General features: G+C 59.3%; 70 protein-coding genes, 1 tRNA gene and 1 pseudogene (2 of these 72 cut by a window edge). 42 read left to right on the top strand and 30 right to left on the bottom strand.

Features of this window, described 5'->3' with window-relative positions:
* The 20 genes from H8F21_RS16810 to H8F21_RS16905 all read right to left on the bottom strand — a co-directional run.
* Window positions 1–406: the 5' portion of an HK97 family phage prohead protease gene (locus H8F21_RS16810; RefSeq protein ID WP_194936569.1), read on the bottom strand. Its footprint begins 248 nt before the window's first position; only the first 406 of its 654 coding nucleotides appear in the window; it begins with the start codon at window positions 404–406; its stop codon lies off the left edge, out of view.
* The gene (locus tag H8F21_RS16815) at window positions 384–1,595 is read right to left on the bottom strand and encodes a phage portal protein (RefSeq protein ID WP_203585070.1); all 1,212 of its coding nucleotides are present in this window, start codon (window positions 1,593–1,595) and stop codon (window positions 384–386) included. The genes H8F21_RS16810 and H8F21_RS16815 overlap by 23 nt, the downstream gene beginning before the upstream one ends.
* Window positions 1,595–1,804: a hypothetical protein gene (locus H8F21_RS16820; protein ID WP_203585071.1), complete on the bottom strand. Its 210-nt coding sequence runs from the start codon at window positions 1,802–1,804 to the stop codon at window positions 1,595–1,597. The genes H8F21_RS16815 and H8F21_RS16820 overlap by 1 nt, the downstream gene beginning before the upstream one ends.
* Window positions 1,801–3,528, bottom strand: a complete 1,728-nt coding sequence (locus H8F21_RS16825) for a terminase large subunit (protein WP_203585072.1) — start codon at window positions 3,526–3,528, stop codon at window positions 1,801–1,803. Before H8F21_RS16825 ends, H8F21_RS16820 begins: the two co-directional genes overlap by 4 nt.
* Window positions 3,528–4,013 carry a phage terminase small subunit P27 family gene (locus tag H8F21_RS16830; RefSeq protein WP_203585073.1) on the bottom strand — a complete coding sequence of 162 codons (486 nt, stop codon included), beginning with the start codon at window positions 4,011–4,013 and terminating at the stop codon, window positions 3,528–3,530. The genes H8F21_RS16825 and H8F21_RS16830 overlap by 1 nt, the downstream gene beginning before the upstream one ends.
* Window positions 4,014–4,163: 150 nt before the next feature.
* Window positions 4,164–4,541: an HNH endonuclease gene (locus H8F21_RS16835; protein WP_203585074.1), complete on the bottom strand. Its 378-nt coding sequence runs from the start codon at window positions 4,539–4,541 to the stop codon at window positions 4,164–4,166.
* Entirely contained in the window at window positions 4,532–4,711 is a 180-nt protein-coding gene (locus H8F21_RS16840) for a hypothetical protein (protein WP_203585075.1), read from the bottom strand. Before H8F21_RS16840 ends, H8F21_RS16835 begins: the two co-directional genes overlap by 10 nt.
* Window positions 4,708–5,001 (bottom strand): hypothetical protein, encoded by a 294-nt coding sequence (locus H8F21_RS16845; protein ID WP_203585076.1) that lies wholly within the window; start codon window positions 4,999–5,001, stop codon window positions 4,708–4,710. Before H8F21_RS16845 ends, H8F21_RS16840 begins: the two co-directional genes overlap by 4 nt.
* A 65-nt stretch (window positions 5,002–5,066) precedes the next feature.
* Window positions 5,067–5,249 carry a hypothetical protein gene (locus H8F21_RS16850; protein ID WP_203585077.1) on the bottom strand — a complete coding sequence of 61 codons (183 nt, stop codon included), beginning with the start codon at window positions 5,247–5,249 and terminating at the stop codon, window positions 5,067–5,069.
* Complete coding sequence (locus tag H8F21_RS16855; RefSeq protein WP_203585078.1) at window positions 5,236–5,568, bottom strand: phage holin family protein; 333 nt, start codon at window positions 5,566–5,568, stop codon at window positions 5,236–5,238. Before H8F21_RS16855 ends, H8F21_RS16850 begins: the two co-directional genes overlap by 14 nt.
* Before the next feature lie 25 nt (window positions 5,569–5,593).
* Window positions 5,594–6,109 carry a hypothetical protein gene (locus H8F21_RS16860; RefSeq protein WP_203585079.1) on the bottom strand — a complete coding sequence of 172 codons (516 nt, stop codon included), beginning with the start codon at window positions 6,107–6,109 and terminating at the stop codon, window positions 5,594–5,596.
* 159 nt (window positions 6,110–6,268) lie between these two features.
* Entirely contained in the window at window positions 6,269–6,955 is a 687-nt protein-coding gene (locus tag H8F21_RS16865; protein WP_203585080.1) for a hypothetical protein, read from the bottom strand.
* Window positions 6,956–6,965: 10 nt separating this feature from the next.
* Window positions 6,966–7,283, bottom strand: coding sequence for a hypothetical protein (locus H8F21_RS16870; RefSeq protein ID WP_203585081.1), 318 nt, complete (start codon window positions 7,281–7,283; stop codon window positions 6,966–6,968).
* Window positions 7,280–8,575: a tyrosine-type recombinase/integrase gene (locus tag H8F21_RS16875; protein WP_203585082.1), complete on the bottom strand. Its 1,296-nt coding sequence runs from the start codon at window positions 8,573–8,575 to the stop codon at window positions 7,280–7,282. Before H8F21_RS16875 ends, H8F21_RS16870 begins: the two co-directional genes overlap by 4 nt.
* Complete coding sequence (locus H8F21_RS16880; RefSeq protein WP_203585083.1) at window positions 8,572–9,006, bottom strand: VRR-NUC domain-containing protein; 435 nt, start codon at window positions 9,004–9,006, stop codon at window positions 8,572–8,574. Before H8F21_RS16880 ends, H8F21_RS16875 begins: the two co-directional genes overlap by 4 nt.
* Window positions 9,003–9,299: a DUF1364 domain-containing protein gene (locus tag H8F21_RS16885; protein ID WP_203585084.1), complete on the bottom strand. Its 297-nt coding sequence runs from the start codon at window positions 9,297–9,299 to the stop codon at window positions 9,003–9,005. The genes H8F21_RS16880 and H8F21_RS16885 overlap by 4 nt, the downstream gene beginning before the upstream one ends.
* The gene (locus H8F21_RS16890; RefSeq protein WP_203585085.1) at window positions 9,296–9,499 is read right to left on the bottom strand and encodes a hypothetical protein; all 204 of its coding nucleotides are present in this window, start codon (window positions 9,497–9,499) and stop codon (window positions 9,296–9,298) included. The genes H8F21_RS16885 and H8F21_RS16890 overlap by 4 nt, the downstream gene beginning before the upstream one ends.
* Window positions 9,496–10,164 (bottom strand): replication protein P, encoded by a 669-nt coding sequence (locus H8F21_RS16895; RefSeq protein WP_203585086.1) that lies wholly within the window; start codon window positions 10,162–10,164, stop codon window positions 9,496–9,498. Before H8F21_RS16895 ends, H8F21_RS16890 begins: the two co-directional genes overlap by 4 nt.
* Window positions 10,161–10,931 carry a helix-turn-helix domain-containing protein gene (locus tag H8F21_RS16900; RefSeq protein WP_203585116.1) on the bottom strand — a complete coding sequence of 257 codons (771 nt, stop codon included), beginning with the start codon at window positions 10,929–10,931 and terminating at the stop codon, window positions 10,161–10,163. The genes H8F21_RS16895 and H8F21_RS16900 overlap by 4 nt, the downstream gene beginning before the upstream one ends.
* 421 nt (window positions 10,932–11,352) lie before the next feature.
* The gene (locus H8F21_RS16905) at window positions 11,353–11,583 is read right to left on the bottom strand and encodes a Cro/CI family transcriptional regulator (protein WP_203585087.1); all 231 of its coding nucleotides are present in this window, start codon (window positions 11,581–11,583) and stop codon (window positions 11,353–11,355) included.
* 142 nt (window positions 11,584–11,725) lie between these two features.
* On the opposite strand from H8F21_RS16905, the gene H8F21_RS16910 reads away from it, so the two are divergent.
* The 21 genes and pseudogenes from H8F21_RS16910 (at window position 11,726) to H8F21_RS17010 (ending at window position 23,275) form a co-directional block, all read left to right on the top strand.
* On the top strand, window positions 11,726–12,418 hold the full coding sequence (locus H8F21_RS16910) for a S24 family peptidase (protein ID WP_236043086.1): 693 nt from the start codon (window positions 11,726–11,728) through the stop codon (window positions 12,416–12,418).
* Between the two features lie 84 nt (window positions 12,419–12,502).
* A complete protein-coding gene (locus H8F21_RS16915) occupies window positions 12,503–12,850 on the top strand; it encodes a hypothetical protein (protein WP_203585089.1) in 348 nt (115 codons plus the stop codon).
* Window positions 12,847–13,443, top strand: a complete 597-nt coding sequence (locus H8F21_RS29665) for a hypothetical protein (RefSeq protein ID WP_236043087.1) — start codon at window positions 12,847–12,849, stop codon at window positions 13,441–13,443. The genes H8F21_RS16915 and H8F21_RS29665 overlap by 4 nt, the downstream gene beginning before the upstream one ends.
* Before the next feature lie 127 nt (window positions 13,444–13,570).
* A complete protein-coding gene (locus H8F21_RS16925) occupies window positions 13,571–13,822 on the top strand; it encodes a DUF1654 domain-containing protein (RefSeq protein WP_413243045.1) in 252 nt (83 codons plus the stop codon).
* A gap of 514 nt (window positions 13,823–14,336) precedes the next feature.
* Window positions 14,337–14,522, top strand: coding sequence for a carbon storage regulator CsrA (gene csrA, locus H8F21_RS16930; RefSeq protein ID WP_203585090.1), 186 nt, complete (start codon window positions 14,337–14,339; stop codon window positions 14,520–14,522).
* A gap of 61 nt (window positions 14,523–14,583) precedes the next feature.
* Window positions 14,584–14,814 (top strand): Acb2/Tad1 domain-containing protein, encoded by a 231-nt coding sequence (locus H8F21_RS16935; protein ID WP_004573849.1) that lies wholly within the window; start codon window positions 14,584–14,586, stop codon window positions 14,812–14,814.
* 189 nt (window positions 14,815–15,003) lie between these two features.
* Complete coding sequence (locus tag H8F21_RS16940) at window positions 15,004–15,387, top strand: response regulator transcription factor (RefSeq protein ID WP_203585091.1); 384 nt, start codon at window positions 15,004–15,006, stop codon at window positions 15,385–15,387.
* Between the two features lie 20 nt (window positions 15,388–15,407).
* A complete protein-coding gene (locus H8F21_RS16945; protein ID WP_203585092.1) occupies window positions 15,408–15,677 on the top strand; it encodes a hypothetical protein in 270 nt (89 codons plus the stop codon).
* Window positions 15,674–16,135 (top strand): hypothetical protein, encoded by a 462-nt coding sequence (locus H8F21_RS16950; protein ID WP_203585093.1) that lies wholly within the window; start codon window positions 15,674–15,676, stop codon window positions 16,133–16,135. The genes H8F21_RS16945 and H8F21_RS16950 overlap by 4 nt, the downstream gene beginning before the upstream one ends.
* An 81-nt stretch (window positions 16,136–16,216) precedes the next feature.
* On the top strand, window positions 16,217–16,630 hold the full coding sequence (locus H8F21_RS16955) for a hypothetical protein (RefSeq protein WP_203585094.1): 414 nt from the start codon (window positions 16,217–16,219) through the stop codon (window positions 16,628–16,630).
* Between the two features lie 10 nt (window positions 16,631–16,640).
* Window positions 16,641–17,219 (top strand): Lcl C-terminal domain-containing protein, encoded by a 579-nt coding sequence (locus H8F21_RS16960; protein ID WP_203585095.1) that lies wholly within the window; start codon window positions 16,641–16,643, stop codon window positions 17,217–17,219.
* A 63-nt stretch (window positions 17,220–17,282) separates the two neighbouring features.
* Window positions 17,283–17,896, top strand: a pseudogene (locus tag H8F21_RS16965) (DUF1566 domain-containing protein).
* A gap of 54 nt (window positions 17,897–17,950) precedes the next feature.
* A complete protein-coding gene (locus H8F21_RS16970) occupies window positions 17,951–18,307 on the top strand; it encodes a four helix bundle protein (protein WP_203585096.1) in 357 nt (118 codons plus the stop codon).
* A gap of 202 nt (window positions 18,308–18,509) precedes the next feature.
* On the top strand, window positions 18,510–19,664 hold the full coding sequence (locus H8F21_RS16975) for an RNA-directed DNA polymerase (protein ID WP_203585097.1): 1,155 nt from the start codon (window positions 18,510–18,512) through the stop codon (window positions 19,662–19,664).
* Between the two features lie 18 nt (window positions 19,665–19,682).
* On the top strand, window positions 19,683–20,219 hold the full coding sequence (locus tag H8F21_RS16980) for a hypothetical protein (protein WP_203585098.1): 537 nt from the start codon (window positions 19,683–19,685) through the stop codon (window positions 20,217–20,219).
* 414 nt (window positions 20,220–20,633) lie between these two features.
* Entirely contained in the window at window positions 20,634–20,906 is a 273-nt protein-coding gene (locus H8F21_RS16985) for a hypothetical protein (protein WP_203585119.1), read from the top strand.
* Window positions 20,903–21,169: a hypothetical protein gene (locus H8F21_RS16990; protein WP_203585099.1), complete on the top strand. Its 267-nt coding sequence runs from the start codon at window positions 20,903–20,905 to the stop codon at window positions 21,167–21,169. The genes H8F21_RS16985 and H8F21_RS16990 overlap by 4 nt, the downstream gene beginning before the upstream one ends.
* Window positions 21,166–21,363, top strand: a complete 198-nt coding sequence (locus H8F21_RS16995) for a hypothetical protein (RefSeq protein ID WP_203585100.1) — start codon at window positions 21,166–21,168, stop codon at window positions 21,361–21,363. Before H8F21_RS16990 ends, H8F21_RS16995 begins: the two co-directional genes overlap by 4 nt.
* Complete coding sequence (locus H8F21_RS17000; RefSeq protein WP_203585101.1) at window positions 21,360–21,743, top strand: DUF2591 domain-containing protein; 384 nt, start codon at window positions 21,360–21,362, stop codon at window positions 21,741–21,743. The genes H8F21_RS16995 and H8F21_RS17000 overlap by 4 nt, the downstream gene beginning before the upstream one ends.
* A 226-nt stretch (window positions 21,744–21,969) precedes the next feature.
* Window positions 21,970–22,212 carry a DUF4224 domain-containing protein gene (locus tag H8F21_RS17005; RefSeq protein WP_203585102.1) on the top strand — a complete coding sequence of 81 codons (243 nt, stop codon included), beginning with the start codon at window positions 21,970–21,972 and terminating at the stop codon, window positions 22,210–22,212.
* Between the two features lies 1 nt (window position 22,213).
* Complete coding sequence (locus H8F21_RS17010) at window positions 22,214–23,275, top strand: tyrosine-type recombinase/integrase (protein ID WP_203585103.1); 1,062 nt, start codon at window positions 22,214–22,216, stop codon at window positions 23,273–23,275.
* 110 nt (window positions 23,276–23,385) lie between these two features.
* Here the strand turns inward: H8F21_RS17010 and H8F21_RS17015 are convergent.
* Window positions 23,386–23,473: transfer RNA gene (locus H8F21_RS17015), tRNA-Ser, on the bottom strand.
* 121 nt (window positions 23,474–23,594) lie between these two features.
* Here H8F21_RS17015 and H8F21_RS17020 point away from each other — a divergent pair.
* The 8 genes from H8F21_RS17020 to H8F21_RS17055 all read left to right on the top strand — a co-directional run bounded on the left by H8F21_RS17020 (window position 23,595) and on the right by H8F21_RS17055 (window position 29,288).
* Window positions 23,595–24,266, top strand: coding sequence for a Bax inhibitor-1/YccA family protein (locus tag H8F21_RS17020; RefSeq protein ID WP_136477145.1), 672 nt, complete (start codon window positions 23,595–23,597; stop codon window positions 24,264–24,266).
* A gap of 121 nt (window positions 24,267–24,387) precedes the next feature.
* The gene (locus tag H8F21_RS17025) at window positions 24,388–25,767 is read left to right on the top strand and encodes a nucleobase:cation symporter-2 family protein (protein ID WP_203481482.1); all 1,380 of its coding nucleotides are present in this window, start codon (window positions 24,388–24,390) and stop codon (window positions 25,765–25,767) included.
* A gap of 83 nt (window positions 25,768–25,850) precedes the next feature.
* Window positions 25,851–26,243, top strand: coding sequence for a sulfurtransferase complex subunit TusD (gene tusD / locus H8F21_RS17030; protein ID WP_203481484.1), 393 nt, complete (start codon window positions 25,851–25,853; stop codon window positions 26,241–26,243).
* A gap of 1 nt (window position 26,244) precedes the next feature.
* Window positions 26,245–26,604 carry a sulfurtransferase complex subunit TusC gene (tusC, locus tag H8F21_RS17035; protein ID WP_203481486.1) on the top strand — a complete coding sequence of 120 codons (360 nt, stop codon included), beginning with the start codon at window positions 26,245–26,247 and terminating at the stop codon, window positions 26,602–26,604.
* Window positions 26,604–26,903, top strand: coding sequence for a sulfurtransferase complex subunit TusB (tusB, locus tag H8F21_RS17040; RefSeq protein ID WP_203481488.1), 300 nt, complete (start codon window positions 26,604–26,606; stop codon window positions 26,901–26,903). Before tusC ends, tusB begins: the two co-directional genes overlap by 1 nt.
* Window positions 26,900–27,235 carry a TusE/DsrC/DsvC family sulfur relay protein gene (locus H8F21_RS17045; RefSeq protein WP_203481490.1) on the top strand — a complete coding sequence of 112 codons (336 nt, stop codon included), beginning with the start codon at window positions 26,900–26,902 and terminating at the stop codon, window positions 27,233–27,235. Before tusB ends, H8F21_RS17045 begins: the two co-directional genes overlap by 4 nt.
* On the top strand, window positions 27,232–28,224 hold the full coding sequence (locus H8F21_RS17050) for a glycosyl transferase family protein (protein WP_203481492.1): 993 nt from the start codon (window positions 27,232–27,234) through the stop codon (window positions 28,222–28,224). The genes H8F21_RS17045 and H8F21_RS17050 overlap by 4 nt, the downstream gene beginning before the upstream one ends.
* A 101-nt stretch (window positions 28,225–28,325) precedes the next feature.
* Window positions 28,326–29,288, top strand: a complete 963-nt coding sequence (locus H8F21_RS17055; protein ID WP_203481494.1) for a glutathione S-transferase family protein — start codon at window positions 28,326–28,328, stop codon at window positions 29,286–29,288.
* Between the two features lie 80 nt (window positions 29,289–29,368).
* Here H8F21_RS17055 and cysG read toward each other — a convergent pair whose 3' ends face one another.
* The 6 genes from cysG to ftsK form a co-directional block, all read right to left on the bottom strand.
* Window positions 29,369–30,757: a siroheme synthase CysG gene (gene cysG / locus H8F21_RS17060; RefSeq protein WP_203481497.1), complete on the bottom strand. Its 1,389-nt coding sequence runs from the start codon at window positions 30,755–30,757 to the stop codon at window positions 29,369–29,371.
* Entirely contained in the window at window positions 30,758–32,038 is a 1,281-nt protein-coding gene (gene serS / locus H8F21_RS17065; RefSeq protein ID WP_203481499.1) for a serine--tRNA ligase, read from the bottom strand.
* Between the two features lie 17 nt (window positions 32,039–32,055).
* Entirely contained in the window at window positions 32,056–32,430 is a 375-nt protein-coding gene (crcB, locus tag H8F21_RS17070; RefSeq protein WP_136477155.1) for a fluoride efflux transporter CrcB, read from the bottom strand.
* Complete coding sequence (locus H8F21_RS17075) at window positions 32,427–33,752, bottom strand: replication-associated recombination protein A (protein ID WP_203481501.1); 1,326 nt, start codon at window positions 33,750–33,752, stop codon at window positions 32,427–32,429. The genes crcB and H8F21_RS17075 overlap by 4 nt, the downstream gene beginning before the upstream one ends.
* Before the next feature lie 18 nt (window positions 33,753–33,770).
* Window positions 33,771–34,394, bottom strand: a complete 624-nt coding sequence (gene lolA / locus H8F21_RS17080; RefSeq protein ID WP_203481503.1) for an outer membrane lipoprotein chaperone LolA — start codon at window positions 34,392–34,394, stop codon at window positions 33,771–33,773.
* Window positions 34,395–34,456: 62 nt separating this feature from the next.
* Window positions 34,457–36,865 (bottom strand): DNA translocase FtsK, encoded by a 2,409-nt coding sequence (ftsK, locus tag H8F21_RS17085; RefSeq protein WP_203481511.1) that lies wholly within the window; start codon window positions 36,863–36,865, stop codon window positions 34,457–34,459.
* Window positions 36,866–37,188: 323 nt separating this feature from the next.
* Between ftsK and aat the strand changes: the two genes are divergently transcribed.
* The 3 genes from aat (at window position 37,189) to infA (ending at window position 38,957) form a co-directional block, all read left to right on the top strand.
* The gene (aat, locus tag H8F21_RS17090; RefSeq protein WP_203481513.1) at window positions 37,189–37,869 is read left to right on the top strand and encodes a leucyl/phenylalanyl-tRNA--protein transferase; all 681 of its coding nucleotides are present in this window, start codon (window positions 37,189–37,191) and stop codon (window positions 37,867–37,869) included.
* A gap of 57 nt (window positions 37,870–37,926) precedes the next feature.
* A complete protein-coding gene (locus tag H8F21_RS17095) occupies window positions 37,927–38,634 on the top strand; it encodes an arginyltransferase (protein WP_203585104.1) in 708 nt (235 codons plus the stop codon).
* Window positions 38,635–38,738: 104 nt separating this feature from the next.
* Complete coding sequence (infA, locus tag H8F21_RS17100; RefSeq protein WP_002553999.1) at window positions 38,739–38,957, top strand: translation initiation factor IF-1; 219 nt, start codon at window positions 38,739–38,741, stop codon at window positions 38,955–38,957.
* Window positions 38,958–39,111: 154 nt separating this feature from the next.
* Here the strand turns inward: infA and clpA are convergent, their stop codons facing one another.
* On the bottom strand, window positions 39,112–41,382 hold the full coding sequence (gene clpA / locus H8F21_RS17105; RefSeq protein ID WP_203481517.1) for an ATP-dependent Clp protease ATP-binding subunit ClpA: 2,271 nt from the start codon (window positions 41,380–41,382) through the stop codon (window positions 39,112–39,114).
* Window positions 41,383–41,412: 30 nt separating this feature from the next.
* The gene (gene clpS, locus H8F21_RS17110) at window positions 41,413–41,775 is read right to left on the bottom strand and encodes an ATP-dependent Clp protease adapter ClpS (protein ID WP_136477162.1); all 363 of its coding nucleotides are present in this window, start codon (window positions 41,773–41,775) and stop codon (window positions 41,413–41,415) included.
* A 225-nt stretch (window positions 41,776–42,000) separates the two neighbouring features.
* Here clpS and cspD point away from each other — a divergent pair, with 225 nt between their 5' ends.
* Window positions 42,001–42,255, top strand: coding sequence for a cold shock domain-containing protein CspD (gene cspD, locus H8F21_RS17115; RefSeq protein ID WP_203481519.1), 255 nt, complete (start codon window positions 42,001–42,003; stop codon window positions 42,253–42,255).
* A gap of 64 nt (window positions 42,256–42,319) precedes the next feature.
* Here cspD and icd read toward each other — a convergent pair whose 3' ends face one another.
* On the bottom strand, window positions 42,320–43,576 hold the full coding sequence (icd, locus tag H8F21_RS17120; protein ID WP_203481521.1) for an NADP-dependent isocitrate dehydrogenase: 1,257 nt from the start codon (window positions 43,574–43,576) through the stop codon (window positions 42,320–42,322).
* Window positions 43,577–43,996: 420 nt separating this feature from the next.
* Here icd and H8F21_RS17125 point away from each other — a divergent pair, with 420 nt between their 5' ends.
* The 9 genes from H8F21_RS17125 to aceA form a co-directional block, all read left to right on the top strand.
* A complete protein-coding gene (locus H8F21_RS17125) occupies window positions 43,997–46,222 on the top strand; it encodes an NADP-dependent isocitrate dehydrogenase (RefSeq protein WP_203481523.1) in 2,226 nt (741 codons plus the stop codon).
* A gap of 150 nt (window positions 46,223–46,372) precedes the next feature.
* On the top strand, window positions 46,373–46,807 hold the full coding sequence (locus tag H8F21_RS17130) for an NUDIX hydrolase (RefSeq protein ID WP_203481525.1): 435 nt from the start codon (window positions 46,373–46,375) through the stop codon (window positions 46,805–46,807).
* A 70-nt stretch (window positions 46,808–46,877) separates the two neighbouring features.
* Window positions 46,878–47,999: a tRNA 2-thiouridine(34) synthase MnmA gene (gene mnmA, locus H8F21_RS17135; RefSeq protein ID WP_203481527.1), complete on the top strand. Its 1,122-nt coding sequence runs from the start codon at window positions 46,878–46,880 to the stop codon at window positions 47,997–47,999.
* Window positions 47,999–48,619 carry a high frequency lysogenization protein HflD gene (gene hflD, locus H8F21_RS17140; protein WP_136477168.1) on the top strand — a complete coding sequence of 207 codons (621 nt, stop codon included), beginning with the start codon at window positions 47,999–48,001 and terminating at the stop codon, window positions 48,617–48,619. Before mnmA ends, hflD begins: the two co-directional genes overlap by 1 nt.
* A gap of 173 nt (window positions 48,620–48,792) precedes the next feature.
* On the top strand, window positions 48,793–50,163 hold the full coding sequence (gene purB, locus H8F21_RS17145) for an adenylosuccinate lyase (protein WP_136477169.1): 1,371 nt from the start codon (window positions 48,793–48,795) through the stop codon (window positions 50,161–50,163).
* 82 nt (window positions 50,164–50,245) lie between these two features.
* Window positions 50,246–51,412, top strand: coding sequence for a ribosomal protein uL16 3-hydroxylase (locus H8F21_RS17150; RefSeq protein WP_136477170.1), 1,167 nt, complete (start codon window positions 50,246–50,248; stop codon window positions 51,410–51,412).
* Entirely contained in the window at window positions 51,405–51,839 is a 435-nt protein-coding gene (locus H8F21_RS17155) for a GNAT family N-acetyltransferase (RefSeq protein ID WP_203481529.1), read from the top strand. Before H8F21_RS17150 ends, H8F21_RS17155 begins: the two co-directional genes overlap by 8 nt.
* A gap of 118 nt (window positions 51,840–51,957) precedes the next feature.
* Complete coding sequence (locus H8F21_RS17160; RefSeq protein WP_236043088.1) at window positions 51,958–52,692, top strand: secretin N-terminal domain-containing protein; 735 nt, start codon at window positions 51,958–51,960, stop codon at window positions 52,690–52,692.
* A gap of 488 nt (window positions 52,693–53,180) precedes the next feature.
* A protein-coding gene (gene aceA / locus H8F21_RS17165; protein ID WP_130264071.1) for an isocitrate lyase crosses the window boundary here: on the top strand, window positions 53,181–53,535 show its beginning. Its footprint extends 971 nt past the window's final position; the window shows 355 of its 1,326 coding nt (coding positions 1–355); the start codon lies at window positions 53,181–53,183; its stop codon lies beyond the right edge, outside the window.

Raw genomic sequence — 53,535 nt, forward strand, 5'->3', positions numbered from 1 at the left:
CGATCTGCTTCAGGATCCAGACGCCCTTTTCCTTGTCGTACTCGTAGTCATCAAGCATGTAGCCAATGGATGTGCCAGTCAGGCTGCCTGCCTTCATGTGCGCATGAGCACGCTTGGCAAGCGGGTCGTCTTCGATGAGCAGGCGCCCCTTGAAGAACAACCCCACATCATCCTCGCGCATCTCGGTGTAGATGCCGATCGGCTCGCTCATGTTGTGCTGCCAGAGCATTGCTGGGAGACGGCCCTTCTCTTTCCATCTGGCCAGGCTCGCCTCGAAAGCTCCGCGGACAACCACGTCTCCGTAGCTGTCCTCGACACCGAAGACCGAGCCATAACCCTCGAACTCGCCCGTTTCACTGACCGACTTGATGGTCAGCGGCCGGTCAAGGCGCTGTTTTGTCTGCATCGTCGGTAGCCTCTGGTTTAGTGGTCATGTTCATTGGGGTCAGGTAGATGTCGCCGCCCTCTCGAGGGTTCTCATCTTCCAGCTCGCGGCAATCATTGGGGCTCAGGATTCCCCACTGGATACCCTTGCCGTAGGAGTTGTAGCGCCCATTTAGGTCGCCGCGCATCAGGGCGCCGGCGTTGAATTTGGCGTAGTGAGTCAGTCGGTCCTTCTCATTGAGCAGGCCAACCTGAATGCGGTGCTCAATTCGCGTGATGATCGGCACCAGTGAGTAGTTCACGAAGTTCATGCCCATCTGCTCAACGTTGTTGAGCGTCATCTTGTCCATGTTCGCAACCAGGTGCGGTGGCACACGAAAGAGGCCGCAGAGCTGCGCTTCGGTCATGCGCTTGGACTCAATGAACTGGGCGTCCTGGGCATTCAGGCTAATCGGCTTCCAGTCCAGCCCCATCTCCAAGATCATCGGCTTATAGGCGTTCGCCACACCCATGTGCTCGCCCTGGAACTCGGTCTTGAGTCGGCCAAAGGCCTCGTCAGTCAGCTGCTGCTCAGTACGCAGAACCCCGCTGGTCACAGCCCCGTTCGTGAAAAGCTTGCCGGCGTGCGCATCCATTGCTTGGCCAAGGCCAAGAGTTTGCCGCGCGTAAGCGATAGGGTTCAGGCCGTTCAAACCGTCCAGCGTGAACAGCCGGACGTGCCAGATCTCTTTCTGTGTGAGCGTCTGCGGGCCTGCCTTGAAATTGACTTTGTATTCAACCGACCAATCGTCGTTGAGCTTCGGTTGGACGATGTCGGGGTTGAGCGGTAGAAGCTCAACGACATTGCCGAGAGCCTCAACCTTGTAGGCGTAGAAGTTGCCACGCAAACACAGGCAAGCAACCAGCATCTCCCAGAACTCCTGGGCGGTCATGTAACCGTTCGGCGCCATAGTCAGCAGCGGGTAGAGTCGATGGCTGGTCGCCGGCAAGCGCACTTTATCGGTCTGCTTCATCAGTCGGCACGGCAACATGCCAATCGACTCGGCCAGCACGCGAACGCAGTTGAACACCACCAGTTGCTGCAGAGCACTGTTGGTAGTAACTCGCTGGCCGGACGTTGTTTCGTAGCCAGTGCCGAGGGCCTGCGCCAGCTTTTCTGGCGTGTCGATAATCAGTGGGTTGCTCTTTCTCCCAAGGAGTGCTCGAAGCATCAGCTGCCCCCTCGAATGATCGCGTAAGCGGCGAGCCCCATCAGGATCACCCCGCATACAGAAAGCGACACGGCTTCACCGAAGCCTACCCACAAACCGCGCGCGAGCAGCCCGAAGCCGGCCAGGCCGACCAAATCCGGCAAGCTTTCGCGCAGGCGCGCGAGGGCCGACACCTCGTCATCACGAGGCGTCTCGTTTTCAGGGGTCATAGGGTTCTGATTCCGTGTTTGGATAGATGGTCAGAAAGGGTGTCTTCAGGGTGGGCGTTCGCCAGCACCCGGCCGATCGCCATGATCAGCGCCACTGCGCCATCGATTTTGTTGTCTTCGCCCTGCTTTATTGGGCGCACTACGTCATCGTTACCCGGCAGGTGCTTGCCAATCACGTTGCCGATACACCAGGTCATGATCGGATTGCCGTCATGGTGGAACCGGCCAGCCTCAATAGCGGCCTCCAACTCCTTCATTCCGTCCGACATGTTGGTGTAGTTCTGGGTGATGGTGACTGGGTTGAAGCCTTCATCGTCCAGCTCATGGCTGAGGCCGGTTGCCCCGTGGGGGTCAATAGGCGCCTCTCGGATCGGTGCGTGATGATTCGCCTCTTTGGTGTCCTCAAGGATCTCTCGGTAATCGACCTCTGCCCCGTCAGTGGTGCAAAGGTGGCCGGAGTTGATCCAGGCCTGAAAGCGCTCCGACATGCGTTTGTTGTCAGGGTCGAAGGCCGTGTCTTCCGGAACCCAGAAGGCCGGCGCGATGCTGTAGTAATGGGTCTTGCCGTCAATGACCCGCCAGAACAAACGGGCCCGGGAGTTCATATCCAGCTTGCGCGCCAAGTCGAATCCGGCCACCCACTCCTGACCCTCAAACTGCTCCAGGGTGAGCGTGGTGTCTTCGCAGGCCTTCCAGCTTTCCATGTTGTAGAAGCCGGACTTCGCGCTCACCCACAGATTGAGGTGCTTGGTCTTGAAGGTGTTGGTGAACCGCGCAGAGCGGATGGCTCGAGCCAACTGGCTCTCCAAGTACTCTTGGAATACCGAGACCCCCATACAAGGGTTGGCCTTGGCCAAGTTCTTCGGATCAGTCCAGTCATCCCCCTCGTCCAGCGTCCAGATGTAACCGAACAGCTCATCGTCTGGAACAGTGCCTTCGAGCATCTCGATAACTTGGCGACGCTTGTCGTAGCAAGGACCCTCGATGTTCGCCCCGGCGGTGGTGATGATGAACATCAGCGGCTGCCGCCGGGCGCCCATGCCGGTGAGCATGGTGTCGTACTGGGCCGAACTGTCGTGCTCGTGGAATTCGTCGATGATCGCGCAGGATGGCGAAGCACCATCACCAGGGTTGCCAATCAGTGGCTCGAAGCGGCTGCCGTTGGAAGGGATGTTCAGGTTCGAGGCGTTGACCTCTATGCCTGCCGCCTCTATCAGCATCGGCGAACGACTCACCATAAGCCTGGCCGGGCGGAACACCTCCCACGCCTGCTTCTCGGTGGTCGCGCCGGAGTAAACCTCGGCACCGAACTCGCCATCGGCAACAAACATGCTGATGCCAACACCCGCGGCGATTACCGATTTACCGTTCTTCCGCGGCACCTCCCAGTAGCTCTCGCGGAACCGACGGTACACGCCTTTTTTTCTGACCCAGCCAAAGGTGCAGGCCAGGCCAAACAACTGCCAGGGCTCCAGCGTAATCAGCTGTCGCTTAAAGGCCCATTCCCCTTTTGTGTGAGGGAGCAGCTGCTGAAGCTTGAGCTTCTTCTCCGCCTTCTTCGGGTCGAACTTGTACGGGAACGACTTGGAGCGACTCGCCGCTACTTCATCGAAGTGCCGCTGAATAGCCTGGTGAGTGTAACGGCAGGCCGGAAACTTCCCTTTCAGGACGGACCTTGCCCAAGCCATCGCCTTGTCGACGTTGGGGTGAGCGGTCTTGGCCATTAGGAACTCAGTAGGGCTGCAAATTCGTTGGTGGATCTCTGCTTATTACCGCCGATGATGCGGGTCCGGCTGGCCGGGTCGAGGCCGAGCATCGAACCGAAGGTAACCATTTGGCGCATCGCCTCATTGGCTGCGGTCAGCGCTGGGTTCTTCATTGGGCTGCCTTGCGACGACTCGACGACGATACCGAACTGCTGAACCGACTCTTCAGCCATCCGCCACTTGTCATAGGCGGTGCAGAAAGCTTCGACGTTGTGCAGATCCGTCAGGGCGACAACATGCTCGCGGAGCAATTCCGGCACCAGCATCTTCCACATCGTGGCGGCTCGGTCGCTCAACCACTCCGGCGGATCGATATCGGTGACCTGGGAAAACTTGGGCTCAGCCGTATTTAAGGCCCGCTTGCCGGGGTTTCCGGCGAGCTGTTTCTTGGCCGTCGGCTTGGGTTTGCGACCACGGCCGGCGACCGTGGCGGTGCCTCCCATCGCGCAACTCCTGAATTTTTAATTTCGCGGGTGTAAAAAAACGACTGAGGGCGCGGTCTAGAAGCGAAAAGGCCCAGACTTTCGACTCTCCCCCTCCCCAGCGCGCCGATTCCGGCTCATTTCGCCCGCTTTTGGTGCGCTTTCGGTCGATCAGCGGCGCGCGTTACCGAAGCCACCGTCTTCGGCCGCTGTCTTGGCCGAGTGGCAGGGTGCACACAGACTCTGCCAGTTCGACCGATCCCAGAACACAGTCATATCGCCCTTGTGCGGCTCGATGTGATCAACATCGGTGGCCACAACCACCAAGCCATTGAGCTGACACTTAACGCATAACGGGTGCTTGACCAGGAAGCCAGCACGCGCCTGCTGCCACTTGTACCCGTAGCCACGAGCGGTTGAGCTCTCGCGGGGTCTCTCCCTGACAAAGCTCTTCACTTGATCGGCGTGAGCATCGCAGTAGCCGTTGGCGTTGCGGTGAAGGGCTCGACAGCCAGACGCGCGGCATGGGCGCTGCGGCCTCATCGGCATGGCTGGCCGCTCAGGTAAGTGGGCGGTGGGCCATCGTCATCCAAGCCTTGGTCTTCACCCAGCGCTTGGATCAGTACCGCCTGGTTCTTTGCGATCTGCTGCAGCAGTTCGGTCTGCTTCACTTGCTCGGCCAGCATCCGCTCCAGCAGCGACACCTGCCGCATGCTCATGGCGCCACCCGAGCGTGTTCTCGGGCAGTGCTCTTGAGGTCGGAGATATCCACCTCAACGAACCGCGCGTTGGCGCAGATAGTCGGGATCTCGCGCGGCAAGACAGTGATAACTGCATGCCACACACCGCCCTCGACCGAAGCCTTGAGCTCCACACTCGTCACACCATTCAGCTCGCTACCATCACTCAGCAGAACCTTGGTCCCCATTACGGGGTGGGGATTGTCCGGATGGCTCATTACTGCCGGTATGATCGTCGCCACCGACAATGATTTGCTTGGCTCGCTCATATGCCACCTTTGTCCATTTGTTGATCCACTCGCGCCGGGCGGCGCATCCGCTGCAGGCCATCAGCCTAGGCCTCAGCTGCGATCTTAGTCATAGCCATCAACGCGCCAATCAGCGCCTTGTCGGACCGCTTGGCTATCGCAGTCACTTCTGCCTCAGCTTTCATGACCTCGCCCTGATCCTCCGCTGAAAGGTCGGCAACCATGCCCTTCATCTGGTAGTACTCGGCCTTGCTATTAGGCTGGGTCATTACGCTCTCCACTGATGCCGGCCTTCTTGGCCAGGAACTGTGTATACAAGCCGCCTGCAACATCGGCGCCGATCACCGCAATAACGATGCCCAGGCCAGCAGCCAAGTAGAGGTTGCTCCAGAGCGCCAGGGCCAGCAGCAGCGTGGCCATACCCAACAAGCCCGACGCTAGGAAGCGCAACGCCACACGCTGAAGGATCTGCCGCAGCCCCAAGTCAGTACCTGACGCCCTCAGCATCTCCCCGGACAGGCCTGCCATGCTCAGCAGCACCAGCAGCCAGAGCGGTACATCAGTGAGCGCCTGGTGTTCTGTGTTCATCAGTGAGCCCTTAACAGCGGGGTTGTTATTGGCTGGCGGTCAAGGCAGCCACCAGAAGCGCCTGGCCTCGCACCAGGTCGACATGGGCCAGGCTTGCCAGCTTGCTATCCGCGAAGGAGTGTCCGGCCAGCAGGGCATCGAGCTCCTCCATGTTCGCCTTGAGCTCTCGCACCTTCTTCAGCACACCTTCGTCGTACTCGGCGCGGACCTTCGAGACGATTTGGCAAACTTCTTCATGCACGATGCCGGCACCCGAACGGTGGGCGTCCTTGGTCATGAAGTGATCCGAGTCGGTGTAGGTCGCGCCGTACAAGACGCCATCGTCAAAGTAAAACGGTGGCAGGCCTATGCTGTAGACGCCAAGGCCGATCGATAAATGCTGCTTAGTCTGCTCGGTACTCTTCAGCTGGCCTGTCATGTACAGGAAGCCAGAGGCGTCGCTCTTGGCTAGTCGCAGCAGTGCCGATTCAAGACGGCCAACATCACCACCCACCACCGCATCGATTACCGCCTGCTTGTCACGCTTCGCTTGATCAGTCATTGCTGGCCTCCAGAAACGAAAAAGCCCCGGCATTTGCCAGGGCCCAGAAACAACGAAGCCCGACACAATGGCCGGGCTTTCGGGGTCACTCCTCAACACGCGCAGGAATGACAGGATGGAGATAATTTCGCTCAGTCGCTCACTGATGTCAACAGGCAATCATGCCGCCTCTTTCATCAGCAATCCTTCAGCCTCCAGAATCATGCGCACTTCAGCCAAGGCATCATCCACCATGCCGTCCAACTTCTCGTTGATGCCCTGCCGCCAACGACGCCGAGTTGACTCGGGGTTGGCATCCAGGTCCCAGGTATTCATGTCGTAGAAGCTGTCGGCCAAGATGATCACATCCTCTTCTACCGCCTCGGCTTTTCGCTTCTCGGACTGACCTGCAGCCAAGGCGGCTTTCACCATGGCCTCACGGCGCCAATCCGAAGTCTCCAGAGGGATCTCGACCGATACCGAACGCGGGCCTTTCCGAGGTGCGCCTTTGAGTTTCGGTACCGCCCAGGCAGTGACTGCCTTGTAGACAAAGAGCGGCGGTGCTGGACTGGCGATTAGGGGCTTGATGGCCGCAATAGCCTGGACCTTCTTCGCCTTGCTGGTGGCGTACTTGGCATTCAGTGCATCCCAGTGCCGTGGGATGAGTAGGTGATGCAGCCGGGCCGACAACCAGTAGTCCACCTGGGCACGATCTAACCCGTGTGACTGACCGCCCAGCGAAGCCAGGCAGCCACCCTCTTCTTCTGCCGATTTGTACAGCTTCTGCCACGCCTGGCCCTTCGCTGCGCCCTTCTCTCCTGCCGCCAATGCCGCAACTACCGCCCCCGATACGCTGTTGTAGATCATGTCCTGCCCCTCAATCCCCGGTGTAGTTGATGCCGCCGGCGCCCAGCCGGTTGCCTTCCTGATACAGCGCCTCTGGCCCAGTGGCCCGAGGTTGCTTCAATTCGTTGATGTGTCGCTGTGCGGCCTGCAGGCGCAGACTCAATTGGGTGACCAGTTCTTCCAGCGGTAGGGCCTCCCCCGTCGCGGCGGCCACCCAGCCCGAGGCGTTGCATTGCACGCAGACCAAGTCATGGAACACGCCCTTGATCACCGCTTTGCCACGGCACGCCGGGCACTGAAGCAGCTCGATCACCTCCTTCTTGAAGGCCGGTCCATGGCTCTTTTTCATGCCTTTGAATCCTCGCCTATGGTTGTTTTCTCAGTGACCTTGCAGCCCTTGACCTGCGCGGCCTCCGGCTCATTTCGCGAATCTTTGTTTCCACCCTCCTCCAACCCGTGAATGAGGATGAAACCCTTGCCGTCTAAATGGGCGTGCCACTGCTCCAGGGCCACACGCTTGCGCTCCTCGACCGTGCTGTGGATATAGGCCTGCACGTTGTGGCCCATGGCGTGATTGATCAGCAGTTCGCCGATCAGGAAGTCGATGCCTAGGTCCGCCCAGCCGGTGCGGGCCAGCTTGCGCAGGTCATGACTGGTCCACTTCCCCTTGCCCAGCCGGGTGAACACGGCGCTGGCTTGGCTCTCGCTCAGGCCCTTGCCGTTACGCGCCGGAAACAGGTACTGACCGCTGTAGCCGCTGGCAAGCTGCCGGTCGCGGTACTGGGTCAGCAGTGCGCAGACCTGATCAGTCAGTGGCAAGGAATGCTCAACGCGGGTCTTGGTGTGCTCGGCCGGGATGTGCCAAGTGCGTTCGGCCAGACTGAGGTGCGGCCACTGCGCCATGCGTGTCTCGCCTACCCGGGCGCCATGGCACAGCATCAGCAAGGCCAGCATGGCGTCGGCGGGATCGTCCTCCATGACCCCTTCCAACTGGGCCAGCAGCGGCTCGATCTGCACACCACGCAACCGGGCGGCCTTGGCCTTGATTTTGGTCTTCGAGAAGTCGCTGAACTTAATCCCCGTCATCGGGTTGCTCGGGATCAGGCCCAGGGTGTGCGCTCGACGGCAGGCCACCACCAGCAGGCCGAAGATCAGCCGGACGAATTCCAGCGACAGGGTGGCCTGCAATGGCCACATCAACTGCGCATCCAGGGTGCCGTGACGCACATCGGCAAAAGCCAAGCCGCCAACTCGCGGGATCAGGTGACAGGCAATCGCCGACTTGGCCGTCGCCTTGCGCTTGGTCGACAGGTTGCGGTCGCGGGACATCCGGTCGCTGAACCAGGCCAGTAGCTCGCCGAGCGTGGCCCAGGCCGAAACGGCGGCGCTGGCCTGGGCGTCGTTCGCCAGGCGCTGACGTAGGTCCGGCAGCGCGGCCAGCACGGTCTTGGTCGACAAGTCAGGGTAGGCGCCGATCCGGTTCCACTTCTTGCGCACCACCAGGGACCAGGTGCCACGCGGTCGCGCCTCAGTGAAGCGGAAGTACAGGCCAGGGTGACGCGGATCGCGCATCAGCACGGTGGCCGGATCTTCAGCACGGCGGCGAATCTCGGCATCGGAGAAAGCGACCGCCAGTGTCATGCGGCCACCTTGGTCTGCGGCTGCAGCAAGTAAGCTCGGATTGCTTCCAGCGCATCAATAGCGCCCCGGCACACGATCGCCAGATAGCCTTGATCGAGCAGCGCTTGGAGGTAGGCGTCCTGGCTCGGCGAAACGGCGGCGTCGAATGGCGGCTTGGCCTTGAACTCGATGTACAGACCGAAGTGGCCACCGCGCGCCATCGGCAGCACCAGGTCAGGCACGCCGGCCTTCACGCCCTGCTCTTTCAGTTTCATCGCCACCAGCTTATGCCGGTGACCACCGTTCGGGACGTGGTAGATCAGCTTGGCAGCAGCCGGATAGCGCAGCGCGACTTCTCGCATCAGCGAGGCCTGCTCCAGGCCTTCGCGGTCGATGGGCTTGGTGCGGGTCTTCTTCGCCGCGAACAGGCGCGGCTTGGCAGGCTTGATCATGCGGCAACAACCCCCTCGCGGATCAGGATGGCCTGGGTGCGCATAACACCCTCGGCGTGGTGCTGGCGGGCTTCGGCGCGACTGGTCAACTGGCTGCGACCGTCACAGGCGTCATGGCAGGCGCTGCACGCCCAGGCGCCCTGCAGATCGTTCGGCTTCATACCGACGCCACAGGTGCCGGACATCCGGTAATGAGCCAGCACGGTGGTTTCAGGATTACCGTTGCAAACGCCAGGAATGCGCACCTGGCATTCCCGGCCGCGCGCGGCTTTGGTCAACTTGGATTGCTTCATGAGCGGTCGTCCTTGTGGAGGTCAACAACGGTGAAGGTGGATGGCCACATGTGCAGGCCGTACAGGTTCGCCGATTGCTCGTCGCGATACAGGCCCACGGGTGGATGTGGCTGGCTGGTGAGGTCCAGCAGGTGTCCGCAGGCGTAAAGAGCCCAGCGGTATTCGGTGAGGTCTGGTGCAATCAACTTCGGATCGATCACGGGCGGACACCTCGAGCAGAGCGCAATGCCTCAAGGGCAGCACGGCCAACATCCAGCGAGCGCGGCGCAGCCGGAGCGGGAAGCTCGGCAACCGGTACCGGACCCAGGCCCTCGCCCTTCCAGATCTTTCGGCACTGCACCAGGTAGTGCTTCTCGAAGCAGCTCATCCCGAGGTCGCGCGACATCAGCGGCAGGCTGTGGAAGCCAGCGGCCGCGGTTGCGTGGTAAACGGCTGGGTGCATCCACTTCGCTGAAGCGCGCATGGCTGGGTGGCAATTACGCAGGCCTTGGGCATAGGCCTTTTCGGTGCAGGGCAGGCCAAGTCCTTCCGGGGCAAAGCACCAGCTCACGAACACGCCCGGCGCTGGCACGAATGCCGATTTGCTCGCACTCAGCACTCGCATACCATGGTCGATCTGCTCAAGGCGGGTGATGCCCGAGCGCATGAACTCGCCGAGCCATTCCAGCTTGGCCGCATCCATCACCGCAGGGGTCGGCCAGGACTGCCGCCAGGCGCCACAGGCACCGCGCAGTCGAAGGAACAGGTCTTCGATCACCTGGCGGGTAGCTGGATCGATTGGCATCGCGCCGGGCTCTACCGGTGGCTGGTAGGTCGGATCGGTTTGGCGATTGGCCAGAAGCTGCCGAACGCTGGTTGCGGTCATACTCGAACTCCCTTCGCGGTCCAGTCGGTTTGGGTCTCGTCCTGCTCGACCTCGCTCGCGCTCCTGGCCTTCTCGCCCTTGAGCCACTTGGCCAGCCGGAAGCACCAGCCGCCACTGCTGTCGAGTAGCCGGGGCTTGGCGACGTAGTAACCCAGGAAGCTCTTGAGAGATTCCTCTGTGATCGCTTCAAGGGTCAGCCCTGCCAGGGTCAATTGGGCGGTCACCTTGTCGACCGGCGGATTCCACTCAGCGAACATGGCGAAACGCTGCAGGTCATCCTGCGACTCCAACGCCTGACGATCCTGCTCGGCAACCAGCTCAGAAATCTCGCGCGGCTGCTGCTCTTCGGTTCCTTGATGGTTCACTGACGGATTGGGTGCAGCTGCTGCACCCCGTTCTGCGTTTTCCTGCACCCCGTTCTGCTGTGAGCTGCACCCCGTGCGGTTATCTGCACCCCGTTCTTTACGAGGTGCAGCATTTGCACCCCGCTTCAGTTGGAGGTCATAAACCACTGGGCGCCGATCGCGGCGCTCGATGTAGGCAGCAGCGATTGCCTGGTTGCCTTCGGCGATCCACCCTCCCTTCTCCAGCTCATCCAGTTTCAGGCGCACGGTGCGCTCGGACAGGCCGGTGTCCTCCGAAAGGGTTCCTGCCGACGGGAATGCACCACGACCATCACTGCCGGCATAGTTGGCGAGACACAGAAGAACATGGCGTGCTGCGGGGTTATCCAGGGCAGCCTTGGGAATGGCCAAGGCCCAGGTCATGGCTTGAACACTCACGCCCCACCCTCGCTCTTACTGGTGTCGATCTGACGCGACAGATTTGGCGCAACGCCAAAACCTGACGCATCAGTCGCGGTATTGATTGATGGAAACTTGATTGGCATACTCACCTCTCAGCGCTGTAAAAAAGTACGAAGAAGCCGGGGTGCCACCCGGCTTTTTTGTGCCTGCAATTCAGGCGATTGCTTTCCTGTAGACGCGACCTGCCCCGCCGACTGAGCTACTGCCCTCAGCGTTCAATATCCCCATGCGTCCTGATGTGCTGCTTTCCACGTCCTTCCCCTTATGGTCTTCTGGTGCGAGCGGCTCAGTTGCCAGCTACGCCTTTATTGCTCATCAGCCCCCGCTAATGGTGTTGCGCTTGCCGTTTTCAGCTGGATGAATTCACAGGTGTTTTAGGCATCTACTGGCGGTTTGCCAGTGGGTGGATAATTTGATTCGTGGCTGGGCGATGCTGCGACGGGAATGGCCGAATCTCTTCGGCGGTGTAGGTCCCGTCGGCATGCTCGGTGACGTATACGTCGCGACCCAGTCGAAGCGCCTTGTTTAGCGAGCCCTGCGCCATTCCCAGCAAGGCAGCCGCCTTGGTTTGCCCGTGCTCGGCGGCAAATTCTTTAAGGTGTTTGCGACCCATATCGCAGGTCTCCTCCGTTGGTATCACGCAAGTATCGCCTCCGGCGATTTATTTATCAACACCGGAGGCGATTGATAAAATATTGCCGTGAGGAATAATCAGGGACATGAATAAACGCAAACGCGAACTCGAAGACTGGGAAATGGCCGAGTGCCTTGCCCTGAAAGCGGCTGTGGATTCCTTCAATGAGGGGAAGTCCCGCCGCGATAGCCTTACGCAAGGAAAAATCGCCGAGGCGCTTGGCATCAACCAAGGCTCTGTGAGCGCTTACCTCAACGGTTACAACGCCCTGAACGTTAAAGTCGCAAGCGTTATTGCCGGGCTGATCTCTCAGCCGGTGGAGACTTTCAGCCCTCGACTGGCCGAAGAAATTGCGCAGTTAGCGCGCTCCAGCTTTGAAACAAACGTCGAGCAAGGCCCGCCAATCATCTCCCCCACTCGAAGGATCGAAATTGTGGGCACAGCCCAGCTTGGAAACGATGGCTATTGGGTTGGCCTTGATATCGCCGAGGGATGGGTTGAGACCTGGTCGCGTGATGAAGACGCCTACGCGCTGCGCCTGAAGGGCGACTCAATGGCGCCAGCGATCCGCAGCGGCTGGATCGCGGTTTGCGAGCCGAATCACCGCCTTGTGCCGGGTGAATACGTCATGGTCACGACCACTGACGGCCAGAGCATGGTCAAAGAATTGCTTTTCGAGAACGAGGAAGGCGTGAACCTTGCCTCTGTGAACTCTGCCTATGGCGAGCGCCGAGTGATCGCTTGGGCAGACATCGAGAAGATCCACTACGTGGGCAATATTCTGGCTCCAAGCAAGGTGCTTGGCCGCTTTTAAGTAGTGCAGCCACGAGCCCGAACAAGCCCAGCAAAGAACAGCGCCGCTGGGGAGAAACGCTTTAGTACCTGAGGGCTTTGATGCATGGAAGATGAAGGGAAAAACACTATTAGTGAACTTCTACACAGAAGGTCGGCAGGATTTGCGGACGAGTTTGTAGATAAATACACCGCCATGGCTATCAGCTGGAATGATGAGGAGCGACTCCATCTCACATTCGGCAGAGATTCCTTAGAGGTGATCAGCGAGAGCATAGTCCCTGATCCCCAGAACCCAGATAGGGCTGTGCTTGCGCATCCAAGGGTCACGGCGCACCGTAATGATGTGGTGGCGCTGACCATACCGTTAGAGGTCGCCGAGGATCTAGCTATAACCATCCTGAAGATGGTTCATCATGCTCAGGGCAGAACTTCAATGGATTCGAAAACATGAGATCGAAAGGTTTTCGATTTTCCCATGAGAACGAAGACGCATCAGACGACCCGGCCTTTTCGGCATTCCTCAAAAAATCCCTGCATCGCTCCGACAAGGGCACTCCACCGCCTGAGGCCGTCTCCGAAGGCGGGAGGTATCGAGTTGTAATCGCCGGAAGTAGCTCAGCCCGTATTGGCGTGGGGCGTAAGTACGTTGATGACAAACCCGAAGCGCTAGCCGATACTTCACAGATGAACGACATCACCCGCGAAGAATTCAACGCCAAGCTCGAGACCATTGAAGTAAAGATGGATGCTCGGGTTGAGGCGATTTCATCGAAAATTGATGGGTTTCTCGCAGCGCAGGCTGAGCGAGATAAGCGCCTCGACGAATCGATCGCGGGCGTCCGTAGAGATATTGATCGCCTCGGAAATGTGAAGCTCAATATTTGGGGCGCAATGCTGACTGCAGTTGGTGTTGGTGTTGCGGTGGCAGCGCTTAGCGTCACCTTCTATCAAACCGGCAAGGGAGATCGGGCAACACCTATCACCGCGCCGTCGGCGCTGGAGACCCCAGTATCACCCCAGGCGAGGCCACCAGCAAAGAATTGATCAAGCCCGCCTAGCGCGGGCTTTTTGTTGCCCGCTCGCCTAAAGAGTACAAACGTGCTCTATCCAGTATTGCCATTTACTGAGAGATAAAATACTGTTCATCTATACAGTGAATGGAGTATTTGCCGTGGCCAAAGCCAAACAACAAGCCCCTGCCCTGCCAAGTTCTTACGAGATGCTCGGCATGAGAATCCAAAAGGTCATCAACAGCACCGGCGCCCAAGCATCGAAGTCCGCGCTGCTTGAGCGTGCTCCCGGGGATCTGTCTGAAGACTGGGATCGCCTGATCGATGAGATCGCCGAGAACGACAACGTCACATTGGCCCATCGCGACGATGGCAACGTGCAGATTTTCTGGACCGTGCCCAAAGAAGACTGATTTCGACGCTCCCTCTTTGCCCGCCCTGTGCGGGTTTTTTTATGCCCAAAGAAAATATATCGCCTGCGGCGTTGACTTTAAGTATATCCGGGGGCAATATTTATTCGTCGCCGGGCAATACCGGCCAGGCAGCGAAAGCTGCCACCGCTCTTTACACAACTAGACGTGACCACCGCGACGTACCCAGGCCATCACCTGGGTCGGGAAAAGCTAAACCGCCGCCCATGCCAGCTCTGGAACTGGCCGTGCTCACCAGATGTGAGTGCGCGAAACCACGCAAGCCAGCCGGTGAAGAACACCGAACACGAAATGTGTGACGCCGGCCAGAGATATGAATCGGGCGATGCGCGTGGTGGAGAAATGGAATGCATCACTGAAGCACCTGGAGACGGGTGCTTTGGGATGCGGACGAGAACACACCGCGAATGCGGCCCCCTGCATCAACCCAGCAATAGAGCATCACTTCTGCCCATTCACTGAGTGGGCAGCGGGATGACAACCAAGGAGAAGGCAAATGTTGATACTCACCCGCCGCCCCGGCGAAACCATCCGCATCAACGACGACATCAGCGTGACCGTGCTGAGCGTTTGCGGCCGACAGATCAGGCTGGGGGTTGATGCCCCTGAACAGGTCGTCGCTCATCGCGAAGAGATCTATCAGCGGATTCAGGATGAGCGACAAGCAACAACCGCAGCCTGACGATTTCACTAGCTGGCCTTGGCGACAGGGCCAGACGGGAAATCAACCAGAGGACTACCCCATGGACAACCAGCACAAAAAGATCACCGGTTACCGCGACCTCACTCAGAGCGAAATCGACGGCATGAACTCGATCAAGGCCCTGGAGGCTGATGCCGGCGAGCTATTCAAGCAGATCGGCCAGATCGAGGGCGTTGACCCTCGCCTACTGGCCTTGGCCAAGACCAACCTGCAGCAGGGCTTCATGTGGTTCGTCCGCTCGATCGCGAAGCCTGCCGACCCATTCAGCTGAACAACCAGCGCCACGTCAGCCTGACGTTAACTGCCCGATCACCTGGTTCCCCATCACCAGGCTGCATCGGAGTGTGATCGGATGAGCCGCAAGCAAACAGCGGGGAGGCCACCTCGGCGCGCGCATGCGGTCGATTGCCCGGCCTTCACGATCACACCCCCATGCAGCCAACACCCGAGGTTACTCATCATGGAAACGATCACCAGCGGCTCCTGGAAGGGCTTCCTCGGGCGCGGCCTGGCACCGCGTGAACTTGAAGCACTGCTTGCGGTAGCTCAGGGCATGACAGCCAAAGAGATTGCCCGCCTGATGCAGATCACGCCGGGCACCGTGGCCAACCGCATCGAAAACGCGATGTACAAGCTCGGTGTGCACCGTCGTGCTGCCCTGGTAGCCGAAGCCATGAAGCGCCAGATCATCAGCCCTATGTGCTTCGTGCTTGCCGGTTTGATGGCTATGCACGCTGTCATGGGCGACACCGACCCGATGCGTCGCGACCGGCGCGTGCCTGAGCGACGTATTGCTCAGATCCGAATCATCCGCAAGGCCGAATCGTTCGACCTGCACGCCTGACCCCAACTGAGGAAGACACCATGCAGACAGCAATGCATCCTGCTTTTCAGCAGAAGATTGCCGTGCTCGCGGCACTGCTCGAGCGCAGCAAGGCAGTAAGAGCCGAGGCGCGCACCAAGATCGGCGATTCAGCCCCGCGCTTCCAGGCTGCCAACAAGGGCAGCACCTGGGATGTGATCGAGATCGCCAGCGGTGAGAAGAAGGGTCACGCCTACAGCTATCACGCGGCAATGCAGTTTGTGGATGTGATGGAGGCAGCTGCAACGCGCAAGCTGGTTGGGCGTCAATGAGTAAGCGCAAGCCGCACAGCATGCGGGCCCGGCTGGAGCGCTCGTGCAGGGCCTTGGTCGCATCCAATCACGCGGCAGTGGTGAACATCGATCCCAGCGGGCAGCAGGTGCTGGTCAACTGGAAGAACTGCAAGCAGATACGGCAGGAGCAAATCGTCAATGCAGTTTGCGACATCGCCCACCGCTGGACCATCTATCTCAGCGTGATGTGCCAAAAACCCGATGGCGAGCAGTACTGCAAATCCATCGAGGTCGCCCCTCAAGGCAACTACCTGGCCTCTCACCTTACCGACGTGATCGAGGCCACATATATGGGCCTGCGCGAACAGTGCAACCCGCAGCACATCGTGGCCGCCGGGTGGATCGCGGTTCCCGCTGATTTGACGCTTGAAGAGGCGCAGGCCGCCGCAGTTTTCGAAGCCGTCGGCGCCTGGAGGCAGGTAAAGCTCGCGGCATGAAACGAATCAACCACCGCGTCCGGCATGGCCGGCGCCAGCAATGGATCAAACTGCCGCCCAGCGGCTTGAGAGGTACCGGCAATGGCCGAGAAGAAGACGGGAGCAGCCAAGCACGCAGCGACCTACCGGGCCAACAAGAAGGCCGAGGCGCAGCGCCTGGGCGTCGAGCGGACGCCGGTGGACTTGCCTGTCGCGATTCGCAAGAGGATAGACGAGGTCATGAAGCGGCATGGGTACAGCCAGCTTCAGGAGCTTTGGCAGGATCTTGCGCTGTCGCTGATTGCTGCTGAGCCAGAGGAACAAGCGCGCCGCCTCAAGCGACCTGACGCATCAGCTTTTGAGATATCGCCAAAACTAGCGCGTCAGTTCGAAGAAGCCAGTAGAGCAGAACTGAAGCGTGACCCTGGCCACCAGATCATCGCCCCAAAGCCCCTCCCGCACGGCGAGCAGCAATGCAACGCTGCGCAACTCGACATTCTGCAACCCGCTCTATAAGGACGACCCCATGCAAGCGCCTAGCATCAGCATCAAGAACCTCACCCTGAACATTCACGCTTCGCCGAAGTCCTCCGCGCCAGCCTTGGCATTGGTCGGAGCTGCGCTCGCGGCAAGCGTTCAGTCTGACATTCCCGAGATCGGCCAGCCATGGCCCGGCCAGGGTGGCATCAACGGCGGCCTGGTCGCTGCTCGCGGCGACGTGCCGGAGCATTACCTAATCATTGCTGCCGAAGACGCTGGCAGCCATGAATGGGGGCGCCGCGGTGAAACCTCTGGAGCTACAAGCAAAACCGATGGGCTGGCCAACAGCGCGATCCTACTGGAAGAAGGCAGCCACCCTGCCGCCAAGGCTGCGAGCAACTACACCGCCGACAACCTCAATGATTTCTACCTACCAGCCGCTGCCGAGCTGTACCAGGGCTGGGTCAACTGCCCCGAGGTATTCGCCCAGGACTGCTACTACTGGTCATCTTCGCAGCGCTCCGCCCACGGCGCGTTCCACGTGCACTTCGATGGTGGCCCTCAGGACGGCAACGGCAAGCTCAACGCGCTCCGCGTCCGCCCCGTCCGCAGGTTGTTCATTTAATCCTTCATTCATTCGAACAGAGGCGCATCAGCGCCTTTTTTGTTGCCTTCAAAGGAGCATCACATGAACTCAGTAGAGAAATTGGCACCTGCAGTACAACTTCCCGAAATCGGCCAGCCCTTCGGTGGCGGCTTCTTCTCCGGAATCACCATCGAGAACGGCCAGCGCTTCGCCAACATCACCGCCGGTGCCGCGCATGAGCTGACCGGCGAATGGGGCGAGTATGGCGTGAAGATTGACGGCGTCGACAGCTTCACTGATAGCCGCGCCAACACCGAGGCCATGGCCGCCAGCGGCAGTGAGCTGGCACAGAAGGTTATGGCCTTGGATATCGGCGGATTCACTGACTGGGCGATCCCGGCGCGCGATGTGCAGGAGCTGCAGTATCGTCACTTCAAACCGACCAGCCGCGAGAACTACTGCTGGAACCGAGACGGCGACAACCCAAACAGCCTGCCGGTTGGCTTGCTGTACACCAAGGAGTCTCCGACCAAGACCCTGGTGCCTGGATTTGCTGAAGGCGAGCCAGAAGCCTTCCAGGCCGACTGGTATTGGTCATCTTCGCAGCGCTCCGCCTACAACGCATTCAGCATGCACTTCGATGATGGCTATCATGCCACCGCGGCAAGGACTACGAGCTCCGCGTCCGCCCCGTCCGCAGGTCGCTTATTGATTAATTCGTTCATTTAATCCGGCCGCTTGCGGTCGGTTGCTCAAGGAGGAGCGCCGCTGTGGCAATGCACACCGATCTATCGATCTACAAGTCATCGCTCGGCCTGCTGCAAATGGCCACGAACCTGACCCGAAACATCCCGCGCGACCTCAAGCAGTCACTTGGCAAGCGGGTGATTGATGAGTGCATCGATGTGCTGATGCTGATTGCCCGGGCCAATGCCACGCAGGACAAGCGACCACACCTGACTCAGTTGGTCGAGAAGGTCCAGGTGATCGAATTCCTAATGCGACTGTTCAAGGAAAGTCGGTTCATCAGCGTGCCGCAGCACGCCAAAACGATGGAGATCACCACTTCTATCGGAAAACAGGCCAACGCCTGGAAACGCTCCACCCCAACCGCGCCCGCTACCTGAGAGTCACGGCTTTCAGGTCTGTGCGAATTGAACCTGGTCGTGCCGCTGACCTTTGGTCACCGCCATGCGCACCCTGGATACCACCGGTCTAAAGCGTCCGTGTAGGTCCAGCGCAGTTTGCCCGCTGAGGAATCGGCAGGCCGACGTAGATAGCACGACAGGTCGCAGCGCTCCGCCAACAACGCATTCAACATGAACTTCGATGATGGCAATCAGAACAACAACGACAAGAACAACGAGCTCCGCGTCCGCCCCGTCCGCAGCTTCAGAGCCCTACCCGTTCAGCGATCTCGTCCAGGCCTATTACGACTGCCGGCGCTCAAAGCGAAACAGCGCCAGCGCACTGGCTTTCGAAATGAACCTGGAGCGGAACTTAACGGCTCTTCACCGCGACCTGATAACCGGCCAATACCGGCCAGGCCGCTCAATATGTTTTGTGGTCACCCGGCCAAAGGCCCGCGAGGTGTGGGCCGCCGACTTCCGCGACCGCATCGTGCACCACCTACTCTACAACCGCATCGGTCCACGGATAGAAAGCAGCTTTATAGCGGACAGCTGCGCCTGTATCCGAGAGCGTGGCACGCTGTACGCCGCGAAGCGCCTTGAGGCGAAGATCCGCAGCCAGACCCAGAACTGGTCGAAGCCAGCTTTCTACCTGAAGTGCGACCTGGCCAACTTCTTCGTAGCCATCGACAAGCACGTGCTGGCCGGCCAGCTGTCGGCCAAGATCACGGAACCCTGGTGGCGAGCCCTGGCGCTACAGGTGCTGATGCATGATCCACGCACCGACTATCAAGTCCGCAGCCCGGCGCACCTGTTCAACCGGGTACCGCAGCACAAGCGCCTCACCGCGCAGCCGGCGCACCTGGGTCTACCAATAGGCAACCTGTCGTCGCAGTTCTTCGCCAACGTCTACCTCGACGCCTTGGACCAGTTCTGCAAGCACCGGCTCGGCGCGAAGCACTACGTCCGCTACGTCGACGACTTCGTACTGCTGCATGAATCAGCCCGACAGCTGAATGCCTGGAAGGCCGAGATCGAAGCCTTCCTGCCGAAACTTGGCGCCAGGCTCAACCCGTCGAAGACCATCCTGCAGCCGATTGACCGCGGCGTTGACTTCGTCGGGCATGTGATCAAGCCATGGCGGCGCACCACCCGCAAGCGATCTGTGGGTCAGGCCATGAAGCGGACAGCCGTCGCACCAGCCGAACAGTTGCGCGAAACCGCCAACAGCTATTTCGGCCTGCTCACCCAAGCCAGTCACAGCCAGAAGGATCGTGCTGCGCTCGCCAATCTGGTGCTTCAGCGCGGACACATGGTCAATGGCGACCTGACCAAGACCTACCCAAAGCGATAACCCAAGCGAGGTATCCCCATGCCCACAGAAAACCGATCCAGCAACACCGAACAGATGGTCAGCGTGCTCGAAAAAATCGACGACATTGCAGAACGCTTTGAGATTGAAGGCCTGCACTCGCATCCAACCTACAAGCAGTTCAAGCGTCTTTTCGCCGAACTGAAAGCCACCCAGCACCAGGGCGAGCCGGTTTTCATGGTCCGATCTCATGGCTCCTGCTGCTGGGAAGAGTCGAATGGCGAGGGCTTGGACATAGCCTTGTCGATGCCGGATGAGTACGAGGTCCGAAAGCTCTACCTCCACCCACCAACCTCCGACGGCTTCAGCGCCGGTGACATGGCCGACCAGGGTGCCAAGGCGTTCGCTGCGCGTGATCCGGAAATGGAGGAGCTGCGCGAGTTGCTGCGGGCGATGACTTGCGGGTATCGCATGGCGGTTCAGGCAGGCCACGCCCGCATAACGGCCTTGGGCGGCGACTGTGACAGCGTCGACAGGATGCTGGCTGACTTCCCCGAGTACGCCAAGGCCATCGCCGCCACCAAGCGCAAATCCTGACAAGAGTACATTTGTACTCCGCCCCGCTTTAACCCCTCTCCCCTCTATTCATAGCCGCGATATGGCGGCCAAGGAATCGTCATGCCCGAGAAAAGTGGAATCACCCTAAACCGAGCGGCGCTGGATGTCGTGCTCGAGCGCCAGCGGCAGGTAAGCGACGAAGGATTCTCGCTGTATCGCGACGATGGTTATGCGTCTGGAGAGCTGGCCAGGGCGGCAAGCGTGTACGCCCGGCTGGCGGGTAAGCCTGGCACCATGAGCACAGACTGGCCGTGGGGCGAAGGCACCTTCAAGCCAGGCGCTGATCGCCGGCGTGACCTGATAAAGGCCGGCGCGCTGATCCTCGCGGAGATCGAGCGCCTTGACCGCCAGACGCTTATCCAGCGTGCAGTTGTCCGCCGAGACGAAAACGGCATGTTTCAGCATCCCGACCTTCCCGACTTCGACGAGGGTGACGGCGAGAAGTGCAAAGCCTGGATCGCGGAGCAAGGCCTGCAGGTCATCATGATTGAGCTTGAAACCGACGCGCCCGTGGAAATCGCAGATCGCTACTTCGAGTCAGACGATCCTGATTGCAGCTATTGGGAGCCGAATCGACCTGACGGAGAAGGCTGGTTCTGCCTGGCCATACACGATAGCGACGACGGCCCCGTCTGCTGGTGGGCTCGCCGAGTGGTGACTCCATGACCCGCCTCGCCCTCTGCCTCCTGCTACTGGCCACCGGCGCCAGCGCTGACCCTTTGCCGTATGGGGTTCGCGTCTTCCATGACGATGAGCACGGCGCCACTTGCTGGCTTTACAAGTATGGCTATGCAGGCGGCATCAGTTGCATCCCCGACAGCCAGCTGCAGGCCGGCACCGAGCGCGAGCTCTCCCCGCACGAAACCGAATCTGAACCTACACCCGCACTGGCGCCTGGGCGCTGGATTGATGAGAGGTATGAGCTGTGAGCCTGGTTCGAGAAAACCTGATGACCCGCGAAGGCTACTCACCGTATTGCGGAGACGAGAACTGCACCCACATGCTGCCGCGCACCACTTGGGATGGCGAGCAGTTCAAGTGCCGATGCGGCTGGCGTTCGCAATTCCCGGCTGACTTCATCGCCGAATACAAGGCGAAGTGCCACGGAGGCACAAAGTCATGACCGACCTAATCGAAGTGAAGACGGCCGACCTTGCAGGTGAGGCGCTGAACTGGTCGCTGGCAATTGCCGTGAGCCTGAATCCTTTCGTTTCGCCAGCGCAGTACGGCGTCCCTGCTCGGGTGTTCATCCAGCAAGAAGGGATGTTCCCGGTGCGCTACAAACCAGCTGTTGATTGGCTGGTATGCGGTCCACTGATCGAGAAGCACAACATCAGCCTGCATTGCCCGCAGAGCGTTGGCGACGTGTGGGCAGCCTGGATCACCGGTGGCGGCAGCGATATTGCCCAGGCTGGCGATTCAGCCCTACAGGCCGCGTGCCGCACCATCGTCGCCGCCAAAGTTGGACTGCTTGTCCAGGTGCCGAAGGAGCTGCAGCCATGATCGTCCTACCCATCGCCGCCCCGCTCTACATAGCCTGGCTCATCTGGAAGGGTCCGAGGCCGTGAAACAGTAATAGAGCCCGCCCAGCCAGACTTACGTCGGTCTTGGACCCAAGACAACTGACTGTGCGAGCAAGAACATCATGACAGCCGCCTTCACCAGCGTCTGTAGGAAAACTCTGATCCCTCCCCACCTCTGCCGCCATGCGCGGCGTGGAGCCTATTCCATGGAAACCGAAATCCTCTCGGAGAAAGAACTGGCCGAGCTGACCGGCTACAAGGCCAGGGGCTACCAGCGCCGCTGGCTTGAAGAACGCCAATGGCACTTTGTCGAAAGCCGCGGTGGTCGCCCACTGGTTGGCCGGCAGTACGCCCGAATGAAGCTGGGTGTCACCCTTCAAGTGATGCCCGTAGCGCCCCCGCCTCTGCCGGTACCGGCATGGACGCCTGATATTTCTAAGGTTAGGTGATATGCGCCCCCGGAAGAACGAAAACAGGGACTTGCCGCCGGGGATGTACCGGCGCATACGCAGTAGTAAAAGCAAGAAGAACCCGAAAAAAGAGTGGATCAGTTACATCTACCTGGACAAGTCAGGCAAACCAATCCCTCTGGGTACCGACCTGAACTTGGCCAGGCTTAAGTGGGCCGAGCTGGAAGCCAAGGAGAAGCCGCGCGATCTCCTTCAAATGAAGTCGGTCTTCGATCGATACGAACGAGACATCATCCCCAAGAAGGCACCACGCACGCAGAAAGACAACCTGGCGGAGCTTCGCCAGCTTCGGCCTTTCTTCGACGGCGCCCCTATAGACGCCATCACGCCGTCGCTTGTCGCCCAGTACAGGGATGCCCGCTCGGCCCCTGTCCGGGCGAACAGGGAGATCGCTCTCCTATCTCACATCTACAATATTGCGCGCGAGTGGGGCCTATCTACTAAGGAAAACCCGTGCCAGGGTGTACGCAAGAATAAGGAGAAGCCTCGCGACTTCTATGCAAACGATTCGGTCTGGAAAGCCGTGTATGCCAAAGCGGTGGATGAATTGAAGGTAGCCATGGACTTGGCGTATCTGACAGGCCAGCGCCCAGCGGACGTACTGGTGATGAGGAAGGATGACATCGAGGATAACGCCCTCGGCGTGACGCAGAAAAAGACCCACAAGAAGCTGCGGATTATGCTTGAAGTGGATGGGGCTGTGAGCGGCCTTGGCGTCCTAATCGGGGAGATCCTGAAGAGAAACGAAGCACACACATCACCGTACCTGATCCTGACGGACGGCGGCCTGCGAGTGACAGCGTCGATGCTTCGGCGGCGCTGGGATGATGCACGGGAGGAGGCGGTGAAGGAAGCGACTGCCTCCGGCGACCAGGTCCTGGCCGGCCGCATCAGTCAGTTCCAGTTCCGTGACATACGCCCCAAGGCTGCATCGGAAATCACCGATGTGGAGCACGCCAGTCTGCTGCTGGGGCACACCAAAGGTGACATCACCGAGCGAGTTTACCGACGCATCGGAGCCTTGGCGAAACCCACCAAATAGCCTAAGTATTGTCAGCGCTGACAAAAAACGCATTCCCAAGGGTGTTCCCATGGGTTGTTTTTGCATGCCTCAGAAACGCAAAAAGCCCTGACTAATCAGGGCTTTGAATATGGCGGAAGCGTAGAGATTCGAACTCTAGGATAGTTGCCCATCGACGGTTTTCAAGACCGTTGCCTTAAACCACTCGGCCACGCTTCCTCGTATTGCGGGCGCCATAATACCGAAATGAAACAAGCTGTCAAACTCTCTGTGTAGCTGGTTGCCATCGCTCTGTTATGATCTTTGCATCTGAACGTTTCAAACCCACAGGAGTGTCGCCATGCGCGAACAGGATTACGCCGTCAATCACGGCCAGCAGGTCGAGCAGCAGGAGGTCAGCCGAGTCCTGCGCAATACGTACGGGCTGTTGGCTATTACCCTCGCCTTCAGTGGTCTCATGGCCTTTATTGCGCAGCAGATGCGCGTTGGCTACCCGAACATTTTCGTGGTGCTGATCGGCTTCTATGGCCTGTTCTTTCTCACCAACAAGCTGCGTGACTCGGCGTGGGGCCTGGTATCTACCTTCGCCCTTACCGGTTTCATGGGCTTTATCCTTGGCCCTATCCTCAACCGTTACCTGGGCATGGCCGGTGGCGCCGAGGTTGTCAGTTCGGCCTTCGCCATGACCGCGCTGGTGTTCGGTGGCCTGTCGGCCTATGTGCTGATCACCCGTAAGGACATGAGCTTCCTCGGTGGTTTCATCACCGCAGGTTTCTTCGTGCTGATGGGTGCTGTGCTGGCTAGCCTGTTCTTCCAGATCAGCGGCCTGCAACTGGCAATCAGCGCTGGCTTCGTGTTGTTCTCGTCGGTCTGCATCCTGTTCCAGACCAGCGCGATCATTCACGGTGGCGAGCGTAACTACATCATGGCCACGATCAGCTTGTATGTTTCTATCTACAACCTGTTCGTCAGCCTGCTGCAGCTGTTCGGTCTGATGGGTCGCGACGACTGATCATAGGCTAGGCAGTTGTAGGAAAGCCCGCTTCGGCGGGCTTTTTTGTGCCAGCTATTACTACCCCAAACGCCCATAGCCCCGTAGAATGCGCTCCTTTTTCTTCCGGGGCAGCACTCCCATGAGTTCAATCGAGCAAGGACCCAGCGCACCCGCGCAGGCCAATGAACTGGTCCTCGGCCTTGAGGACAAGCCGCGGCCGCTGATTGCCATGCTGGCAGCACTGCAGCACTTGCTGGCGATCATCGTGCCGATCGTGACCCCCGGCTTGCTGATTTGCCAGGCGCTGGGCGTTTCGGCACGCGACACCAATTTGATTGTGTCGATGTCACTGGTAATCTCGGGTATCGCCACCTTTGTGCAATGCCGTCGTTTCGGGCCATTCGGCGCGGGTCTGCTGATTGTGCAAGGCACCAGTTTCAACTTTGTCGGACCCTTGATCGCCGGTGGCGCGCTGATGGTCAAGCAAGGTACGCCGGTGGAAGCCGTGATGGCGGCGATTTTCGGTGTGGTGATTGCCGGTTCGTTCGTTGAAATGGGCATTTCGCGCATCCTGCCTTTCGTTAAACGCCTGATCACGCCGCTGGTGACCGGCATTGTGGTGCTGATGATCGGCCTGACCTTGATCAAGGTCGGCCTGATCAGCATGGGCGGTGGCTTTGCGGCAATGAGCAACGGCACCTTCGCCAACGGCGAAAACCTGCTGCTGTCGGGCGTGGTGTTGGCGATTATCGTGGTGCTCAACCGTATTCCAGTGGTGTGGATGCGCAGTTGCGCCATTGTCATTGCCTTGGCCGTTGGGTATGCCCTGGCCGGTTATCTCGGTCGCCTGGATTTCACCGGCATGCATGAAGCCGAGCTGTTCCAGGTGCCCGTGCCACTGCACTTTGGCCTGGGTTTCTCTTGGGCGCTGTTCATTCCGATGCTGGTGATTTACCTGGTGACCTCCCTGGAAGCCATTGGTGACGTGACTGCGACCAGCAAGGTTTCGCGCCAGCCGGTCGAAGGGCCGCTGTGGATGCAACGGATCAAGGGCGGCGTTCTGGTCAATGGTGCCAACTCGTTGCTGGCCGGGGTGTTCAACACCTTCCCAAGTTCGGTGTTTGCCCAGAACAACGGCGTTATCCAACTGACCGGAATTGCCAGTCGCCATATCGGCGTGTGGATCGCGGCCATGCTGGTCATTCTTGGCCTGTTCCCAAGTGTTGCCGGAGTGATTCAGGCAGTGCCGGAGCCAGTGCTGGGTGGCGCTGCGATGGTGATGTTCGGTGCAGTGGCAGCGTCGGGGATCAACATTCTGGCCAGCATCAGCCTGGACCGCCGTGCACTGCTGATTATTGCGGTGTCGCTGGCGTTGGGCCTGGGGGTGGCGCAGGTGCCGGAGTTTCTTGCGCACATGCCGTCGGCGCTGCGCAATGTGCTCGAGTCGGGAGTCGCTACCGGGGGAATTTGTGCACTGGTGCTGAACTGGTTCCTGCCGGAGCATAAAGAGAAGGCTTAAGCGAACGGGGCGGGCCGTCGCAGGGCAAGCCCGCTCCCTCGATTTGCTTTATGATTGGCGCAGTTTTGCTGAATGAGCCCTCCATGAAGTTTGCCATTGCGGTTTTTTCCCCGGCCCATGCGCCCTCCTCACGCCGCGCCCTGCGCTTTGCTCAGGCGACGCTCGCCAGCGGCCACGAAATTGTCCGCTTGTTTTTTTATCAAGACGGCGTGCACTGCGCCTCGGGCAATATCGTCGCCCCACAGGATGAACTGGATGTCGCCGCCCAATGGCGATCCTTTATCAGTGAGCACCACCTCGATGCCGTGGTGTGTATTGCCGCGGCGTTGCGCCGTGGCGTACTCAATGACGAGGAAGCCCAACGCTACCAGCGCACCGCGGTAAACCTTCCGGCGCCCTGGGAGCTGTCTGGCCTTGGCCAACTACATGAAGGTGCACAACTGGCCGACCGTTTGCTCTGCTTTGGAGGCGACTGAGATGGCCAAGTCATTACTACTGATAAGCCGCAAGGCGCCTTGGGCGGGTCTGTCTGCCCGCGAAACCTTGGATATCGCCCTGGCCGGTGGCGCCTTCGATCTACCCCTGGGCATGCTGTTTCTCGATGACGGGGTGTTTCAGCTCGCGCCTGGTCAGCAGCCCGCCCAACTGCAACAGAAGAACCTCGCCGCTAACTTACAGGCCTTGCCGATGTTCGGTGTCGACGAGCTTTTTGTTGCCCGCAGCAGCCTGCAGGAGCGTGGCTTGACGGCAGAGAACCTCAGCCTGCCGGTGCAGGTGCTGGATGACGCCGAACTGGCTGCATTGATTGACCGTTTCGACCAGGTGGTAACCCTCTGATGAGCACCTTGCACGTAATCTCCCATTCGCCCTTCGGTGACAATCGCTTGAACAGCTGTTTGCGCCTGCTCGGCAGCAAAGATGGCCTGTTGCTGTGCGGCGATGCCGTGTATGCCCTGCAAGCTGCCAGCGCACCGCTGGCCAGCCTGCACGCGAGCAATCTGCAAGGCCGCCTGTTCGCCCTCGAGGAAGACCTGCAAGCCCGCGCCATCAACACCGACGACGGCGTTCAGGCCATCGACTACCCGGCGTTCGTTGCACTTTCGCTGGACTACGACAAGGTCAACACCTGGCTATGAGCACCCTCACTGTAGGCGCGCGCAACATCGCCCTGGACAAGGACGGTTATCTGCTTGAGCTCAGCGATTGGTCCGAGGAGGTTGCCAACGCCCTCGCCGACCGCGAGCAATTGGAGCTGACCGAGGAGCACTGGGAAGTGCTGACAGTACTGCGCGCCTTTTACCAGGAGTTCGAGTTGTCGCCGGCCACACGCCCGCTGATCAAGTACACGGCACTCAAGCTGGGGCCGGAGAAAGGCAACAGCATGCACCTGAACCGCCTGTTCAAAGGCACTCCTGCCAAACTCGCCGCAAAACTTGCGGGCCTGCCAAAGCCGACCAATTGCATATGACCGACCTTCGCCCGCTGATCACCGAAACCCCGGCCGAACATCCCTTTGCCCAGTTTGTACGCATCCTTGGCAAGGGCAAGCGTGGCGCTCGCGGCCTGACCCGGGAGGAAGCCCGTGAGGCTATGGGCATGTTGCTCGACGGCGAGGTCGAAGAAGCGCAACTGGGCGCCTTCCTGATGCTGCTGCGGCACAAGGAAGAAAGCCCTGAGGAGTTGGCGGGCTTCACTGAAGCGCTGCGTCAGCGCGTGCATGCACCAGCGATCCAGGTAGACCTGGACTGGCCTAGTTATGCCGGGAAAAAGCGCCACCTGCCCTGGTACCTGCTGGCGGCCAAATGCCTGGCCGCCAATGGCGTACGTATTCTCCTGCATGGGGGTGGCGCACACACCGCCGGGCGGCTGTACACCGAACAAGTGCTGGAGTTGTTGCAGATCCCCCTGTGCCGCAACTGGCAGGCAGTGGCCGAGGCGCTCGACAGCCAGCAATTGGCATTTATTCCGCTGCACGACTGGGCACCACGCCTGCAACACATGATCGACCTGCGCAACACCCTGGGCCTGCGCTCGCCTATCCATTCCCTGGCACGGGTGCTCAACCCGCTGGGCGCACGCTGCGGCCTGCAGAGCATCTTCCACCCGGGTTATCAGGCGGTACACCGCGAAGCCAGCCGCCTGCTTGGCGATACCGCTATTGTGGTCAAGGGTGACGGAGGCGAGATCGAGATCAACCCCGACACCACCAGCCATCTGTACGGCACTGCGGCGGGCGTGGATTGGGATGAAGAGTGGCCAGCCCTGGCTGCCCAGCGGCATGTAAAACCAGCGAGCCTGGAGCCAGAGCAATTACTCTCGGTATGGCGAGGTGAAGCGCACAACAGCTATGGTGAACTAGCGGTGGTCGCAACCATGGCCCTGGCCTTGCGTGGCCTTGGCCAGTCGCGTGAAGACGCCTTCGCTCAAGCCCAACGCTACTGGGACAAGCGCAACTGATCGAACAAGCCGATTAAACCGGCCCGGACTTTGCGCTATTCGTTCGAACCCTGCTCCGTAAACTGGGCTCTATATCAGAATGAATCGCCAAGGAGTTCAGCATGGGCCTTTTGATCGATGGACGCTGGCATGACCAGTGGTATGAAAGCAGCAAAGACGGCGCCTTCCAACGTGAAAGCGCGCAGCGCCGCAATCAACTACCGGCCGCCGAGGCCGGGCGCTATCACCTGTACGTGTCGCTGGCCTGCCCCTGGGCACACCGCACCCTGATCTTTCGCAAGCTTAAAGGCCTGGAAAGTCTCATCGATGTGTCAGTTGTCAGCTGGCTGATGGGCGAGAACGGCTGGACATTCGATCAGAGCACGGGCTCGACCGGCGACAAGCTCGAGCATCTGCAGTTTCTCCATCAGCGTTACACCCGCGACGATCCACAGTACAGCGGCCGGGTTACCGTGCCGGTGCTGTGGGACAAGCAGGAACAGCGCATCGTCAACAATGAGTCGGCAGAGATCATCCGCATTTTCAACCATGCCTTCGATGACCTGACCGGCAATCGCCTGGACCTCTACCCCGAGCCGCTGCAAACAGAGATAGATGCCCTCAACGAGCGCATCTATCCGGCGGTCAACAACGGTGTGTATCAAGCAGGCTTCGCCACCTCGCAAGAGGCGTATGAACAGGCTTTCGATCAATTGTTTGCGGAACTGGACTGCCTGGATCAACGCCTCGGCGAACGCCGTTATTTAACCGGCGAGTACCTGACTGAAGCCGATTGGCGACTGTTCACTACGTTGATTCGCTTTGATGCGGTGTACCACGGGCACTTCAAGTGCAACCTGCGGCGCCTTGCCGACTACCCAAACCTGTCGAATTGGCTACGAGAGTTGTATCAGTGGCCAGGGGTGGCGCAGACGGTGAACTTCGAGCATATCCAGAAGCATTATTACATGAGCCACAAGACCATCAACCCGAATGGAATTGTGCCTAAAGGCCCATTGCAGGACTTTACCCAGCAGCATGATCGGCAACGGTGGGCGGGACGAGGTATCTGGACCAACGATTGATGCTGTGATTGGTGATCGCGAGGCAATCGCGCGTCTACAGAGGGTGAATCTGTAGACGCGGGCTTGCCTCGCGATGCATTTCAGCCCTGGGAGCCTTCGAACCAGGCCAGCTTTTCACGCAACTGGACCACTTCCCCCACGATCACCAGGGTCGGCGCATGAACCTCATGCTCGGCGACCAGCGCCGGCAAGTCAGCCAGCGTGCCGGTAAACACCCGCTGGTTCGGCGTAGTGCCCTGCTGTACCAGCGCTGCGGGCGTGTCGGCAGCGCGACCATGGCGAATCAACTCGGCACAGATGGTCGGCAAGCCAACCAGCCCCATGTAGAACACCAGGGTCTGAGCCGGTGCCACCAGATCATTCCAAGGCAGGTTACTGGTACCGTCCTTGAGGTGGCCGGTAACGAACCGCACCGATTGGGCGTAATCGCGATGAGTGAGCGGTATGCCAGCATACGCTGAGCAACCACTGGCGGCAGTGATACCCGGCACCACCTGGAAAGGAATGCCCTGCTCTGCCAGTTCCTCGATCTCTTCACCACCCCGGCCGAAGATGAACGGATCACCGCCCTTCAAACGCAATACCCGCTTGCCCTGACGAGCCAGGGTCACCAGCAATTGGTTGATCTGATCCTGAGGCACAGCATGATCGGCGCGACGTTTACCGACGTAGATGCGCTCGGCATCACGACGGCACAGCTCTATGATCGCCGGAGCAACCAAACGATCGTAAAGCACTACGTCAGCCTGCTGCATCAAGCGCAAGGCACGGAAGGTAAGCAGATCCGGGTCACCCGGCCCTGCACCGACCAGATACACCTCACCCGGCGCCTGATAGCTGGCGCCGTCGATCTTGGCTTGCAGCAACCGCTCGGCTTCAGCACCCTGCCCGGCCAGTTGCCGCTCGGCGATCGGCCCCTGGAAAACATCTTCCCAAAAGCCACGACGTTGATTGACGTCCGGATACAGGGCCTTGACCTTGTGACGAAAACGCGCGCCCAAACCGGCAAGCTCGCCATAGGCGGCCGGAATCCAGGTTTCCAGCTTGGCGCGGATCAACCGCGCCAACACCGGTGCATCACCACCACTGGACACCGCCACCACCAGGGGCGAACGGTCGACAATCGCCGGGAAGATCACCGAGCACAAAGCAGGAGCATCAACCACGTTGACCGGCACACAGCGCTGGTGGGCGTCGGCTGAAACCTGGGCGTTGAGTGCCTGGTCATCTGTTGCAGCAATGATCAGCTGGCAACCGTCAAGGTCGCCCGACTGATAGCCACGGCTGAGGATTTCGCCACCGCTGTGCCGAACAAGCTCGCTCAGTTGCGCTTCGATCTGAGGCGCAACCACGCGCAATACCGCCCCGGCATCGGCCAGCAGACGCGACTTGCGCAGGGCAATTTCACCTCCACCGACAACCAGCACGCGGCTGCCGCGCAGTTTGTGGAACAGCGGCAGAAATTCCATTTAAGCGATGATCTCCAGCCCGCCCATGTACGGCTTGAGCACTTCAGGCACGCGGATCGAACCATCGGCCTGCTGGTAGTTCTCCAGAACCGCAACCAGGGTACGACCCACCGCCAGGCCAGAACCGTTCAGGGTATGGACCAATTCCGGCTTGCCGGTTTCCGGATTGCGCCAGCGAGCCTGCATGCGACGCGCCTGGAAGTCACCACAGTTGGAGCACGAAGAGATCTCGCGGTATTTATCCTGGCTCGGCACCCAGACTTCCAGGTCATAGGTCTTGACCGCACTGAAGCCCATGTCGCCGGTGCACAGCGCCAATACCCGGTACGGCAGCTCCAGCGCCTGCAGCACGCGCTCGGCGTTGGCAGTCAAGCCTTCCAGCGCTTCCATGGATTTACCTGGCTCGACGATCTGGACCATCTCTACCTTGTCGAACTGGTGCTGGCGGATCATCCCGCGGGTGTCACGACCCGAAGCGCCGGCTTCACTGCGGAAGCATGGCGTGTGGGCGACAAACTTGACCGGCAGTTGCTTGGCGTCGAGGATCTCGCCCGCGACGATATTGGTCAGCGACACTTCGGCGGTCGGAATCAGGTAGAAGTCGGCTTCGCCTTCACGGCTGATCTTGAACAGGTCTTCTTCGAACTTTGGCAGTTGACCGGTGCCTTGCAGCGCCGGCGCCTGGACCAGGTACGGGGTGTAGGCTTCTTCGTAGCCGTGTTCGCTGGTGTGCAGGTTGATCATGAACTGCGCCAGGGCGCGGTGCAGGCGCGCGATTGGCCCACGCAGCAAGGCGAAACGAGCCCCCGAGAGCTTAGCTGCTGTTTCGAAGTCCAGGCCACCGCTCAATTCGCCCAGGGCGACGTGATCCTTGATATCGAAGTCGAACTGGCGCGGGGTGCCCCAGCGACGCACTTCAACGTTGTGATCTTCATCGGCGCCAACCGGCACGCTTTCGTCCGGCAGGTTAGGAATGCCCAGTACAATCGCATCCAGCTCGGCCTGAATGCCGTCCAGTTCGGTTTTACCACTGGCCAGCTCTTGGGCCATGCGCTCTACATCGGCCATCAGCGGCGCGATGTCTTCGCCACGGGCCTTGGCCTGGCCGATGGATTTGGAACGGGCGTTACGCTCGGCCTGCAGTTGTTCGGTGCGGGTCTGCACCACCTTGCGGCGTTCTTCCAGTGCTTCGATGCGCGCGACATCCAGGCTGAAGCCACGGGAGGCCAGGCGGTCCGCCACTTCCTGAAGTTGGCCGCGTAACAGTTTGGAATCGAGCATATCGTTCTCTCGTTGGTTCAGAATTTGGTTAAAGACAGGCCGGCCCAGGTCGCGAGCAGCCCGCCAAATACGCTAAGCCCGGCATAACCGAAGGCCAGCGGCGCCTGCCCGCTTTCGAGCAGGCGCACGGTATCCAGGGAAAAGGATGAAAATGTAGTCAAACCGCCAAGAAAGCCGACGATCAGGCCAGCACGCAGCTCGACCGGCACCATCGGGCGATGCAGAAACAACCCGTATAGCAGGCCGATCAGCAGACAGCCAATCAGATTGACCGCCAGCGTACCGAGATAGAAGTGGCGTGGCCAGTGGGCATTGACCCAATTGGACGTGGCAAATCGCAGCAAGGTCCCGGCGATACCCCCCGCGCTGACAGCGGCGATCACAGCAATCATGACTTTCTCCGTTGCCGTGGGCTCTTGCGATCAAGCTCAGCGAGGTGCTTGAGCTTCTCACCAATCTTCAATTCCAGGCCGCGCGGCACAGGCTGATAGTAAGGGCGCGGCTCGAGGTTATCCGGGAAGTAATCTTCCCCGGCTGCATAGGCATCCGGTTCATCATGGGCGTAACGGTACTCGTCGCCATAGCCCAGTTGTTTCATCAACTTGGTCGGCGCATTGCGCAAGTGTAGCGGCACTTCCAGCGAACCATGCTCACCCGCTTCACGCAGGGCAGTCTTGAAGCCCATGTACACTGCATTGCTCTTCGGTGCACAGGCAAGGTAGGTGATGGCCTGGGCCACGGCCAGCTCACCCTCAGGGCTGCCGAGACGCTCTTGCACATCCCAGGCTGCCAGGCACAGGCTCAAGGCGCGGGGGTCGGCGTTGCCGATGTCTTCGCTGGCCATGCGCACGACGCGACGCGCGATATACAGCGGATCACAACCGCCGTCGAGCATGCGCGCAAACCAATACAGTGCGCCGTTGGGGTTCGAACCGCGTACCGACTTGTGCAGCGCCGAGATCTGATCGTAAAAGGCTTCGCCGCCCTTGTCGAAACGACGACGACTGTCACCCAGCAAGCTTTGCAGCAACTCCACACCGATTTCGCCGCCATCCTCGGCCAGATCTGAAGCGTTTTCGAGGAAGTTGAGCATGCGCCGACCATCGCCATCGGCAGCAGCCATGAGCATCTGGAACGCTTCATCGCCGACGTGCAACTGGCGTTTGCCGAGGCCACGCTCCTCGCTCAGGGCGCGATTGACCAATTTGCGCAGGGCCGCTTCATCGAGACTCTTGAGCACATACACCCGCGCCCGCGACAACAATGCATTGTTGAGCTCAAACGAAGGGTTCTCAGTGGTAGCACCGATGAAAATCAGCGTGCCGTCTTCCACATATGGCAAGAAGGCATCTTGCTGGGATTTGTTGAAACGGTGCACTTCATCAACGAACAGGATGGTGCGCCGCCCGTATTGCCCTGCCTGCTGCTTGGCGATTTCCACCGCATGGCGGATTTCCTTGACCCCCGCCAGAACCGCCGAAACGGTTTCGAAGTGGGCATCGCAGAACTGCGCCAGCAGCCGCGCCAGGGTGGTCTTGCCGACCCCGGGTGGGCCCCAGAAAATCATTGAGTGCAGCGCCCCCTGCTCCAGCGCTTCGCGCAGCGGCTTGCCGCGGGCCAGCAAGTGCTCCTGGCCAACGTACTCGTCCAGGTTGGCCGGGCGCAGGCGCGCTGCCAGAGGCTGGGCTACGGGGTCGCTACGAAACAGGTCCATGGATGGCGCTACTACCTCTTATTCCGAAATGACGTCAGCGCCTTTCGGGATGTCGAACTTGAACTTACCTGCCGCAATCGCCTGGTTGGCTTTGACGCCGGTAAACAGGATGTTGGTGCGCTGGCCGACGCTGTCGATCAGTTGCATATCATTGACCAGCCCCTTGCGGAACGAAAGGCGCAGGGAGTCAAACAGGGTGTCCTTGGTTTTCGGCTTGAGGGTGAAATCCATGACATCACCTTGCTCCTTGGAGGTGATATCGAAGCTCTGGCTGATCTTCGATACATCACCGGATAACAGCAGTGCAGGCGTTTCGGTCAGGCGCTGGTCGAGCTTCTTGATCGTCGCCTGCTCCAGGTCAGGGTCCCACAAGGTGACGGTCTTGCCGTCGGAAACTACGACTTGCTCCTGTGGCGCGTCAGTGTGCCAGTAAAACAGTCCAGGGCGCTGAACCGACATTTGCCCGGCCGTTTCCTGCAGGCTGGTACCGCTGGCATCCAGGGTCAACTGCGAGAATCGAGCCTCGATAGTCCGGGATTTTTCCAGCAATTGGGTCAAGCGCGCCACATCCTGCTCGCCAGCAAAAACCGACGCGCTGGACACGGCCAAAGCGGAAACCAACATCATGCGAATAAGGCGCATGGCAATCCTCGTTGCAGTATGAATGGGCCTGTGGCCGTCGCTGGCCACAGGCTGGAAGGTCATCAGTCGCGAGACGGCCCGGGGGCAATCACTTCACGCGAGCCGTTGGTGTTCATGGCGGTTACGACGCCGGCCATTTCCATCGACTCGATCATGCGCGCGGCGCGGTTGTAGCCAATCTTCAGCTTGCGCTGCACAGCAGAAATGGAAGCACGGCGGCTTTCCAGCACGAATTGTACGGCTTCATCGTACAGGGCATCGGTTTCGGCATCATCGCCATCGCCACTACTGCCGCCGTCGAAGCCGCTACCGGCCTCCTCGACACCGTTGAGAATGTCGTCGTTGTAGTCTGGGGCGCCACGCAGCTTCCAGGCCTCGACCACGCGGTGAACCTCTTCGTCGGAAACGAAGGCGCCATGCACCCGAATCGGCAGGCTGGTGCCAGGCGGCATATAGAGCATGTCACCGTGACCGAGCAACTGCTCGGCACCGCCCTGGTCGATGATGGTCCGAGAGTCGATCTTGCTCGATACCTGGAACGCCATACGGGTCGGAATGTTGGCCTTGATCAGGCCGGTGATCACGTCTACCGACGGCCGCTGTGTCGCAAGGATCAAGTGGATACCGGCAGCTCGGGCCTTCTGGGCGATACGTGCGATCAGCTCTTCGACCTTCTTGCCGACGATCATCATCATGTCAGCAAATTCGTCGACCACCACAACGATAGTTGGCAGGGTTTTCAGCAGCGGCGGCACGTCATCCATGCTTTCACGCTTGAACATCGGGTCGTAGATAGGCTCGCCCGCTTCCTCGGCGTCTTTGACCTTGCGGTTGAAGCCTGCCAGGTTACGTACGCCCATCGCGGCCATCAGCTTATAGCGCCGCTCCATCTCGGCCACGCTCCAGCGCAGCGCATTGGCGGCGTCCTTCATGTCGGTAACCACAGGGCACAGCAAGTGCGGGATGCCCTCGTAGATCGACAATTCGAGCATTTTCGGGTCGATCATGATCAGCTTGGCGTCTTCGGGCCCCGACTTGAACAGAATCGAAAGGATCATTGCGTTAACGCCCACCGACTTACCCGAACCTGTCGTACCGGCTACCAACAGGTGCGGCATCTTGGCCAGATCGGTAATGACCGGCTTGCCGCCAATGTCGTGACCCAGGGCCATGGTGACCGGCGACTTGGCTTCGTCGTACTGCGGCGACGACAGCACTTCGGAGAAGCGCACGATCTGCCGGTCTTCGTTGGGAATCTCGATACCGACGGTGGTCTTGCCGGGAATTACTTCAACCACACGCACACTGGTCACTGCCAGGGAACGGGCCAAGTCTTTCGCCAGGTTGGAAATGCGACTGACCTTGACGCCTGCTGCCGGCTGGATTTCGTAGCGGGTAATCACAGGGCCCGGGTGAATGGAGTCCACCGAGACCTCCACGCCGAATTCCTTGAGCTTGATTTCCAGCAGATGACCCACGCCGGCCAGGGATTCAGGCGAATAATTGACCTGCTTTTTCTCGGCAGGATCTAGAATCGAAATCGGCGGCAAGGTGCCTTCAATGGCACTGTCGACGAACAGCGGCGCCTGCTTTTCCTTCTGCACGCGCTTGCTCGGCTCAGGCACCTTGGCTGGCGCTGGCATGATCACCGGCGCTGGCTGTTGCGCACGCTCGGCCACATGCTTGGTCAACGCCTGGTCACGCTCGATGATACGTTCCTTGGCCTTGGCTTGCTCACGGCGGTCCGGGACCATTGGAGCTACGACATCATGAACCTGATCATCGACTTCACGCAGTTGCGCGACCAGACGCTTGCGCTCGTTGCGCGCAGCCCACCAGCGATTGGCGGCGCCCTGGAACAGCTCGAACAGGTCGAGGGTGATCTTGCCGGTAACGTCCATGACCTTGAACCAGGACAGGTCGGTAAACACGGTCAGGCCAAACAGGAACAAGGCAATGAACATCAGGGTGCTGCCCTGAACGTTCAAGGCATTCTTGGCCAGGTCTCCCAGACTTTCGCCCAGGGCGCCACCGGCCGAGGCAGGCAGGCTGGCAGCAGAATGGAAGTGAATGTGCGCAAGGGCAGCGCCGGAGAGCACCAGGAACACCAGGCCAATCAAGCGCCAGGAAAACAGCCAGCCGCTCCACTGCCATGGCTGATGGCGCTCGCGGAAAATCTGCCAGGTTTTGATGGCCAGCAGTAACGGAAAGATATAGGCGAAATAGCCGAGGACCATGAACAACACGTCGGCGAAATAGGCACCCGCGCGCCCGGCGGCATTCTGCACCTGGTCGACATTGCTGGTATGACTGAAACCTGGATCGGCCTGATCGTAGGTCAGCAGCGCCATCAGCAAGTACAGGCACAGCGCACCAAAGGCGATCAGCGCACCTTCCTTGAGGCGATAATGCAGCTGCTGACGCCAGAGCGGCACAGGCAAGGGCTTCGATGTTGCGGTGGATTTCTTCAAAACGCTTCTATTCCTGCGCTCAACGCGCGTCCAACAGTGATTGACCTATTTGAACGGTCAATAAACCACTACTTTTAACATTACTGCCCGCCTACCGCTATGGCGGCACGCTAGAAACAAGCGTAAACGGTGGCCAATTTCCTATATCGCAATTTGAGCATGCATTTTCTTTTGTGACAAAGGCTTATGCGTTGTTTTTGCACAGGTGTGACAACAAACGACAAAGCAAGTTGCCATAAAGCCGCTGGTGACGACGCGACTTGCCCCGCAAGGTGCTTTCAGGCAATGCTGGATGCCCTCCCCTCCTCCATCTTTGGACCACGATGCTGACCTGGTTGAGCCGCGACTCCCTGACATTCCCCGCGCTGGACAAAGCCATGCGCGACCCTAACGGCCTACTCGCCGCTGGCGGGGATCTAAGCGCCGAGCGCCTGGTGCAAGCCTATCGTCACGGCTGCTTTCCCTGGTATCAGGACGGCCAGCCAATCCTCTGGTGGTCACCGGACCCGCGCACAGTGCTATTCCCCGACGAATTGCACGTTTCGCGCTCACTGCGCAAATTCATCCGCCAGGGCCACTACCAGGTCAGTTTCGATCAGGACTTCGCCGCGGTGATTGCCGCCTGCGCTGCGCCACGCGACTACGCAGACGGCACCTGGATCACCGACAGCATGCAAGCGGCCTACCTCAAACTGCATAGCCAAGGTTTCGCCCACTCGGTTGAGGTACGCCAGAACGGCGAACTGGTCGGCGGCCTGTATGGGTTGGCCATGGGCCGTCTGTTTTTCGGCGAATCAATGTTCAGTCGCGCCGACAATGCATCCAAGGTTGGCTTCGTGACGCTGGTCGAGCACCTGCAGCAAGCAGGTTTTGTACTGATTGACTGCCAGATGCCCACTGAACACCTGCACAGCCTGGGCGCTCGAGCCATCCCCCGCGCCACGTTCGCCGACTATCTGCAGCGCTACCTGGATCAACCCAACAGCGCTACCTGGGTTTGTTAGGCGAGTTTTCCCAGCTGGCATACACTTAAATCTAAAGCACCTCCCGAGGGGTTGATCATGACAGAGCTGGCGCGGTTGAAGTTTTATGCCACTCAACCCCATTCCTGCAGCTACCTGCCTGACGAACAAGCCACCACGCTGTTTCTCGATCCGAGCCAGCCGATGGATGTGAATGTCTACGCAGACCTGTCGGAAATGGGTTTTCGGCGTAGCGGCGATCATCTGTATCGCCCGCATTGCCAAAACTGCAACGCCTGCGTACCGGCGCGAATCCCGGCTGCGCGGTTTTTACCCAGCCGCCAGCAGAAACGCATTCTCAAACGCAACGCCGATATCAGCGTCACCGCTGCGCGCCCTGCCTTCAAAGAGGAATACTTCGAGCTGTACCGGCGCTACATCGAGCAACGCCATGCAGACGGCGACATGTACCCACCCAGCCGCGATCAGTTCGCAACGTTCCTGGTCCGCGACCTGCCGTTTTCACGCTTTTACGAATTTCGCCTGCACGGCCGCCTGGTCGCCGTGGCGGTTACTGATCTGCTGCCCAACGGCCTCTCGGCGGTCTACACCTTCTACGAACCCGACGAAGAACGTCGCAGCCTTGGCCGCTTCGCAATCCTCTGGCAAATCACAGAAGCGCTGCGCCAGGATCTGGATGCGGTTTACCTCGGATATTGGATCAAAAACTGTAAAAAGATGAACTACAAGACCCAGTATCGCCCTATCGAGCTCCTGATCAATCAGCGCTGGGTGAGCCTAAACTGAAATCATTGGCTTGAAGTCCATTTTTCGGGCACAATGCACGCCACTTTTTTAGCCTGGCGCAGTTGTGCACCGGGCCAATAACTGGACACCGAGGGCTTTACTGCATGTCGAAAGAAGACAGCTTCGAAATGGAAGGCACTGTCGTCGACACCCTGCCCAACACCATGTTCCGTGTGGAGTTGGAAAACGGGCACGTCGTTACCGCGCATATCTCCGGAAAAATGCGCAAGAACTACATTCGAATCCTGACCGGTGACAAGGTCCGCGTTGAACTGACGCCTTATGACCTGAGCAAAGGGCGCATCACCTACCGCGCCCGCTAAGCGACACCAACAAAAACGCCCGGCTATATGCCGGGCGTTTTTGTTCGTCTCAGAAAACTACTGGTAGCGGGCTTGCGACGGGACCGTGCCTAACCCGCGATAGCCATGTGCTTACGCACCGCAATCGCGGACCAGGCTCGCCCCACCTAAGCCGTCATGCCATCTCCGCCGTGGTTTCGAAGTCGAATACCAGCTCACCCTCGCGAATGTCGATGTGCACCACGCCGCCATGCTCGGCCAGTTCGCCAAACAGGATCTCTTCGGCCAACGGCCGCTTGATCTTGTCCTGAATCAGCCGTGCCATTGGCCGCGCGCCCATCTGCGCATCGTAGCCACCGGCAGCCAGCCAACTGCGCGCCGCGTCACTCACCTCCAGCAGAACACGCTTATCTTCAAGCTGAGCCTGCAGTTCAGTAAGAAACTTGTCCACCACACTCTTGATCACTTCATGGCTCAGGCGACCAAACTGGATGATGGTGTCCAGGCGGTTACGGAACTCTGGTGTGAAGCTCTTCTTGAGCACTTCCATCGCGTCGGAAGAGTGATCCTGCTGCGTGAAGCCAATCGAGGCTCGCGCCGCCGTTTCGGCACCGGCGTTAGTGGTCATGATCACGATGACGTTGCGAAAGTCCGCCTTGCGCCCGTTGTTGTCGGTTAGAGTACCGTGGTCCATTACCTGCAACAGCAGGTTAAAGACCTCCGGATGCGCCTTCTCGATTTCATCGAGCAACAGAACGCAGTGAGGCTGCTTGGTAATGGCTTCGGTAAGCAAGCCACCCTGGTCGAAACCGACATAGCCTGGAGGCGCACCGATCAAACGCGATACGGTGTGACGCTCCATGTACTCGGACATGTCGAAACGCACCAACTCAACACCCAGCGCCTTGGCCAACTGACGCGCCGCCTCGGTTTTACCTACACCGGTAGGCCCTGCGAACAGGAACGAGCCCACTGGCTTGTCAGGCGCCTTCAACCCGGCACGCGACAGCTTGATAGCGGTCGCAAGCGAGTCGATGGCGGCATCCTGACCAAACACAGTCAACTTCAGGTCCCGCTCAAGGTTACGCAGAAGCTCTTTGTCGGAACTGGTGACATGCTTTGGCGGAATACGTGCGATCTTCGCAACGATGTCCTCAACTTGTGGCACATCGATACGTTTTACGCGCATCTCCACCGGTTGCAGACGCTGATAGGCTCCGGCCTCGTCGATGACGTCGATAGCCTTGTCCGGCATGTGCCGATCGTTGATGTAGCGCGCTGCAAGCTCGGCAGCAGCGCGCAACGCCTCATCACTGTATTCGATATTGTGGTGCGACTCGAAGCGCCCTTTCAGGCCCCGCAGGATACCTACGGTGTCTTCCACCGATGGCTCGCTGACATCGACTTTCTGGAAGCGCCGCGCCAACGCCCGGTCCTTCTCGAAGATGCCACGAAACTCCTGGAAGGTGGTCGAGCCGATGCAGCGTATATCACCGGAAGACAACAACGGTTTGAGCAGGTTGGAAGCATCCATCACCCCACCAGAGGCCGCACCGGCACCAATGATGGTGTGGATCTCATCGATGAAGAGAATGGCCTGCGGCCGCTTGCGCAGCTCGTTCAACAGCGCCTTGAAGCGCTTTTCGAAATCACCACGGTATTTGGTACCGGCCAGCAAGGCGCCCAGGTCAAGGGAATAGACCACGCTTTGCGCCAGCAGATCAGGCACCTGTCCGTCGACAATTCGCTTGGCCAGGCCTTCGGCAATGGCGGTCTTGCCGACACCGGCCTCACCGACCAGTAGAGGGTTGTTCTTGCGCCGACGCGCAAGGATCTGCGCTACGCGCTCAACTTCAAGCTCACGTCCCACCAGCGGGTCGATACGACCTTGGCGAGCCTGCTCGTTGAGGTTGCTGGCATAAGCGTCCAGAGGATTGCCGGATGACGAAGTTTCGCCCCCTTCCTCGTCTTGCATGTCCTGCTCGCCTTCGGAGTGATCACCATGACCCGGCACCTTGGAGATACCATGGGCGATGAAATTGACCACATCGATACGCGCGACGCTCTGCTGCTTGAGCAGAAACACCGCCTGGCTTTCCTGTTCGCTGAAGATCGCTACCAGCACATTGGCGCCGGTGACTTCACGCTTGCCCGAGCTCTGGACATGGAAGACTGCGCGCTGCAACACACGCTGAAAGCCCAGGGTTGGCTGGGTTTCACGATCTTCGTCATGCACGGGGATCAATGGGGTGGTGGAGTCGATGAACTCTTGCAGGTCATGTTTGAGTTTGTCGAGGTTCGCGCCACAGGCGCGTAGAACGGTCGCGGCGGCCTCATTATCCAATAGCGCCAACAAAAGGTGCTCGACAGTCATGAACTCATGACGTTTCGAGCGAGCCTCCTTGAAGGCCAGATTGAGGGTGACTTCGAGCTCGCGGTTTAACATAGCTTCACCTCATACCCAAGTGGTCGGCGATTAACCGTCCTTCTCGATTTCACAGAGTAGCGGATGCTGGCTTTCCCTAGCGTATTGATTGACCTGCATAGCCTTGGTCTCGGCAATGTCACGGGTAAACAATCCGCAAACTGCCCGTCCTTCTGTATGGACGGCCAGCATGACCTTGGTCGCCAGCTCACGATTCAGGTTAAAAAACACCTCGAGCACTTCGACGACGAAATCCATCGGCGTGTAGTCATCGTTGAACAAAATCACCTTGTACATTGGTGGCGCCTGCAGGGCCGGCTTGGCCTCCTGTACCGCTAGGCCAGAACCATCGTCCTCATGCGATTGCGGGCGATCCTGATTGAATGTTAGTCGAATCTGGCTATGTGCATGCATGGAAAGAATTTCATCATTTCGACAAGTTGGATTGTGGATTGACCGCACAGATGACGCGGGATTGCCGTCACCTCACCTTGACTATCGGCAAAACGGTGTTACAACCAATAAGAACCCACCGTGGTCGATAAAGATCCGCGCAGTCAACCAGAATTTTCGCAGGTTCATATGCGGATGGAGTGGATGATACTCCAGTGATGGAGTCCTTTGCAGAGGGATATGAGGATGGCAAGCGGTAAAGTCAAGTGGTTCAACAACGCCAAAGGCTATGGATTCATCAACGAAGAGGGGAAAAGCGACGATTTGTTCGCCCACTACTCCGCTATCGAGATGGATGGTTACAAAACCCTGAAAGCCGGACAGGCTGTCAGCTTTGACATCATCCAGGGGCCAAAGGGGTTGCATGCGGTGAAAATCACCGGAGTCAAAGCAGCCATCACCGAACCCGCGCCAGCCTCGACCATTACCGTAACTGCCTGACCGCCACAGCACATAGAAAAAGCCGGCCCGTTCTTGCGAAGGGGCCGGCTTTTTATTGCCTTGCTTACATATGCTTGATCATAGCCTCACCGAAACCGGAGCTGCTGACCAGTGTGGCGCCTTCCATCAGGCGCTCGAAGTCATAGGTTACGGTTTTGGCAGCAATAGCGCCGTTGGTGCCCTTGATAATCAGATCGGCAGCCTCGATCCAGCCCAGGTGACGCAACATCATTTCGGCGGAGAGAATCACCGACCCCGGGTTGACCTGGTCCTTGCCGGCATACTTGGGCGCGGTACCGTGGGTGGCTTCGAACATTGCCACGGTGTCGGACAGGTTGGCGCCCGGCGCAATGCCGATACCGCCTACTTCTGCAGCCAGTGCGTCGGAAAGGTAGTCGCCGTTGAGGTTCAGGGTGGCAATGACATCGTATTCAGCCGGGCGCAGCAGAATCTGCTGGAGCATGGCGTCGGCAATGGCATCCTTGACGATGACTTCACGGCCGGTTTTCGGGTTCTTGAATTTCATCCATGGGCCGCCATCCAGCAGCTCGGCGCCAAATTCGTTCTTGGCGACTTCATAGCCCCAGTCCTTGAAGGCACCTTCGGTGAATTTCATGATATTGCCCTTGTGCACGATGGTCAGCGACTCACGATCGTTGTCCACTACGTATTGCAGGGCCTTGCGCACCAGGCGCTGGGTACCTTCTTTCGACACCGGCTTGATGCCGATACCGCAGTCCTGGTCGAAACGGATCTTGGTGACACCCATTTCTTCCTTGAGGAACTTGATGACCTTGTTTGCCTCGGGCGAACCGGCTTTCCATTCGATGCCGGCATAAATGTCTTCGGAGTTTTCGCGAAAGATCACCATGTCGACGTCACCCGGCTTTTTCACCGGGCTTGGCACACCCTGGAACCAAACCACAGGACGCAGGCAGACATACAGGTCCAGTTGCTGGCGCAGGGCCACGTTGAGAGAACGAATACCCCCACCAACCGGCGTGGTCAGCGGACCCTTGATGGAGACGACGTAGTCCTTGACCGCATCCAGGGTTTCCTGTGGCAGCCAGGTATCCTGGTCATACACCTGGGTGGCCTTTTCGCCGGCATAGACTTCCATCCAGGAAATCTTGCGCTTGCCCCCATAGGCTTTTTCTACAGCAGCATCGACCACTTTGATCATGACGGGACTGACGTCTACGCCAATGCCGTCGCCTTCGATGAACGGGATGATCGGATTATCAGGAACATTGAGAGAATGGTCCGCATTGACGGTGATTTTGTCGCCGACTGCCGGAACCTTGATTTTCTGGTATCCCATGCTGCACTCCGTTTTTTTTGGTGTGGTACGTCATCTGGATCCCCAGAGCGTACCCCAGTTGCACGGCAACGGGAACCATGGTGGCGAATGCACCATTTTGGGGCTGTTGCGCCTACATCTTTGGTCTAAAAAAGCCGCTGTTACACGTTGATCTTGATGATTACGACCAAGGTTTTGGTATACTCCGCCGGTGACCAAAGGGTCACTGGGGCAAACCGTCTGAAACGCGACCCCGACTTGATTGGCTCGACCTGACTGAACTGTTACCGCAGTCCAGCCGTTTGACACTCGACTGATGCAATCCACCATCACTGCACAGAACCCTCGACCTTCTGCTCATAGATGTGTCTGAGCGAAGCGCCTACCCTGCGCACTTCGAGATTCTGCGCACGCTCAGCAAAACAGAGAGTTAACCCGAATATGCCCACCCGATCCAAGATCATCTACACCTTCACCGACGAAGCCCCTGCCCTCGCCACCTATTCACTGCTCCCCATCGTCGAAGCCTTTACCGCTTGCGCGGACATCGCCGTAGAAACCCGGGACATCTCTCTGGCCGGCCGCATCCTTTCTGCCTTCCCCGAACAGCTCGGCGCCGACAAGCAAGTGGCCGACCATTTGGCAGAACTGGGCCAACTGGCTACTACGCCAGAAGCCAACATCATCAAGCTGCCTAACATCAGCGCCTCGGTTCCGCAGCTCAAGGCCGCAATCAAGGAACTGCAAGCCAAGGGCTTCAACGTTCCCGACTACCCTGAAGCCGTTACCAGCGACGCCGAGAAAGAAGCCAAGGCTCGCTACGACCGTATCAAGGGCAGCGCCGTAAACCCGGTTCTGCGTGAAGGCAACTCCGACCGCCGCGCCCCGTTGTCGGTCAAGAACTACGCTCGCAAGCACCCGCACAAAATGGGCGCCTGGGCTGCCGACTCCAAGTCCCACGTGGCCCACATGAGCCAGGGTGACTTCTACGGCAGCGAGAAAGCCGCACTGATCGAAGCTGATGACAGCCTGCGCATCGAATTGCTGGACAAGAACGGCAACACGACCGTCCTGAAAGAAAAAACCGCGGTCAAGGCCGGCGAAATCATCGACTGCGCGACCATGAGCACCAAGGCACTGCGCGCATTCATCGCCACCGAAATCGAAGATGCCAAGGCCAAGGGCGTACTGCTGTCGGTACACCTGAAAGCCACCATGATGAAGGTCTCCGACCCAATCATGTTTGGCCAGATCGTTGCCGAGTACTATAAGGACGCGCTGAGCAAGCACGCCGCCGTACTGGAACAGATCGGTTTCAACCTGAACAACGGTATTGGCGACCTGTACGCCCGTATCAAAGACCTGCCAGCCGAGCAGCAAGCGCAGATCGAAGCGGACATCAAAGCCGTCTACGACGTACGCCCGCCCCTGGCCATGGTCAACTCCGACAAGGGCATCACCAACCTGCACGTGCCTAGCGACGTTATCGTCGACGCGTCGATGCCGGCGATGATCCGCGACTCGGGCAAGATGTGGAACACCGAAGGCCAGTTGCAAGACACCAAGGCGGTGATCCCGGATCGCTGCTACGCGACCATCTACCAGGCCGTTATCGAAGACTGCAAGCAGCATGGCGCCTTCGATCCGACCACCATGGGCAGCGTACCGAACGTTGGCCTGATGGCGCAAAAAGCCGAAGAGTACGGTTCCCATGACAAGACTTTCCAGGCCAAGGTCGACGGCGTAATCCGCGTAGTTGACGGCAAGGGCAACCTGCTGTTGTCCCAGGAAGTTGAAGCCGGCGACATCTTCCGCATGTGCCAGACCAAAGACGCTCCGATTCAGGACTGGGTCAAACTGGCCGTAAACCGCGCCCGTGCCAGCAATACTCCGGCACTGTTCTGGCTCGACCCGCAGCGCGCCCACGACGGCGTTCTGATCGAGAAGGTCCAGCAGTACCTGAAAGATCACGACACTACCGGCCTGGACATTCGCGTCCTGTCGCCTGTCGACGCCATGAAGGTTTCCCTGGAGCGCATCCGCGCCGGCCAGGACACCATCTCGGTAACCGGTAACGTGTTGCGCGACTACCTGACCGACCTGTTCCCGATCATGGAGCTGGGCACCAGCGCCAAGATGCTGTCGATCGTACCGCTGATGAACAACGGCGGCCTGTTCGAAACCGGCGCCGGCGGTTCGGCTCCAAAGCACGTACAGCAGTTGGTTGAAGAAAACTTCCTGCGCTGGGACTCGCTGGGTGAGTTCCTGGCCCTGGCCGCGTCCCTGGAGCACCTGGGCACTGCCTACGCGAACCCGAAAGCCAAGGTACTGGCGGCGACCCTCGACCAGGCCACTGGCCAGTTCCTGGACACCAACAAGTCCCCAGCGCGCAAGGTCGGCGGCATCGACAACCGCGGCAGCCACTTCTACCTGACCCTGTATTGGGCCCAGGCGCTGGCTGCACAGAGCGACGACGCCGCACTGCAAGCGCGCTTCGCCCCACTGGCAAAAGCCCTGACCGAGAACGAAGCGACCATCGTCGCCGAACTCAACGCCGTTCAGGGCAAGCCGGCCGAAATCGGTGGTTACTACTACCCGGACGCCGAACTGACCAGCAAAGTGATGCGCCCAAGCCAGACCTTCAACAGCGCGGTTGCCGCACTGTAAGAGACGCAGCTTGAAGCAGTAAAAGAAACCCCGGCCACGCACCGGGGTTTTCTTTAGCTGTAAGCTTTAAGCCACAAGAACGGGCGCTCCTGCCCAACCTCTACGTGTGGCTTACAGCTTGCTGCTTACAACCAAGGGAGAGATTCGACCGTGCGACCTCATATCACTGTCGCCACTATCGTTGAAGACCAAGGCCGCTTCCTGATGGTCGAGGAATTCAAGGCTGGCAAGCACGTTTTCAACCAGCCCGCCGGCCATCTTGAAGCCAACGAAAGCCTGCTCGACGCCGCCCGCCGCGAAACCCTCGAAGAGAGCGCATGGGAAGTCGAACTCACCGGCATCGTTGGCATCTACCTCTATACGGCCCCAAGCAACGGCGTAACCTACCAACGCGTCTGTTTTGCCGCGCGCCCGCTCAAGCACCACCCGCAGCGCCCTCTGGACAGCGACATTGTTCGCGCCCTCTGGCTGAGCCGTGACGAGCTGCTGGCAGTGCCCGAGCGCTGGCGCAGCGAGTTGGTGCCACGCTGCATCGACGACTACCTGGCCGGACCGCTGCACAGCCTGGCCTTGATCCGTGACTGACAGTGACGATGCCTTGAAGGCCACGGCCTGATAGAATCGCCGTCTTTTTCCAGATACACAGCCGGTACCTATGACCAGTCCAGCACTTTACGAACCCGAAAAGACACGCGTTATTGTCGGCATGTCCGGCGGCGTGGACTCTTCCGTCTCCGCCCTCCTGCTGATGGAGCAGGGCTACCAGGTGGAAGGCCTGTTCATGAAGAACTGGGAGGAAGACGACGGCACCGAATACTGCACCGCCCGCGAAGACCTGGCCGACGCGCAGGCTGTGTGCGATCGCATTGGCATCAAGCTGCACACTGCCAACTTCGCCGACGAATACTGGGACAACGTTTTCGAGCACTTTCTGGCCGAATACAAGGCCGGTCGCACGCCGAACCCGGACATCCTGTGTAACCGTGAAATCAAGTTCAAGGCCTTCCTCGATTACGCCCTGATGCTGGGTGCCGATCTGATTGCGACGGGCCATTATGTGCGTCGTCGCGACACTGACGGCCGCACTGAATTGCTCAAAGGCCTGGACCCGAACAAGGATCAGAGCTATTTCCTGCATGCCGTCGGCGGCAAGGAAATTGCCCGGACACTGTTCCCGGTCGGTGAGCTGGAAAAACCCGAAGTGCGCGCCATTGCCGAAAAACACGGCCTGGCCACAGCAAAAAAGAAAGACTCTACCGGCATCTGCTTTATTGGCGAACGTCGCTTCAGCGACTTCCTCAAGCAGTACCTGCCTGCGCAGCCCGGCGAGATCCAGACCACCGAGGGCGAAGTGATCGGTCGCCATCACGGCCTGATGTATCACACCATTGGCCAGCGCCAGGGCCTGGGCATTGGCGGCCTCAAGGATGCCGGTGACGAGCCGTGGTACGTGCTGGAAAAAGACCTCGAGCGCAACGTGCTGGTAGTGGGTCAGGGCAATGAACACCCATGGCTGTTTTCCCGCGCCCTGCTGGCTTCGGAAATTTTCTGGGTAAACCCGATAGACCTGACCACCCCGCGCACACTGACCGCCAAGGTACGCTATCGCCAGAGTGATCAGGCCTGCACCCTGGAACTCACCGAAAGCGGTTATCGCGCCGTGTTTGATGAACCGCAACGCGCCGTAACCCCCGGCCAGTCCGTGGTGTTCTACGATGGCGAAATATGCCTGGGCGGTGGAGTGATAGAAACGGCCGAGCCGTGGAGCAGCCACTGATGAGCTCGATTCAGGAGCAGTTGATCGCCTTGGGCGGCGTATTCCAGGCCGCAGTACTGGTTGACCGCATTGCCCGCACCGGCCAGGCCAGCGAGGCCCACCTGGGTTGCATGCTTGGCAGCCTGCTGGTGCGTGACCCACAGAACACCCTGGAAGTGTTCGGCGGCGACGATCTCAACCTGCGCGACGGCTACCGCGCCCTCGCCAGCGCGCTGGAACGCGACCCGGGCAGTCTGCAACGCGAACCCCTGCGCTACGCCCTGTCAATGCTGGGCCTGGAGCGGCAATTGGCCAAGCGTGGCGATATGCTCGATGCAATCGGCAATCGACTGCCACAGATCCAATCCCAGGCCGAACATTTCGGCCTGGTGCACGAAAACGTCATCGCTTCCAGTGGCGCCCTGTATCAAGACACCTTGAGCACCCTGCGCCAGCGCATCCAGGTACACGGCGACATGCGCCACCTGCAACAACCGAGCAACGCTTCGAAGATCCGCGCGCTATTGCTGGCTGGCATTCGTGCTGCGCGCCTGTGGCGCCAACTGGGCGGACATCGCTGGCAACTGGTGATCAGCCGACGCAAGCTGCTCAAAGAGCTGTATCCGATGCTGCGTGGCTGACAACGTTGCCGCAGAGCATGTCCGCTTCCACAGCGCCACACCCGTGGAAGCGAGCATGCCTGGCGATACGACTACATATTTACTGGCAGACCATTGGTCAGCCACCCGACTCGGGCGCGATTTTCATGTATGATATGCGCCCTCTTCAAAGCCTGACTGTCCGAGAACACCCCATGCAGCTTTCCTCGCTCACTGCGGTTTCCCCTGTTGACGGCCGTTATGCCGGCAAAACCCAGGCCCTGCGCCCTATTTTCAGCGAATACGGTCTGATCCGTTTCCGCGCCCTGGTTGAAGTGCGCTGGTTGCAACGCCTCGCCGCTCATCCGCAAATCGCTGAAGTTCCAGCGTTTTCTGCCGAAGCCAACGCTCTGCTTAACGGCCTGGCCGATGAGTTCGCCCTCGAACACGCCGAGCGCGTGAAAGAAATCGAGCGCACCACCAACCACGACGTCAAGGCCATTGAGTACCTGCTCAAGGAGCAGGCAGCCAAGCTGCCGGAACTGGCCAAGGTCAGCGAGTTCATTCACTTCGCCTGCACCAGTGAAGACATCAACAACCTGTCCCACGCCCTGATGCTGCGCGCCGGCCGTGATGACGTGCTGCTACCGTTGATGCGCCAGATCGCCCAGGCCATCCGTGAACTGGCCCACCGCTTCGCCGACGTGCCGATGCTGTCGCGCACCCACGGCCAACCGGCCTCGCCGACCACCCTGGGTAAAGAGCTGGCGAACGTGGTCTACCGCCTCGAGCGCCAGATCGCACAAGTCGCTGCAGTACCGCTGATGGGCAAGATCAATGGCGCCGTAGGCAACTACAACGCCCACCTCTCGGCCTATCCGCAGATCGATTGGGAAGCCAACGCCCGCGCCTTCATCGAAGACGAGCTGGGCCTGGTGTTCAACCCGTACACCACCCAGATCGAGCCGCACGACTACATCGCCGAGATGTTCGATGCGATCGCTCGCTTCAACACCATCCTGATCGACTTCGACCGCGATATCTGGGGCTACATTTCCCTGGGTTACTTCAAGCAGCGCACTATTGCAGGTGAAATCGGTTCCTCGACCATGCCGCACAAGGTCAACCCGATCGACTTCGAAAACTCCGAAGGCAACCTGGGTATCGCCAACGCCCTGTTCCAGCATTTGGCCAGCAAGCTGCCGATTTCGCGCTGGCAGCGTGACCTGACCGACTCCACCGTGCTGCGCAACCTGGGTGTTGGTTTCGCCCACAGTGTCATCGCCTACGAAGCCAGCCTCAAGGGCATCAGCAAGCTGGAAATCAACACCCAGCGTATCGCCGAAGACCTGGACGCCTGCTGGGAAGTACTGGCTGAGCCAATCCAGACCGTCATGCGTCGCTACGACATCGAGAATCCATACGAGAAGCTCAAAGAGCTGACCCGTGGCAAAGGCATCAGCCCTGAAGCGCTGCTGACCTTCATCGATGGCCTGGACATGCCGGCAGAAGCTCGCGCCGAGCTGAAGAAGCTGACACCAGCCTCCTACATCGGTAACGCCGTAGCTCAAGCCAAACGCGTCTGATCTGCGCCCTGCGCGTAAACGCCCGGCTCAGCCGGGCGTTTTTATTACCGAAAGAAAATTACTTTTTTTCAATAGGTTACACATGAATCCTGATACTCCACTGCAGCTGTTGGGCGGCCTCACTGCCCGCGAATTCATGCGCGATTACTGGCAGAAGAAACCTCTGCTGGTACGCCAGGCCTTCACCGACTTCGAAAGCCCGATCGACGCCGATGAACTCGCCGGCCTGGCCCTTGAAGAAGAAGTCGAATCGCGCCTGATTATCGAGCACGGCGAGCGCCCATGGGAACTGCGTCGCGGCCCATTCGAGGAAGACACCTTCAGCACCTTGCCTGAGCGTGACTGGACCCTGCTGGTGCAGTCGGTGGATCAGTTCGTGCCGGAAGTCCACGAGATGCTCGAGCACTTCCGCTTCCTGCCAAGCTGGCGCATCGACGACGTGATGATCAGTTTCGCCGCTCCAGGCGGCAGCGTCGGCCCACACTTCGACAACTACGACGTGTTCCTGCTGCAAGGCGAAGGTAAGCGCAACTGGAAAGTTGGCCAGATGTGCGACAGTGACAGCCCACTGCTGGAGCACGCCGACCTGCGCATTCTGGCTGAATTCGAGCAGAGCGAAGAATGGACCCTGGAACCGGGCGACATGCTCTACCTGCCACCTCGCCTGGCTCACTACGGCATTGCCGAAGACAACTGCCTGACGTACTCGGTAGGCTTCCGCGCCCCTAGCGCCGCCGAAGTGCTGACTCATTTCACCGACTTCCTCAGCCAGTTCCTGCCGGACGAAGAACGCTACAGCGACGCCGACGCGCAACCAGTCAGCGATCCGCACCAGATCCAGCACGACGCCCTGGACCGCTTGAAGAACCTGCTGACCGAGCACATGAGCGACGAGCGCCTGCTGCTCACCTGGTTCGGCCAGTTCATGACCGAGCCGCGCTACCCGGAACTGGTCAGCGGCGAGCCACTGGACGAAGCACAGCTGATCGAAAGCCTGGCCCAGGGCGCAATCCTAATCCGCAACCCGAGCGCCCGCCTGGCCTGGTCGGAAGTCGACGACAACTTGCTGTTGTTCGCCAGCGGCCAAAGCCGCCTGCTGCCGGGCGACCTGCGCGAACTGCTGAAGCTGATCTGCGCCGCCGACGCGTTGCATATTGAAAACCTTGAGCAGTGGCTTGAAAGCGATCAAGGCCTTACATTGATCTGCGAGCTGGTCAAACAAGGAAGCTTGGGGTTTGCCAATGAATAAAATCCGCGTTCGCCTCGCCGATTGGCACAAAGACAACGCTGACATCCGCCGTATCCGTGAAGCCGTATTCATTGCCGAGCAATGCGTGCCGCCCGAACTGGAGTGGGATGCCGACGACGACAGCGCCGTACACTTCCTGGCAATGGAAGGCGACTACGCCATCGGCACCGCACGCCTGCTGGGTGACGGCCAGATTGGCCGGGTATCGGTTCTCAAGGACTGGCGCGGCCTGAAGGTCGGCGATGCGTTGATGCAGGCGGTAATCGTCGAAGCGCAAAACCGCGACCTGAAGCAGCAGATGCTCAGTGCTCAAGTACAGGCTACGCCGTTCTACGAACGCCTCGGTTTCAAGGTGGTCAGCGAAGAATTCCTCGAGGCGGGCATTCCGCACGTGGACATGGTTCGCGAGTCACGCGAACTGGCCTGACAGCTTATCGCAGTGCAAGCTCGCCCCCTTTGATGGGTGCGGGCCTGCACCACGATGAAGCCAGCAAAAAACCTACAAATTTGCCATCATGTCCACTCCACCCGCGGAGATCATGGACATGCCGCTACGCCCCCTTCTCGCCTCTCTTCTCCTGTCGTTCAGCCTCAGCGCGCTAGCCGCCACGGAAGTTCTGCCGCTGAACCACCGCACCAGCGCCGAACTGCTACCCACCGCCCAATCATTTCTCGGTAAAAACGGCACCGTCAGCGCATTCGAAAACAAGCTGATCGTCAACGCCGACCCCGAACGAATCGACGATCTTCGCGCGCTGCTCGAGCAACTGGATACCGCGCCGCGCCGCCTGATGATCAGCGTCGACAATAGTGACAGCAACTACCAGGACAATCGCGGCAATGCCCGCGTTATTCACTACGGCACCTCGAACCGCGAAGGCGGCCTGCAGCAAGTGCAGGCCACCGAAGGCAGCCCTGCGTTGATCCAGGTTGGCCAAAGCATTCCCGTAACCAGCACCAGCACCGACGGCTACGGCCGGGTGCAAAGCGATACTGAATATCGCAACGTGACCCAGGGCTTCTACGTTACTGCCAGCGTCAACGGCAATAACGTCAGCCTTAGCATCAGCACCAACAATGACCGCATGAGCCTTGAGCGTCCCGATGTAGTGAAGGTTCAAAGTACCGACACAAAGGTCAGTGGCAAGCTTGGTGAATGGATAACCCTCGCCGGAGTCAACCAGCAGAGCCAGGCCGAACGTAGTGCTTCAGCCATTTCCTACAGCACACAGCGCGGTGAAAACATGACTTTGCGGGTAAAAGTCGACGCTTTGGACTGAGCCCGCGCAAATCAAGGCTTCGACCAACAGCCTCGGAACTGACTGATGGGTCGTATTAGACAAAAGATGTAGTGGTAATAAAAAAGCACTACAAAACATTTGACGACCTCATTTGGTATAGGCATGATGGCCCCGCTCCCGCTAATCAGAGGCCCTGCGAAAGGCCTTCGAGCCGCGCTCTAAACTACCCACCTGAGCCGACTCGTGTCTGCACAGCCCACAAGGCAGTTTGACGAGATTGCGACTGGAACGAAGTTGTCCCGAGGGACGGAAGCGCATCAAAAGGCACACGGCAGTACTGTTCAATGCAGTTCGGCAACCACGAGCCACCCTGCAGCGAATACCTGACCCAAGCCTGCTCGCTTCCCCGCTTCGAGCACCATCGTTCGACCGTCGCATATTTCGCTGAACATAACTTGCGCCAGGCTTCTGATCTGCGCTGTGTGAGCGAGAATTTTTCCAAGACCGATGCGACGAGGTTTATTTCCATGGCACTGACACGCGAACAGCAAATTGCAGCCCTCGAAAAAGACTGGGCCGAAAACCCGCGCTGGAAAGGCGTGACCCGTACCTACACCGCCGCTGATGTCGTACGTCTGCGTGGCTCGGTCCAACCTGAGCACACCTTGGCCCGTATGGGTGCTGAAAAGCTGTGGAAGCTGGTCACCCAAGGCGCACACCCAGCCTTCCGTCCAGAAAAAGATTTCGTCAACTGCATGGGCGCCCTGACCGGCGGCCAGGCTGTTCAGCAGGTCAAGGCCGGCATCCAGGCTATCTACCTGTCCGGCTGGCAAGTGGCTGCCGACAACAACTCGGCCGAGTCCATGTACCCAGATCAGTCGC

This window comes from Pseudomonas arcuscaelestis (assembly GCF_016881005.1).
Classification (GTDB): domain Bacteria; phylum Pseudomonadota; class Gammaproteobacteria; order Pseudomonadales; family Pseudomonadaceae; genus Aquipseudomonas; species Aquipseudomonas arcuscaelestis.

Coding starts and splice junctions, on each gene's coding strand:
- mnmA (WP_203481527.1), top strand. CDS start 46,878: ATGACCAGTCCAGCACTTTACGAACCCGAAAAGACACGCGTTATTGTC.
- H8F21_RS17075 (WP_203481501.1), bottom strand. CDS start 33,752: ATGGACCTGTTTCGTAGCGACCCCGTAGCCCAGCCTCTGGCAGCGCGC.
- H8F21_RS17125 (WP_203481523.1), top strand. CDS start 43,997: ATGCCCACCCGATCCAAGATCATCTACACCTTCACCGACGAAGCCCCT.
- H8F21_RS16900 (WP_203585116.1), bottom strand. CDS start 10,931: ATGACCTGGGCCTTGGCCATTCCCAAGGCTGCCCTGGATAACCCCGCA.
- tusD (WP_203481484.1), top strand. CDS start 25,851: ATGAAGTTTGCCATTGCGGTTTTTTCCCCGGCCCATGCGCCCTCCTCA.
- H8F21_RS16830 (WP_203585073.1), bottom strand. CDS start 4,013: ATGGGAGGCACCGCCACGGTCGCCGGCCGTGGTCGCAAACCCAAGCCG.
- purB (WP_136477169.1), top strand. CDS start 48,793: ATGCAGCTTTCCTCGCTCACTGCGGTTTCCCCTGTTGACGGCCGTTAT.
- H8F21_RS16870 (WP_203585081.1), bottom strand. CDS start 7,283: ATGAAAAAGAGCCATGGACCGGCCTTCAAGAAGGAGGTGATCGAGCTG.
- H8F21_RS16825 (WP_203585072.1), bottom strand. CDS start 3,528: ATGGCCAAGACCGCTCACCCCAACGTCGACAAGGCGATGGCTTGGGCA.
- H8F21_RS17095 (WP_203585104.1), top strand. CDS start 37,927: ATGACAGAGCTGGCGCGGTTGAAGTTTTATGCCACTCAACCCCATTCC.
- H8F21_RS16950 (WP_203585093.1), top strand. CDS start 15,674: ATGAGTAAGCGCAAGCCGCACAGCATGCGGGCCCGGCTGGAGCGCTCG.
- csrA (WP_203585090.1), top strand. CDS start 14,337: ATGTTGATACTCACCCGCCGCCCCGGCGAAACCATCCGCATCAACGAC.
- H8F21_RS29665 (WP_236043087.1), top strand. CDS start 12,847: ATGAGATCGAAAGGTTTTCGATTTTCCCATGAGAACGAAGACGCATCA.
- H8F21_RS16860 (WP_203585079.1), bottom strand. CDS start 6,109: ATGACTGATCAAGCGAAGCGTGACAAGCAGGCGGTAATCGATGCGGTG.
- clpA (WP_203481517.1), bottom strand. CDS start 41,382: ATGTTAAACCGCGAGCTCGAAGTCACCCTCAATCTGGCCTTCAAGGAG.
- crcB (WP_136477155.1), bottom strand. CDS start 32,430: ATGATTGCTGTGATCGCCGCTGTCAGCGCGGGGGGTATCGCCGGGACC.
- H8F21_RS16990 (WP_203585099.1), top strand. CDS start 20,903: ATGACCCGCCTCGCCCTCTGCCTCCTGCTACTGGCCACCGGCGCCAGC.
- serS (WP_203481499.1), bottom strand. CDS start 32,038: ATGCTCGATTCCAAACTGTTACGCGGCCAACTTCAGGAAGTGGCGGAC.
- tusB (WP_203481488.1), top strand. CDS start 26,604: ATGAGCACCTTGCACGTAATCTCCCATTCGCCCTTCGGTGACAATCGC.
- H8F21_RS16940 (WP_203585091.1), top strand. CDS start 15,004: ATGGAAACGATCACCAGCGGCTCCTGGAAGGGCTTCCTCGGGCGCGGC.
- H8F21_RS16840 (WP_203585075.1), bottom strand. CDS start 4,711: ATGAGCATGCGGCAGGTGTCGCTGCTGGAGCGGATGCTGGCCGAGCAA.
- H8F21_RS17025 (WP_203481482.1), top strand. CDS start 24,388: ATGAGTTCAATCGAGCAAGGACCCAGCGCACCCGCGCAGGCCAATGAA.
- aat (WP_203481513.1), top strand. CDS start 37,189: ATGCTGACCTGGTTGAGCCGCGACTCCCTGACATTCCCCGCGCTGGAC.
- H8F21_RS16880 (WP_203585083.1), bottom strand. CDS start 9,006: ATGATCAAGCCTGCCAAGCCGCGCCTGTTCGCGGCGAAGAAGACCCGC.
- H8F21_RS16815 (WP_203585070.1), bottom strand. CDS start 1,595: ATGCTTCGAGCACTCCTTGGGAGAAAGAGCAACCCACTGATTATCGAC.
- H8F21_RS16850 (WP_203585077.1), bottom strand. CDS start 5,249: ATGACCCAGCCTAATAGCAAGGCCGAGTACTACCAGATGAAGGGCATG.
- H8F21_RS16895 (WP_203585086.1), bottom strand. CDS start 10,164: ATGACCGCAACCAGCGTTCGGCAGCTTCTGGCCAATCGCCAAACCGAT.
- H8F21_RS16865 (WP_203585080.1), bottom strand. CDS start 6,955: ATGATCTACAACAGCGTATCGGGGGCGGTAGTTGCGGCATTGGCGGCA.
- H8F21_RS17050 (WP_203481492.1), top strand. CDS start 27,232: ATGACCGACCTTCGCCCGCTGATCACCGAAACCCCGGCCGAACATCCC.
- H8F21_RS16885 (WP_203585084.1), bottom strand. CDS start 9,299: ATGAAGCAATCCAAGTTGACCAAAGCCGCGCGCGGCCGGGAATGCCAG.
- H8F21_RS16915 (WP_203585089.1), top strand. CDS start 12,503: ATGGAAGATGAAGGGAAAAACACTATTAGTGAACTTCTACACAGAAGG.
- H8F21_RS16820 (WP_203585071.1), bottom strand. CDS start 1,804: ATGACCCCTGAAAACGAGACGCCTCGTGATGACGAGGTGTCGGCCCTC.
- H8F21_RS16960 (WP_203585095.1), top strand. CDS start 16,641: ATGCAAGCGCCTAGCATCAGCATCAAGAACCTCACCCTGAACATTCAC.
- H8F21_RS17055 (WP_203481494.1), top strand. CDS start 28,326: ATGGGCCTTTTGATCGATGGACGCTGGCATGACCAGTGGTATGAAAGC.
- H8F21_RS16875 (WP_203585082.1), bottom strand. CDS start 8,575: ATGACACTGGCGGTCGCTTTCTCCGATGCCGAGATTCGCCGCCGTGCT.
- tusC (WP_203481486.1), top strand. CDS start 26,245: ATGGCCAAGTCATTACTACTGATAAGCCGCAAGGCGCCTTGGGCGGGT.
- infA (WP_002553999.1), top strand. CDS start 38,739: ATGTCGAAAGAAGACAGCTTCGAAATGGAAGGCACTGTCGTCGACACC.
- clpS (WP_136477162.1), bottom strand. CDS start 41,775: ATGCATGCACATAGCCAGATTCGACTAACATTCAATCAGGATCGCCCG.
- H8F21_RS17160 (WP_236043088.1), top strand. CDS start 51,958: ATGCCGCTACGCCCCCTTCTCGCCTCTCTTCTCCTGTCGTTCAGCCTC.
- cysG (WP_203481497.1), bottom strand. CDS start 30,757: ATGGAATTTCTGCCGCTGTTCCACAAACTGCGCGGCAGCCGCGTGCTG.
- H8F21_RS16955 (WP_203585094.1), top strand. CDS start 16,217: ATGGCCGAGAAGAAGACGGGAGCAGCCAAGCACGCAGCGACCTACCGG.
- H8F21_RS16980 (WP_203585098.1), top strand. CDS start 19,683: ATGCCCACAGAAAACCGATCCAGCAACACCGAACAGATGGTCAGCGTG.
- H8F21_RS16845 (WP_203585076.1), bottom strand. CDS start 5,001: ATGAGCGAGCCAAGCAAATCATTGTCGGTGGCGACGATCATACCGGCA.
- H8F21_RS16835 (WP_203585074.1), bottom strand. CDS start 4,541: ATGCCGATGAGGCCGCAGCGCCCATGCCGCGCGTCTGGCTGTCGAGCC.
- H8F21_RS17045 (WP_203481490.1), top strand. CDS start 26,900: ATGAGCACCCTCACTGTAGGCGCGCGCAACATCGCCCTGGACAAGGAC.
- H8F21_RS16910 (WP_236043086.1), top strand. CDS start 11,726: ATGGCCGAGTGCCTTGCCCTGAAAGCGGCTGTGGATTCCTTCAATGAG.
- H8F21_RS16935 (WP_004573849.1), top strand. CDS start 14,584: ATGGACAACCAGCACAAAAAGATCACCGGTTACCGCGACCTCACTCAG.
- icd (WP_203481521.1), bottom strand. CDS start 43,576: ATGGGATACCAGAAAATCAAGGTTCCGGCAGTCGGCGACAAAATCACC.
- H8F21_RS17150 (WP_136477170.1), top strand. CDS start 50,246: ATGAATCCTGATACTCCACTGCAGCTGTTGGGCGGCCTCACTGCCCGC.
- lolA (WP_203481503.1), bottom strand. CDS start 34,394: ATGCGCCTTATTCGCATGATGTTGGTTTCCGCTTTGGCCGTGTCCAGC.
- cspD (WP_203481519.1), top strand. CDS start 42,001: ATGGCAAGCGGTAAAGTCAAGTGGTTCAACAACGCCAAAGGCTATGGA.
- H8F21_RS17155 (WP_203481529.1), top strand. CDS start 51,405: ATGAATAAAATCCGCGTTCGCCTCGCCGATTGGCACAAAGACAACGCT.
- H8F21_RS16945 (WP_203585092.1), top strand. CDS start 15,408: ATGCAGACAGCAATGCATCCTGCTTTTCAGCAGAAGATTGCCGTGCTC.
- H8F21_RS16855 (WP_203585078.1), bottom strand. CDS start 5,568: ATGAACACAGAACACCAGGCGCTCACTGATGTACCGCTCTGGCTGCTG.
- H8F21_RS17000 (WP_203585101.1), top strand. CDS start 21,360: ATGACCGACCTAATCGAAGTGAAGACGGCCGACCTTGCAGGTGAGGCG.
- H8F21_RS16905 (WP_203585087.1), bottom strand. CDS start 11,583: ATGGGTCGCAAACACCTTAAAGAATTTGCCGCCGAGCACGGGCAAACC.
- H8F21_RS17020 (WP_136477145.1), top strand. CDS start 23,595: ATGCGCGAACAGGATTACGCCGTCAATCACGGCCAGCAGGTCGAGCAG.
- H8F21_RS16975 (WP_203585097.1), top strand. CDS start 18,510: ATGATGGCAATCAGAACAACAACGACAAGAACAACGAGCTCCGCGTCC.
- H8F21_RS17010 (WP_203585103.1), top strand. CDS start 22,214: ATGCGCCCCCGGAAGAACGAAAACAGGGACTTGCCGCCGGGGATGTAC.
- H8F21_RS17005 (WP_203585102.1), top strand. CDS start 21,970: ATGGAAACCGAAATCCTCTCGGAGAAAGAACTGGCCGAGCTGACCGGC.
- H8F21_RS16985 (WP_203585119.1), top strand. CDS start 20,634: ATGTTTCAGCATCCCGACCTTCCCGACTTCGACGAGGGTGACGGCGAG.
- hflD (WP_136477168.1), top strand. CDS start 47,999: ATGAGCTCGATTCAGGAGCAGTTGATCGCCTTGGGCGGCGTATTCCAG.